Source organism: Sphingomonas sp. GW821-FHT10F11 (assembly GCF_058809095.1).
On the sequence record NZ_JBXASH010000003.1, the window covers coordinates 172,104 to 229,418 of the forward strand.

Here is a 57,315-nt window from a genome sequence, read left to right on the forward strand (position 1 = left end):
AGCGCCAGCGCCTGATCGACCACGCTGGCCACGCCCGCTGCCTCGAGCGCGATGTCGAAGCCGTCGCCGGCAAGGGCGGACAGTCGGTCGGCGGCGCCGGGCTCGCTCATGTCGAACAGATGTTCGAAGCCCAAGGTACGCAGGGTCATGAAGCGCGCGGCATCCGACAGGCCGACCACCGCCACCTCTGCCGCGCCCATCTCGCGTGCCAGCACCGCGACACCCTGGCCGATCGGGCCGGGGCCATAGACCAGCACGCGCTGGCCGGGCTGGAAACCGGCCACGTCGAGCGCATAGGCGGCGACGCTCAGCGGCTCGACCAGCGCGCCGAGCTCGATCGGGATGTTGACGGGCAGGGGGTAGACGTAGCTTTCCGGCACATTGAGCAATCGGGCGAACCCGCCGTCCATCACCATGCCGACCGGTCGGCGATCGAGGCAGCCGACCGGATCGCCGGCGCGGCAGCGGACGCAGTCCCCGCATGCCACCGCCGGATTGACCACGACGATATCGCCGATGGCGGCCGAGGTGACACCGTCGCCGGTCGCTACGACGTGCCCGACCGTCTCATGTCCCAGCGTGACCGGCAGGGCCTTTGTCATCATCGCCCGGTAGCCGGGGCTCCATTTCTGGATGCCGAGGTCGGTGCCGCAGATACCGGTCGCCGCGACGTGGATTCGCACATCGCCGGGGCCGGGCGGCGGCGGCTCGGGCACGTCGCGCAGTTCGAGACCCTGGTCGTCGCGCGTCTTCTGCAACGCTAGCATTCGTCTCTCCCGGCCCGGCGCCCTTGCCGGAAAATTATCACCGAACGCGGGCGCCCGCGCGGATTTAATCTCATGCGGGCATGACGGCCGCCCCGCACTCGATGAAGTTGCGTACCATCGGCCGCTCGTCGTCGATCCGCCGCGCGGCGCAGATGGTCGAGCGGATCGGCGAGTCGATCCGGCGATAGACGATGCCCGGCGGCTGCAGGCTGTCGACGCTCTCCGGCAGGATGGTGACGCCGAGGCCCGACCCGACCATCGAGATCGCGGTCTGCCAGCCCGGCACTTCCTGCACCGCGCGCGGTGTGAAGCCCGCCTCGACGCAGAGCGCGATCACCGATTCCATGCTGGTCGAGGCCGGATTGCGCGGAAACAGGATGAAGGGATCGTCGGCCAGGCCCGCGAGATCGAACGGCACCGCCGGGTCGGCAAGCGCATGACCGGCAGGCAGCACCGCGACGAACGGCTCGGTGTGCAATGTGATCAGCGCCGCGCCGTCGATCGGATGGGCGTCGCGGAGCAGGGCGACATCGATTTCGCCTCGCCGCAGCCCCTCGAGCAGCGCGTCGGGCATCAGTTCGGACAGCGCGATCTCGACCCGGGCATAGTCGCCGCGAAAGGCATGGACGATCGCTGGCAGGAGCCTGAGCGCAGTGGTCGGGGTGAAGCCGACCGCGAGCCGTCCCGCATCGCCGGTCGCCACCGCGCGCGTACGCTCGATGCCGAGCGAAAGCTGCTGGAGCACCGTGCGCGCCGTCTCGGCAAAGGCTTCGCCCGCCGGCGTGAGCGAGACGTTGCGGGTATCGCGGTCGAAGAGCGGATGGCCGAGCGCCTGTTCGATCCGCCGTATCTGCTGGCTGAGCGGCGGCTGGGCGATACCGAGCCGGATCGCCGCGCGCCCGAAATGCAGCTCCTCCGCCACGACCAGAAAGGCATGGAGGTGCCGAAGCTCGATCAGCGGCGGCGGGCGCAGCGTGGTCATCGTCTTTTCGGGCGAATGGGGCAGGGTCGTTCCTCCGGCGCGGGTGAGCGAGCATATCGGAAGCGCTATCGTACGAGTCATGATTTTTGCTCGGCACCGACGCGCGAGTCATCGCCGCATGAGATAAGCTCGTTTCGCGATTCCCCGGCGTACGGCGATGTCTCGGCGATGGAGAGACCAGAACCGGCCGCGACCGCGGGGCGCCTGCGCTCCTGGTATGTGCTTGCCCTGCTGTTCGGCGTCTATGTGATGAACATGGCTGACCGCCAGATCGTCGGCATCCTGGCCGAGGACATCAAGCGCGACCTTCACCTGACCGACGGGCAGATCGGCATCCTGGCCGGGCCGGCCATTGCCTTTTTCTACGCGATCCTCGGCGTGCCCATGGCCTGGTTCGCCGACCGGACTCACCGCGTGCGTTTCATCGCCGCCTGCATTGCCGTGTGGAGTGTGATGACCGTGCTCGGCGGTCGCGCGGGCAACCTGATCGAGCTGGCCGCGACGCGGGTCGGCGTATCAATCGCGGAGGCGGGCGGATCGCCGTCCTCGGTGTCACTGATCGCGGATCACTTCCCGGCGCGGCGACGCGGCACGGCGATGGCGATCTGGACCTCGGCGACGACCGTCGGACTGTTCGTCGGCTTCGCGATCGGTGGCGTGGTCAACCAGGAGCTTGGCTGGCGGACGACCTTCTTCGCGGCCGGCATCCCGGGGTTGATCCTGGCGCTGTTGCTGGTCTTCACCACGCGCGAGCCGGTGCGCGGCGCGGCAGATACGGCGCCGGCCGTTGCGGCGGGATCGAAGAACCTGTTCGCGACCTTCGCGTTTCTCTGGTGGATCAAGGCGTTCCGCCAGTCGATCTTCGCGGTCGCCTTGTGCAATTTCTGCGTGTTCGCTGTGCTGAGCTGGGCGCCGTCCTTCGCGGTGCGCCGCTTCGCGCTGGGCACGGCAGAGGTCGGCGGGGTGATGGGCACCGGCATCGCGCTGGCCGGGGGCACGATGATGATCCTGGCCGGCATCGCGACCGACTGGCTCGGCCGGCGCGGGCTGTGGCGTCCGCCCGTCGCCGTCGCGACGATGCTGGTGCTGTCTGCGGCGCTGTTCACCGGCGCCTTCCTCGCGACTGACTTCCGTGCCTTCGCCATGCTGTTCGTGCTCGGTTACGCGGCGCTGATGACCAACCCGCCGATCAGCTGGGTGATCCTGCAGACCTATAGCCCGCCCGAGATGCGCGGCATGGCGACGGCGGTGCTGCTGCTGGTCATCGCGCTCTGCGCCAGCGTGCCCGCACCGCTGATCGTGGGCTATGCGAGCCAGGCGCTGGAGCCGGGCGTCGGCTCGGCGAGCCTCGGTTATGCCCTGCTCGCGGCGCCGATCGCAGTGGTCGCGGCGGCGATCCAGTTCCTGCGCGTCGCGCGCACCATACGCAGCGAGGCTGCAGCGACTATGTAATTTCGTCGTCTCAATCTCGCGCGAATCGGTATTTGACGATGAAGGCGCGGAGGAAGATCGTCGGGACAAGAACTGAGGAGAGAGACATGGCAACCGCACACGCCACCCGCCCGATTCCGAAACATGTCGTAACCCCGGCCGAGGCGGCGTCCTTCCGCGACCAGGGTTTCGTCCTGCCAGCACAGGGCCTTGATGCGGAGACCACCGCGGCGATGGTCGGGGCGATGGAGGATGTCTTCGCGGCCAATCCGGATTGGCACAATCTCGTCCGCATGCCGCACATCCCGCTGCGCCCAGGCGTTCTGGAAGGCGTGATCGGCGGCGAGGAGCTGTTCAAGATCGCGATCCACCCGACGATCATCGCCGCGGCGCGCGACCTGATTGGCCCGAACCTGATCCTGTGGGGCGGCGAGATCTTCGCCAAGCCGGCGAGCATCGGAAAGGCGACGCCGTGGCACCAGGATTGCTACAACCCTTCGGTCAAGGCCGGGCCGGGACGCAAGGACCCCAAGAGTGTGATGATCTGGATCGCGGTCGACGATGTGAACGTCGACAATGGCTGCCTGCGGTTCGTGCCGGGATCGGGCAGGAACGGGCGGATCGAACATATCATCGGCACCAACGACAATGCCCTGCTCAATTTCGAGGTCGACAAGACCGTGGTCGACTTCGGCAGCGCGGTGAACGCGGTACGCGCGCCGGGGCAGTTCTCCGGTCATGACGTGTTCGTGGTGCACGGCGCCAACGCCAACACCTCGGGGCGTCGGCGGGCGGGACTGACCTTCCATTATATGGATGCGGCCGACACTTATGACCGCAGCTTCGGCATGGCCAAGGGCACGGGTGCCGCAGGTAAGCCGGCGCCGATCGCGCAGCGCCCGATCTGGCTGGTGCTGGGGGAGAACCATAACCCGCTCAACGATTTCGTGACGGGCCACCAGCATCTCGAGGACCTGGATGCGCTGGCCGAGGAACAGCGGGTTCGGTTGAACGCCGAGTGGGGTGAGTCCCTCTAGGCCGGCGCTACGGTCCGGTCGAGATTGATCACGATCTCGTCGGGCGGGATGTGCGCGAAGGGGGAAGCGAAGCGTGCCGGCTCCAGCGCGATCTCCGCTTCCAACGCGTCGCGAACGCTGCGGGCGACATCTTCGTCACCCGCCGCCGCCAGATCCGAACCGCTGATCGCGATCGACGCCAGTACCTCGCCGTCCGGATTGCGCACCGGCAGCGCAAGGGCCGACTGGTCCTCATCCGCCGAGCGCTGCGCCAGGCCCGCCGCGTGGATGCCGGCCAGCACTGCTTCCCATTTGCCGCGCGTATCGTCCGGATGCCGCTGATCGACAAAGGCGCGGTAGGCCGCGATCTGATCCTCCGGCAGAAAGGCCAGGATGCCGAGCCCCGAGATGTTCCGGTGCAGCGGCGTCACCTCGCCGAGGCGGTCGCGGTGATAGATGTCGTGACTGCCATAGACGCCGGCCAGCCGCAGCCCGTACCAGCCGAGCCGCACCGTCAGCGATGCGGTCTCCCCGGTCCGCTCAGCCAGCGCGCGGAGGTGCGGGCGGCTCGCGGCGTGCAGGCGGAAACGATGGACCAGCGCGCGGTTCAGCAGTTGGGGCATCTGCCCCAGTTCATAGCGCGGCATGTTCTGGTGGCGGACGAGATAGTCCGATTCCTCCAGCGTGATCAGCGCGCGGTAGACGGTCGAGGCGGGCAGGCCGAGGCGCCGGCTGATTTCCGACACGCCGAGCGGCTCCTCGGTGCGCGCGACCAGGCGCAGCACCTCGAACACATGGATCGCGGAGGAGTTGATCGCGGTGCGGGCCATCAGTTGAGTTCCGATCCGGCATCGTCCGCCGGGAACAGGCGCGACCGGCGGTTGAGGTCGGCGACGATCTCGACCAGTTCGGGCATCTGGTCTTCGAGTTGCGCCTCGAAGCGTTCGCGCGGGCCGCCGACCGAGATGCTGCCGTGCAGACGGTTGTCGAGATCCCACACCGGAAAGCCGACCGACACCATCTGCGGCGCATTGGCGCGGACCACGCGGGCCTGACCCTCGCGGCGGATCTTCTCGACCTCGGCGAGCAGCAGCGATGAGTCGACCAGTTCGCCGGTGCGCGGATTCCGCAAGGGTTCGTTGCGCGCGATATAGTCGCGGATCGCCTCGTCATCGTCGAAAGCGAGCAGCACCCGGCCGCTCGCCGGGCCGAACAACGGGAAGAGCGCGCCGACCCGGACTCGCCACACGCCATGCTTGCGGGTCTCCACCCCGTCGATCAGCACGGCATAATCGCCGCCGCGCACCGCGAGGCCCACCGACTCCCCGGTCAGCGCGTTGATGCGCCGGACATAGGGCGCGCACAGGGTGCGGAAGTCGGGCTCGACCGCGAGCGGGTTCTGCAGCTCGAGCACGCGGTAGCCGAGCTGGTAGCGCGACCCGTCCTTCTCGCGGACGAGATAGCCCTGTTCGACCAGCGTGGTCAGGGCGCGATAGGTCATATTCTTGGTCATGCCGAGCAACAGGCTCAGCTCGGTCACGCCATAGCCCGACACGTCCGACGCGAAATTGGAGAGAACCTGGAGCACGCGGACGGTCGCCTTGTTGAGCTCGCGTTCGCCGCCCACGCTATCCGTCTTCGTCGCCACCATAAGGCTTCCCTATGGCATTGACCGGACGCGCGCAATTTGTCCGGCAAGATGTTTTCGCAATGACCTAAGCTGGTCGCGCAATGAGTTTTAATAGCTTCGCCGCTTGCGCCAACGGCGCCAAATACAACGCCCAAGGAGAGCGACGATGAGCGGGACAATGCGCGCCTATCAACTGGTGCGCGCCGGCGAGGCGCAAATGGTCGAGCTGCCGATTCCCGAACCGGGGCCGGGGCAGGTCCGGCTGCGCATGGCGGGTGCTGGCCTGTGCCACAGCGACCTGCTGGTGATCCACGCCGACCCCGCCTTCTTCCCTCTGCCCGCGATCCTTGGCCATGAAACCACCGGTTGGGTCGACAAGCTGGGCCCGGGCGTCGAGGGCGTCGAACCGGGCGTGGCATACGGCATCTATTTTCCCTGGGGGTGCGGCCAGTGCAGCCCATGCCGGCACGGCGCGGAGAATGTCTGCGACAAGGCGCCGATGGTCCCCGGCTTCGGCTGCGGGGTGGACGGGGGGATGGCCGAATACGTCATCGTCGATGATGTCCGACACCTGATCCCGCTCGGCATGCTCGATCCGGTCGCGGCGGCACCGTTGATGTGCGCGGGCATCACCACCTATCACGCCATCCTTCAGGCCGAGCCGCTGCTCGGGCCGGGATCGAGCGCGGTGATCATCGGCGTGGGCGGCCTCGGCCATATCGCGATCCAGATCCTGCGGACCCTGACGCCCGCGCGGATCATCGCGGTCGACCGGCAGCCGGAAAAGCTTGCCCATGCCCGCGCGCTCGGGGCTGACCTGGCGATCGAGGCGGGCGAAGGCGCCGCCACTGCCATTCGCGAGGCGACCGGGGGGCTCGGTGCGGGACTGGTGCTCGATCTGGTGGGCAACGATGCGACGCTCGCCTTTGCGCAGAGCGTGCTGGCGCAGGGCGGACAGTTGCAGATCGTCGGGGTGGGCGGTGGCACCTTGCCTCTGCGTTTCCACGAGATGCCGCGCGATGCGACCGTCGCGGTGCCCTATGCCGGCACCTGTGGCGATCTACGCGCGGTGGTCGGGCTGGCGCAGCAGGGCCATGTCCATGCCGAGATCATCGAGGTGGGCTTCGACGACCTCGCCGAAACCTATCGCAGGATGGAAGCGGGAACCCTGCAAGGCCGCGCCGTCCTCGTGCCGGGGCGCTGAGCATGGTGGCACCTCTCATCCTCGGCATCGGCGGTACCACGCGCGCCGGCTCCTCGTCGGAAACGGTGTTGCGCGCGGCGCTCCGCGAGATCGAGGCGCTGGGTGCCACGACCGAGATCCTCGCCGGGCCCGATCTCGTCATCCCGCTCTACGCGCCGGAGAATCCGGATCGCGACCCCGCCGCCGCGCGGCTGGTCGACCTGTTCCGGCGCTGCGACGGCGTGATCATCGCCTCGCCCGGCTATCACGGTTCGATCTCGGGCATGATCAAGAACGCGCTCGACTATGCCGAGGATACCGCGCGCGACGACCGGCCCTATCTCGACGGCCGCGCGGTCGGGTGCATTGCCTGCGCCTATGGCTGGCAGGCGACCGGATCGACGCTGATTGCGCTGCGCACCATCGTCCATGCGTTGCGCGGCTGGCCGACCCCGTTGGGGGTTGCCGCCAACACCACCATGACGCTGTTCGACGAGGAGGGTGGGTGCATCGATCCGGGCCTCAAATCCAACCTCTCCATCATGGCCGGCCAGATGATGCATTTTGTTCGCTGAAGGAAAACCGATGACCGTCCTGCGCCATTACAGGATGACCGCCGCCGAGGATCGCACGGCCGATCTCCGCGTCGCGCTGGTCGATCTCGCCGCGAAGGTCCTGCCGCTTCCCGGCTGCGAGAAGGTCGAGCTGTTCGCCGATCCGAAGGACGGCGCGACCTTCGTCTTCATCGAGCATTGGCGCACGGTCGGGGACCACAAGGCCGCCGGCGCGGCACTCGGCAAGCATGCCTTCGCGCCGGTCGCCGCCACGCTCTCCGCGCCGCCGGAGGGCCGCTATCTGGAGCCGATCCCGCTCGGGTGATCGCCCGCGCCGTTTCCGGTGCTATGACCGGCGAAACGGAGAGACGGATGCTGTTCGAACAGGGCGCACGGGATACACAGGAACAGGGCGAGATTCGCCGCGCGGTGCGCAAGCTCTGCGCCGACTTCCCGGGCGACTATTGGCGCGCGAAGGATCGCGACCGGGCCTATCCCACCGAGTTCGTCGCCGCGCTGACCCAGGCCGGCTTCCTCGCCGCGTTGATCCCCGAAGATTATGGCGGCTCGGGTCTGACGCTCGGCGATGCGGCGGTGATCCTTGAGGAGATCCAGGCATCGGGCTGCAACGGCTCGGCCTGCCACGCGCAGATGTATGTGATGAACACGATCCTGCGCCATGGCAGCGCGGGCCAGAAGGCGGCGTATCTCCCCAGGATCGCAACCGGCGACTTGCGCCTGCAGGCATTCGGCGTGACCGAGCCGGGATCGGGCACCGACACGCTGGCGCTGCGCACCGCGGCGGTGCGCGACGGAGACCGCTATATCGTCGACGGGCAGAAGATCTGGACCTCCCGCGCCGAGCATTCGGACCTGATGCTGCTGCTCGCGCGCACCACGCCGCGTGATCAGGTTGCGAAGAAGACGGAAGGCCTGTCGGTCTTCCTGGTCGACATGCGCGAGGCCTTGGGCAACGGCATGACGATCCGCCCGATCCGGACGATGATGAACCACGGCACGACCGAAATCTTCTTCGATCGGCTGGCCATTCCCGCCTCGAGCCTGGTCGGCGAGGAAGGGCAGGGCTTCCGCTACGTCCTGTCCGGCATGAACGCGGAGCGAATCCTGATCGGCGCTGAGTGCGTGGGCGATGCGAAATGGTTCATCGCAAAGGCCGCTGCCTATGCCGGCGAGCGCGAAGTGTTCGGCCGGCCGATCGGGCAGAACCAGGGCGTCCAGTTCCCGATCGCGCGTGCCTATGCCCAGATGCGCGCCGCGGAGCTGATGGTGCATGAGGCGGCCGCGCTCTACCAGTCGGGCGCCAATGCCGGAGCCGAGGCGAACATGGCCAAGCTGCTCGCGGCGGAGGCTAGCTGGGCGGCGGCCGAAGCGTGCGTGCAGACCTTTGGCGGCTTCGCCTTTGCCGAGGAGTATGACGTGGAACGCAAGTTCCGCGAAACCCGGCTGTACCAGGTCGCGCCGGTCTCGACGAACCTGATCCTGTCCTATCTCGCCGAACATGTGCTCGGGATGCCGCGCTCCTATTGAGCGGCGGCTGGGATCGCCGGCGCCCGAGGAGATCGAATTTCCCTGTTATCCAGGAACGGGAATTTACCGGGGCGTAACAGGGAAATCTTGCCCCGGAACAAGGAAATCCAATCAGCCGTGAGAAAGAGCGAGGCGGCGCCAGATGGCATCACCCGACGCCACAATGGGGCAGGCCTGTTCCGATTTGAATCAAGCGCTGTGGCGGGGCGATTCACGCGAAGGCACGAAGAAGGCTTGCGATCCATCGATGGGATGACTCGACAAAGCCACTCTTCTTTGCGCCTTTGCGTGAACAAGCGTCACCGGCCATCCCGGCAAACCCGCCGGGTGGAGGCTGGTCAGCGCGCGGCGCCCACGCGCAGGACGAACCGCTCGGCGACCGACATGCGGATCGGCTTGCCGTCGCGCATCTTGACCCAGGTGTTCACGCTGATGCCGAAGGTCTCCATCACGCAATCCGCGGTCTGGGCGCGCAGCCGGTCCCGGGCGTTCCGGACCAGGTCGGGATGGACGTAGCAGAGCCGCGCCCGGCCTGAGCGGCCGGCGGGGATCATACCTTCCCTGAGCGAGGATTGGGTGTCGGACCGGCGGTCCATTGCTGACATGCTCACAACATATGCTCCATGGGGCTAGAAGATCTTCCCGCGCGCCTCTTCGATGATCCGTTTGGCGCGTACGGGGTTGAAGATGCCGCACGAACAGAAGCGGCTCAGCGATGCCGTCGCCTTGTCGGGCGAAAGGCGGTTCTCCTTGACCATGTCGATCATCTTCTTGGCGAGCGACTGGCTGATCATGCCGTGGCCGCACATGGTGGAGAGCGACAGGACGTGGCGGTTGGGCGCATTGTCCTGGATCCCCTCGAAGCCGAGCGAATAGCCGACGCTGTGGCGTGTGATGCCCGCCGCCTTGCAACAGTTCATCGCGTTGGCGATCGAGGAGGAGATGTTGATGCTGAGGCCCAGATCCTCCGCGACGATGCGCGTCACGAACGCTTCGGCATCCTCGCGCGTGGCGAACACGGCGGAGAAAGTCGTCGGCTCGCCGGCGCCGTCGATCACCTGCTGGAAATCGGGCTTGATCGGGCGCCTGGCGAAATGCTCGAGAGCGTGGGTGTGCTCGGTCGGGCGGGTCGCACCGCCATGCATCGCATCACCGATGTTCACCGGGTTGTATTCGAGCGCGATCTCCAGGAAGCGTTTGAGCGCCGGTTTCGGATCGCCCTGTTGCGCGCCGCCCTTGGCCGGCAGCGCGAAGATCACATAATCGTCCTTGAAGCTTTCGGCGGTACCGTAACGGTGCAGGGTGTTGGTCATGCCGCCTCAACCTCCTTTGCGGGTTTCGCCGATACAGGGGTCTCGCGCTCGATCTCCTTGATCTGCAGCTTGCCCAGGCCGAGATTGGTCTTGGCGCGCTTCAGCGTGTAGCCGAGCCGCTCGAGGATCGGGGCGACGACGCGCTCCTCGCCATCCTCGTCGCAGCGCGTGCCGACGCCGAGCACGACGATCGTGTCGATCTTCTTCTCGACCGCCCAGACGGTGCGGATGATCTCCTCGGTCCGCTCCACCGGCACGGTGATCTCGAGGATCGCCGACAGCACTTTCTCGTTCAATATGTCGTCGCGGATCTTGCCGGTCTCGACATCGCTCATCATCGCGGTGACCGGGTTCTTGGGCTGGATCTTCACCCCCAGCGCGGCGAGCGCCATGCTCATTTCCTGGATCTGGTGGAACCGTACGCCGACGCCCGGACGGCCGAATTCGATGGTGAAACCGACCATGCCGACCGCAATCCGGTTGGAAATCTCGTTGGTCTTCACTTCCTCGGTGCCGCGGCCGGTGACGCCGGTCGATTCGTGCGGCACGCGCGGATCGGAGAAGGCGCGGCGCACGACGCGCGGCCAGCTCAGCTCATCGGGCATGAGCGCGTCGGTCGGGCAGATATCGGGATCGGGCTCGAACCGCAGCCACAGCTTGGACATCATGCGCCGGGTGAAGCGCACCGTCCTGGGCGGCAGATGCTCCTTGCTCAGCCCGTTATAGCAGGCATAGCATTCGACGCATTCGTCGCTGTTGACCGTCGCCTTGCGCGTCGTGGGATCGATATAGATCGCGCCCATCGTGCAGGCATAGGTGCAATTGCCGCAGCCAACGCATTTCGCCTCACTGATCTTCATTCCTGCCTGACCTCCCCAGACACCCGGGTGAAATCGCTTTCCCCCGGGGTTTCGCCCACCGCTCCCGCCGCGGTCCGAACATGTTGCATACTAAAATACTCGTTTGTATGCATCAAGCCATTGGCCGAAACTGTCAATGGTCTTGATGTCCGATTCCGAGCAAACCTCTCAAATTGGGCGATGAAAACCTGTCGTCATGCGGGCACGGGCTCGCCCCGGTAGAGGGGCCTGGACGCATCGATGCGCAGGAACAGCAGGGCGGCGGCGAAACACAGTATCGCGAGCACGAAAAAGGCGGGGTTCCAGCCCGCATAGGTGACGATATAGCCCGTCGCGAAGGACGCGATCGCGCCGCCGATATTGCCGCAGCTGTTCATCACCGCGGAAACCGACCCGGCATAATTGCCGCCGATATCGAGCGTCACCGCCCAGGATACGCCGACCGTCAGCTCGAGCCCGAACACCGCGAGGCAGAACCAGGCGACGCTGGTCATCGGATCGGGCGACAGCACCGCCATCGGGATGGTCGCCGCGGCGATCAGGAAGCCGGTCATCGCGACGAGCCGCCGCGACATGGTGAGGTTGCCCGAGCGATGCGCCATCCGGTCCGAGATCCAGCCGCCCGCGATGTCGCCCGCGACGCCCGCCATCAGCGGCAGGCTGGCGTAAAGGCCCATCTTGGTCAGGTTGAATTCGTGCGCTTCCTTCAGATAGGTCGGGAACCAGGTGAGGAAGATGCCGATGCTGTAAGCGTAGCAGAAATACATCGCCGACAGAGTCCAGATCTGGCTGTTGCCGAGCAGCTTCGACCACGGCACCTTGACCGCGCGGCTCGGCTTGGGTGCCGATCCCAGCGCGTCGGTGATCAGCGCGAGCTCGGCGGCGTTCACGTTTTTGTGCTCGCTCGGCAGGTCGCGGTAGAAGAAGAACCAGAACCCCGCCCAGACCAGGCCGACCACCGCGAACACGAAGAAGGGCGCGCGCCAGCCGAAATCGGCGATCAGCAGCACGACGAATACCGGGGTGATCGCCCCGCCGAGCCGCGCACCGGCATGGGTGATGCCCTGGGCGAAGCCGCGTTCCTGCGGGAGCATCCAGCGCGAGAGGGAGCGCGTCGCGATCGGGAAGGCGCCCGCCTCGCCCGCGCCGAAAAGCGCGCGGCAGACCAGCATCGATCCCGCCGACCAGGTCATCGCGGTCAGCGCGGTGAAGCTCGACCACCACACCACGATCCAAGTGAGCGCGCGGCGCGGGCCGAACCGGTCGCCCAGCCAGCCGCCCGGGATCTGAAACAGCGCATAGGTGATCTGGAAGGTGCTGAAGATCCAGCCCATGGTGATCGCGGAGAAGCCGAACTCCTGCTGGATCGACGGCGCCGCGGTCGAGATCACCACCCGGTCCATATAGGTGATCATATAGGCGAGGACCGTCAGCCACAGCACGGCATGGCGGATACGGGTCGGCCGACGCGCCGGCGTGTTGTCATTGGCTTCCATGGTCATTGCGCGACCGAGGGCACCTTGCGGCCCGCGATATAGACCGAGTTGATCTTGCGGGTGTTCTTGATGTCCTTGAGCGGATCGGCGTCGAGGACGACGAAGTCGGCCCATTTGGCGCGCTCCAGCGTGCCCAGGTCCTTCGCGCCCAGGATCTCGGCGCCATAGTCGGTCGCCGCCTGGATCGCCTGGCCGGGGGTGAAGCCGTCCTTGACCATCAGCTCCATCTCCCAATGGCCCGAATAGCCGGCGACGCGCCCCGGAGGGCCGGAATCGGTGCCTAGGCCGTAATGCACTCCAGCCGCCGATTCGCGCTTGAGATTGCCCATTGCCGTTTCGAAGAAGCTCGGCAGCTGGGGATAGGCCGGCGATGAGGCGACGGTCTTCTGCCGCTCCGGGCTGGCCAGCAGGCGCAGCGCCTCGGGCGACAGCGATTGCTGGAAAAAGGGGTCGTTCAGCTGCGGCGCCGGCTTGGCATAGGCGAACATCGCTGCCTCACGGCTCAAGGTCGCAGCGACCTGGACGATATGCTTCTCCTTCATGGCATCGGTCAGTTCCTTGTCGATCGGCTGGTCGCGCACGCTGTGCACGAAGCCGTCGATCCCCTGAGCGGCGAGCCGCTTGGCGTCCTCTAGGTAGAAGATATGGGCGAAGGCCTTCAGCCCGTTGCGATGCGCCGCGTCGATCACCGCCTGGCTGATCTCGGGCGGCATCTTGGGCATGGTGCCCAGTTCGTCGTCGAGCCAGAATTTGATGTAGTCGGCGCCCTTGGCCGCTTGAGCATCGACCTCGATCGCCGCTTCCTTCGCATTGGTGACGGGCCGGTTGATGCCGGGCACGCCGCCATAGCCGCCGCGGAACACGATGCCCTGGCCGGCGGTGAACAGCCGGGTCATGGTCGGGCGTCCGGCCCGCTCGGCATTGCGCACGGCGAAGACCGAATCCTTGTCGGTGCCCATCACCGCGACGGTGGTGAAGCCGTAGGACGCGTAGGTCTTCAGGTCGGCCTCGACATTCTCGGTCGTGTAGAAGCGCTCGTCCTGGGTCAGGTCATGGACGTTGCCCATATGGATATGGGTGTCGATCAGGCCGGGTATGACATATTTGCCGCTCAGGTCGACCGCGTCGGCGGCGGCCGGCGCCCGGGCCGACGGGCCGACCCAGACGATGCGGCCGTCCTCGACCACCATCGCCGAATTGGGCGCGGCCGGTCCGCCGCGGCCGTCGATCAGGGTGAAGTTCTTCACCACCAGCGTTTCCGCCAGCGCGGGCAGGGCGGCGAACAAGCCGATCGCTCCTGCGGTCGCGGCCAGCAGGCGCCCGGTCAGCCGCGCCTTGCGTCCGCGCCGTGCGGCGGTGTCGTTCTCCGGCATGATGGCGTTCCCCATAGTCACTCTCCAGTTGGACCGTCCCGTCTTGGCGGGCGCGTCTTCGATCGATTACGCCTGGACGGCACCCCGCCGGGCAAGGTCGCGCATCAGCGACGAAATGCCATAGGTCCAGGGCGGCGCGTCCTCGCAGTGGCAGACCTTGTTGGTCAGCGTGCCGAGCTTCGGCGTCGACACCTTCACGGTATCGCCGATCTTGTGCGTGAAGCCCCGGCCCGGCTCGCCGCGATCGTCGCCCGGCGCGAACATCGTGCCGAGGAACAGCGCGAAGCCGTCGGGATATTGGTGGCTCTTGCCGATCGTCTGGCCGACCAGGTCGAGCGGGTCGCGGCTGATCAGCCGCATGTTGGAACGACCCTCGAGCCGGTACTTGTCCTCGCCCTCGATCAGCAGCGAGACGTCCGCATCGCGGATATCGTCCATGGTGAAGCGGTCGTCGAACAGGCGGATGAACGGCCCGAGCGCGCAGGACGCGTTATTGTCCTTGGCCTTGCCCAGCAGCAGTGCGCTGCGCCCCTCGATGTCGCGTAAATTTACGTCGTTGCCCAGCGTGGCGCCGCGCGCATTGCCGGCGGAATCGGCGATGATCACCACCTCGGGTTCCGGGTTGTTCCAGTGCGAGTCGCTGCGAATGCCGACCCAGGCGCCCGATCCGACCGCGGAGAGCACCGGCGCCTTGGTGAAGATCTCCGCGTCCGGCCCGATCGCGACTTCGAGATATTGCGACCAGGCGCCGCTCGCGATCAGCATTTCCTTGAGGTTCATCGCTTCGGGCGATCCCGGGCGGACCGACTGGATGTCGCCGCCGATCTTCGCCTGGATCTCGGCGCGGAACTGCGCCGCGCCGGCCGAGTCGCCGCGAGCGCGCTCCTCGATCACCCGTTCAAGCGCCGAAACCGCGAAGGTGACGCCCGATGCCTTGACGCAGTGCAGGTCGATCGGCGCGAGCAGCCTTCCGGGCCCGCCCTCGTCCCATGCCGGCCTCAGGTCGAGCGCCTCGACCGGGCCCATATCGCGGCCCGCAGGCAGCGTGCCGCCCGGCGGAATCGCCTCGAGCAGGCCGGATATCGTTGCCGCTTCTCCGGAAAGATCGAAGACATGGCCATGGATGATCGAGACGGGAATCGGCCCCTGGTCCGTCGCCAGCCGGCCAACCAGAGTCGCGTCCAGGCTGTCTGTCGGAAGCAGGTCGCGCACTCGTCATTCTCCCCGACTCCGGGTCGCGTGACTGCGCCCGATTTCCTGTATGCATATCAACCGTCTTGCATACAGACAACCGGGTATCGTCGGATTTTATGCCCATGCCGGGGTTCGTGGCGCCACATGGGCGTTGCGCAGGCCCTCAAGCCGTGAGCGGGAGAAGCCTAGCTGGTGACGCCCGCATAGATCTCGGCGCGGCGGTTGGCGCGCTCGCGGGCTTCGTTCTTCTTCATGCTCTCGACGCCCTTGGCGAAATGGCTTTCGAGCAATTGCTTGAGCAGTTTCTCGTCGCGCGCCTGGATCGCGGCGTTGATCTCGCAATGTTCGGCGAACGCCTCGGCCCAGCGGTCATGGTCGAGCGTGGTGACGTGGCGCGCGCGCTCGGCGCGTGGCAGCAGCAGCCGCCAGGCGAGCATCAGCGACGGGCTCTCCGCCGCCTGCACGATATGCTCGTGGATCAGGCGATTCGCCTCAAGATAGCTCAGCCGGTCCGACTTCTCGAAATAGGCGGCAAGGTCGGCCTGCAACTCGTCGAGAATCTCGATCTGTTCGGGCGTCATGCGGCGGCAGGCGAGCTGTCCGGCCAGGCCTTCAAGCACGCCGAGCACGGTGAAGACATCGGCCGCTTCCGACTTGTCGGGCACACTGACCACGACGCTGCGATTCGGCAGCAGGTCGATCAGCCCTTCGGCAGCGAGTGTACGAAAGGCCTCGCGGATCGGGGTGCGCGACATGCCGAGTGCCTCGCTCAAGGCGACTTCGCGCAGGCGCTCGCCCGGCGGCAACTCACCCAGCAGGATCATCTTCCGAATTGTCTTCACCGCATCAAGACGAAGCCTGCCTTTGCGCGGTGCAGCACTGGCGCCGTTCTTTGCCGGAGCCTTGGCTCGGACGGCTTTGGTCTTGGTGCCAGTTTTTACAGTTCGGCTCATCATCTCAGCGCCTAATGGTGATTTTTTTGGGAGGTTACGTCGTGAGACAGCGTTTACCTAAAGGCCGGAACGGGACTTATCAAGCCGACGTCCCTTGCCATGGACCCGGTTTCCCGATCGGATTGTGTGGACGATCCCGTCACCCTTCCCCCTCATTATGTTCTGGTTCCTTGAATAATCTAGCCTGCTCAGCGGCCTAACGCAACTTGCATGCAAGTTGTATGGACTATTATAATTTACATGCAATATGGGCGAAAAAAGACAAGCCAGAAGCTGGCGCAACCGGTCGAAACGAGTCGTGCATACACGCAAAAAGGGGAGAGGATCGATGGACAAGCGCGAATTCCTGCGGGCGGGCCTTGGTATCGGGTTCGGCCTGGGGCTGGGGCGGATGGCCGTGGCGCAAGACACCGGCCAGGCGAAGCAGGACAGGGACGCGGCCCGGATCGCGCGCGAGACGCGCCCGGCGCCAACGGTGCCGCACCGCAAGGTCCGCACCACCGATCTGTTCCTCAGCCCCGAAGGCTATCCCAACGCGATCGACTCGCAGCCTGAGGGGCTGTGGGTCGCGGAGCAGCTGACGGCGGAGGGCGTCGGCGTGTCGAACGACGCCTATCTGGTCGATTGGAACGGCAAGGTGCTGCGCAAGGTCAGGACCGAATCGAAGAACACCAGCGGCATGGCGTTCGGCGGCGGGCATCTCTGGATGGGCGCCAATGCCGCGCCCAACGGCATCTTCGAAACCGATCTCGACGGGCGCACCGTCAGCCACCGCCAGATTCCGCTGGGTCCCGCCGACAATGGCGGTGGTTGCCACGGCGTCGCTTATGCCGGCGGCAAGCTCTACATCACCGCGCTGCGCCTGCGCGGCATCCTGAAGGTCGATCCGACAAGCTGGGTGTCCGAGCTGTTCATTCCCTGCCAGGCGCCGCGCCTGCACGGCCTCGCGGTGAACGGCGACGCGATCTGGATCGTCACCGGCGATTCGAACACCGATCCCAACTTCAAGCCGGGCCTCGCCCGATACGATCTCGCGACCGGCCGGCTGCTCGAGACCGCCGAATTCGTCCCCGGCAGCGCCGACCCGCACGGCCTGACCTTCCGGGACGGGGTGATGTATGGCTGCGACGCCGGCGTGCATCCCGGCTGGCCGGACCGGGCGAGCAAATCGAGCGGGAAGATCTTCCGGGTGGACTTCGTCTGACGAAAAAAGGGGCGACCGCGAGGCCGCCCCTTCTCCTTTCCCGCGAGCGTCCCTCGCTATTCGCGCGCCTTCATCATCTCGGCGAGTTCGGCCTTGCTCATCTTCATCTGGTCGGGATGCTCGTCGACCCATTTGAGGAAGGCGGCGTTCACCTCGGGCGTCCAGCGGCCGTCGATCTGGCCGGGGGTGAAGCGCTGCTCGCGCAGCATCTGGTGGCCGAAGCCGTCGCGCATCGCGATATATTCGGCACCCTTCACCACCTTCTCGGCCATGATCGCCGGGATGAACACCACGCCTTCGCGCTTGGCGAGGATCAGGTCGCCGGGAAGTACGGTCGCGCGGCCGATGCGGATCGGGCCGTTGATCCGGAACATCTCCATCTCGCGGATCGCCGAGGGGTCATAGCCGCGAGTGAAGGCGTTGAACCCGTCGATCGCGGCCAGGCCGGCCACATCACGCACGCCCGCATCGAACACAACCCCGGTCTTCGACTTGGCGTAGATCGAGTTGCCCAGATTGTCGCCGATCAGCGTGCCATCGACGATCTTGCCGTAGCCGTCGCCGACATAGACGTCGCCGACCTGGAGCATGTCGATCGGCCAGCTGTTATGCCCGCCGATCCGGCCCTCCTTCTTGCCGAGCGTGCTGATCGCCTTGTTCATGTCTGGGCGCATGGGGAGGTATTGAACGGTCAGCGCCCGGCCGACGAACGGCCGGTCATCATGGACCATCTGGAATCCGCCCTCGAACTGATTGTTGTAGCCGGCCTGGCGCAGGATGCCCCACGCCTCCTCGGTATTCACGTCGAGCAGGCGTTTGAGGATCGCGTCGGGCACCTTGGGCCGGCCGTCGGGGAAACGCTCCCCGGTCCAGTCGGCGGTGTAGAACAGGATCTCGTCCTTGGTCGCCTGGATCTGCGCCTGGGCCGGTGTCGCCATCGCCAGCGCTGACGCGCCCAGCGCGGCGGCCAATAAAAGCTTTCTCACTGCATCTCTCCCTTGTTCTTGTGATTGTCGCATCCGCCTTGGCCGGAGTCGTGCTCAGCGATCGGCGGGGCACCCATTTTTCCGCTGCTTCGATTTCCCCCTTTTCCTGGGCTCGCAGGGACGGACGAACCAGCCCGGAGCGTTCGTCAAAATTTGCATACAATTATTGTGAGTTCAATACATTTACTAGCCGACGCGTCGGCACCCGCGCTTCGCATGCCAGTGGAACAAACTGCCGAATCCGGTTGTACTTTACTGCGCGCAGGGCGACCCGCCGAATCGGGTATCCGACCCATGCCCGATACGCTCGACGAGCGACGAGAAACGCTCGAAGCGCCGAAGACGGCGCTTAGTAAGTCACACCAGTAAAAGCGAAAATCATCGGGAGCGCTATGTCGGCGCGGCGCCTTTAGCCAGGACCGGCCGCACTCCGGCCGGCAGCGACCACTGCCATCAAATAAATCGTATTTTTCGTATCGCAATGCAGCATGAAATATCATCTTGTATTCAACGATTAGAATTGTATCCAAGTGTACTGCCAACCGGACTCGGGAGGCAGGCGGGCGGCGGGATGACCGGTGCCGGCGACGTCAACGGCAAAAGCCGCGGCGACATGAAAGGGGAGAATGCCTTGATCGGGATTCGCATCGCGACCCGTTGCCCGAGCCTCGTGCCCGCTTGCCGGGAGCCCGAAGGCCGCGACGCTGCACCGTTCAGCCACGACACCCCCCACGCCGCTCTCCATGCCGTGCCGCGCTGCGCCGGAGCCTCCTGATCGCGACCCACAAGAATCAACCGGGGAGAAGAGATAGTGACCAAGCTGTTGCCCACGCTCAAGCTGAGCGGTTCGACGATTGCCCTTGCAGCCATGTTTGCGTTCGCCCCCACGGCCGAAGCGCAGGAGCAGACCCCGGCAGCGGCAGTGGCGCAGAATTCTCTCCAGAACTCTCCGGTACCGCCATCGGCCGGTTCGGGCCAGGAGACGCCTGACGAAGACGCGGCCGATCCCGCCGCGGACATCGTGGTCACCGGTTCGGCGATCCGCGGCGTCGCGCCGGTCGGGTCGAACCTCGTGTCGGTCGGGCAGGAGGCGCTCGCCAAGACGGCCGCGACCTCGACCACCGAACTCGTCAACACGGTCCCCGCGATCACCACCGCCGGGTCGACCCCGCAGGCGCAGAGCTCCTATTCCTATTACGCGCCGCAGATCCACAGCCTCGCGGGCAGCGGCAGCAACACCACGCTCGCGCTGATCGATGGGCTGCGCATGCCCGGCGGCGGCCTGCAATATGCCCAGACCGATCCCAACATCATCCCGACTCCCGCGCTGCAGCGGGTCGAGGTGCTGGCTGACGGCGCCTCCTCGATCTACGGGTCGGACGCGGTCGCCGGCGTGGTCAATTTCATCACCCGCAAGACCTTCGAGGGCCTTCAGGTCAATGGCCGGGTCGGCTTCGCCGACGATTATCGCAGCTACGATCTCAACGGCATCTGGGGCACCAAATGGGATACGGGCGGCGTCTATATCGCCGGCCAGTTCCTGAAGCAGCAGGAGATCACCAACGACAAAAGGACGTTCCTGAGCCGCGGCGACTATCGCGATATCGGGGGCAGCAACACCAACACCTATAACTGCTCACCCGCCACGATCCGCGGCAGTTCATCGGCGACGGTGATCTATCCGAGCGCCGATGCCACCTCGACCCTGCCGAACAACCAGGCGGCCAACGGCATGTGCAACACCTCGATCTACGGCAGCGCCGTGCCGGGCGTTCAGCGTGAGGGCGTGCTCGTGGTGGTCAACCAGGAGCTGGGCGACCGCATCACCTTCACCGGCAAGTTCGTGTTCAACCATCTGCAGCATTTCTCGACCGGCACGCCGGGCACGCTGTCGAACGCGCAGACCTTCGGCGACGGGTCGGGCAAGGGCACGCAGATCAACCCCTTCTTCCGCGCGCCGGCCGGATCGGGCTTCACCCAGGAGCTGGTCAACTGGCTCGCGCTGACGCCCAGCGGCAATTACGGCACCAACAATTATCAGAACACGACCTTCTATACGACCGGCGTGGTCGATTATAAGGTTACCGACAAATGGTCGCTGACCGCCAGCGGCGCCCTTGCCCGGTCCAACAGCTATCAGCGCGGCCGCAACACCTTTTGCAGCACCTGCGCCACCTTGGCGCTCAACGGATCGCCGGCACTGAACGGCACGATATCGAGCGTCCTGCCGCAGCCAGGCCAGACAGGTTCGGTCAGCCAGGCCCTGACCACCGCCAACGCGCTCGACGTCTGGAACGGCCTTGGCAACAACCGCACCTCGGCGGCGGTGTGGCAGTATCTCTATACGAACAACACCAACAACGAACACCAGAACAACATGTACCAGCTCAAGCTGGAGGCGCAGGGCGAGCTGTTCGATCTGCCGGGCGGCGCGCTGCGCATGGCGGCCGGCGGCGAATTCATGCACGTCACCCAGGATGTGTACGGCCTCACCCCGAACAGCACGGGTACCGGCTACACCAACTTCATCATGAACCTCGGTCCGCGCAACGTGAAGTCGGGCTATCTGGAAGTCTATATTCCGGTGGTCGGCGAGGACATGGATGTCCCGCTGGTCAAGAAGTTCGACCTGAGCATTTCCGGCCGCATCGATCATTACAGCGACTTCGGATCGACGACGAACCCCAAGGTCGCGGCGAACTGGCAGATCAACGACTGGATCAAGATCCGCGGCAACTGGGCTGAATCCTTCGTGGCGCCGCCGCTCAACCAGATCGGCGACGCGCGCCAGGGCTATCTGCGCGGCGCGACGGGTACCGGCGCCAGCGCCGTGCTCGACGTGCCGGTCGCCGCTTATCCGGAGGTGAAGCTGCTCCCGGGTTGCGAAACGGCGACGGTCACCTGCCGCGTCGGTGCGAATACCGGGCGTGAGGGACTCGACCGGTCGCTCGGTGCGGGCTTCGCCGGCGTCGTACCGCAGACCGGCAGCAGCTGGTCGGTCGGTATCGACCTGAACCCGGATTTCATCCCCGGCTTCACCATGAACGTCACTTACTGGGCAAACGTGTTCAAGGGCGGCGTGGCATCGCCGGCCCAGCCGCTGATCATCAACTCGGCCGCTTTGCACGACCGGCTGACGATCTGCCCGACCACCTGCACCGCGGACCAGATCCGGACCTTCACCAACGTGGCGAACGGCGCGACCACCGCGGCGACCTTGCCCTCGACGGTGTATTTCCTGATCAACCGAGACGTCGGCAACGTGCTCAACCTCAACGTCCAGGGCATCGATGCCCAGTTCAACTATCGCATGCCGACATCGGGTGCCGGTACCTTCACCATCGGCGGGTCGCTCACTTATTTCACGCGCTTCCTGCAGGATTTCGGCGATACGCCGTTCAGCATCCTCAACACCTCGGGCTACAATTCGCAGTTCCCGTCGATCCAGACCAAGGGACGCGGCCAGCTCGGCTGGGAGATGGGCGGCTTCTCGCTCGATCTGTTCGGCAACTATACCGGTGCCTATCGCAACTGGATCCAGACCTCGGTCCGGCCGGTGACGCTCGGCTCCAACGGCAACCCGACCGGGGGCGGCGACCATGTGAAGCCCGACTTCACGGTCGATCTGCACGCTGCCTATGAGTTCAAGGGCAGCTTCCTCAACGGCAGCCAGATCTATCTCGACGTGAAGAACCTCTTCGACCGGGAACCGCCCTTCTACAACGGCAACACCACCGGCGCCGGCGGCGTCGGCGCCTGGGGCTTCAACGGCTTCACCTCGAACCTGCTCGGCCGCCTCGTCTCGGTCGGTTTCCGGGCAAACTTCTAAGCACAAGTCGACGTCATGAAATGAAAGAAGGGGAGCCAATGAAGTCCGCATCCAGCCTGATCGTCGCCGCGCTGCTGCTGGCGGGCTCCCCTCCACTCCACGCCCAGATCGCCGTCTCGGCCAATGACGGCAAGCAGCTCCGCCCGAACGAAGGCAAGGAGACACGAACACCGGATACGGTGTCGATCATCGACCTGCGCGGGGTCGTGCCCAGGACCCTGGCGACCATCCCCGTCCCGGCGAGCATGATCGGACCGCCGGCGGCGGTGGCGGTCGCGCGCAACGGCCGCTTCGCGCTGGTGACGGCGGCGCAGCGGCTGAACGCGGCCGCCGATCTTGAACTGAACGACCAGGTCTCGGTGATCGATCTCGCCCGGCCAGCATCGCCCCGCGTCGTACAGACCGTCCAGGCCGGGCCGGGCGCGAGCGGCGTGACGATCAACCATGCTGGCACGCTCGCACTCGTCGCAAGCACCGGTGACGATACCATCTCGATCTACTCCATCGCCGGCAACCAGCTGACGCCCGAAGGCAAGCTCCAGCTCGAGGCCAAGACCCGGCCGACCGATGTCGCCTTCGCGCCCGACGGCAAGACCGCGATGGTGGTCGGCCAGCAGGCGAACAAGCTGATCCTGCTCTCGGTCGTCGGGAAGCAGGTGGGGCTTGCCGGCGCAACGATCGACGCTGGGCAGCAACCTTACGGCGTCGTCTACAGCCCCGACGGCCGCTATACATACAACACCAATCTCGGCGGCCGGCCGCTCGCGCCTGGTGCCGCACTGCCCGCACGCGACGGCGCGCCCCGGATCGGCACCGTCGCCGCGGTCGACCTGAAGACCGGCGCGGTCAACAATGTCGATGTCGGCCAGACGCCGGAACATGTCGCCCTGTCGGCGGACGGCAAATATCTCGCGGTGGTCGTCGCCAATGGCTCGGCGGCGCAGGCGACCGCGCCCGGCTATCACCCGTACGGTCTGCTTCAGATCTACAGCGTTCAGGGCACCAACCTGACCAGGGTCGCCGAGGCGCATAGCGGCGCCTGGTGCCAGGGCGCGGTGTTCAGCGCGAACAACCGCAATGTGCTGCTGCAATGCGCGATGACCAGGGCGATCGAGGTCTATCGCTTCGACGGCAAGGCCGGTCTGACTCAGGACACTGCCGCCACCCTCCATTTCGAGGCTCGCCCCGGCGCGATCGCTGTCGCGACCAGCCGCTGATCCGCCTCACCGAGATGCAAGAGGCCACGCTGCTGGACAGCCTCTTCCGATCCACCTCCAGCGACAAAGGGGAAGCTCATGGACATCAACAAGCGCGAACTCCTGATGGCCGGTGCCGCCGTCGGGGTCGGCATCGCCGCCACCCAGGCCGTGGCGCAGAACCGCGCCGCGCGCCCGATCAACACCGGCAAGCAGCCCTCGTCGGTGGACATGAACTACAAGCCGCGCCGGCTGAACAAATGTATCGAGCTGTGGGAGGACGGCCAACCGATCTATTATACCGGCTCAGGCGTCGGCCCGAACGTCGATCCGTACGAACAGGGCAAGAAGATGTGCAAGACCTGGGCAGACGCGATCAGCTACGAGATGGAGCATGGCTGTTTCGACCTGAAGGAGCTGCGCGAATTCATGCGCGGCCTGAAGGACGGCGGCGGCACCAAGTCCGGCCACCGTTTCCCCGCGGTGTTCGTCTCGCCCCCGATCATCGGCCTCGACGAGCCCTATGCCCGCGCCAATACCTGGGTGATCGAGCAACTGCTCTGCACCGGCGTGATGGGCATCCATATCTGCCACGCGCGCGATCCCAAGGCGATCGAGACCTATATGCATATGGGCGCGCGCTATCCTTTCCCCGATTTTCCCAACACGCCGAAGGTCGCGATGCGGGGCCTGCGCGGTAACAGCGCCAGCTATGCCGCGGATATCTGGGGCGTGTCGGGCGGCACCTATCAGCACATCGCCGATCTCTGGCCTCTCAACCCGCGCGGCGAGATCATGTTCGGGGTGAAGATCGAGGACACCTATGCCGACAAGACCGTCGCGCAGACCCTGGCGCTCCCCGGCCTGGCCATGGCCGAATGGGGCCCGGGCGATCATAATCTCTGGCTGAACGGCTATCACGGCGTGGAGGATGGCGGCCTGTCCGGTCACCCCGTGGTGCGCGATGCGGCGGGGAAGGTGGTCGAGGACGTCTCCGCGCTCCCCAATATGGAAGCGGTCCGCGCGAAGGTGCTGGCCGAGTGCAAGAAGAACAAGGTCATGTTCCTCAACGCCGCCGAAACCGAGCCGGGCCACAACAATGTGATCCAGCAGATCAAGGATGGCTGCATGGTCGTGGCGGCGGGCCAGGGCGGCGAGGACGTCGCGATCATGGGTCGCGAATTCACCAAGCGGAAAATGCCTGTCTGAGCGGTCGACCTCGGACTCTCCTCGGGGGTCGTCCGTAATCGGGCGACCCTTTTTTGTGACTATAGCGATTGCAAACGCGGTCGCTGAACGTCCGTCACTTGTCGGAAACGGTCGTTCACGGGCGACATTCTGTGCAGCCGTTACGCGCCCAAATCGACCGTCTAATTTGCCCCACGACATTGCTGTCCCGCAGAGGCTGAGGCGGCACTTGACGGCTTGTGAAGTCAGTCACTCCGCGCAGTCAGTCATAGTAGACACATATTATGTTCTCCGACCTGGAGAACATTGATCTTTACACCTATAATCAAATTGACTTCATGAGCTTTGTCGGTCTCAGGGGTTAAAAGCCTATCCGTATCGATGCTCAGGCGTGTTATGGGAGTATCGCTTTGCATTAGGCAAAACAAACCCGGCTCCTCTGGCGGATCGCGGTCATGCTCGTCTTGTTCAGGCATGCGAAGCGCATCAAGAAGGACTTTAATCCTGTTATCTATATCGCCGCCCTGCGAAACGAGTGCTCCTGGATCCTGCTGACGAAGAAACAGAATATCCAATTCGCAGGCGAGGTTAAGCGACTGGCGAACCAGGGGCATGTACCATTTGCCGCCCATATGGATCGGTAAGCAACAATCTTCAAAGTGACTGGATGATCCCTCGCCATTTCACGAGCAGAAACGGTCGGGCCCGCAATCCCGAACGCGGTTCCAGAAATTTTCTTGGCGCCAGTTTTGAGAAGCGTTTTCAACGAATTGTGCGTCTTCCACAGATAGTCAATCTGCGGAGGTAACTCTCGTCGGATAGCCACGACAGACCCCGGCTTCTTGGAACTGTTTCCTGATGAAGGCAGGGGACCCCTATAGACGAGATGAAAGCGCATAGCCTCTCCGGCCGTTGAAGGGGTCTCTCGCGCAGAATCGTGCGGCCATCCATTCAAAGGACCATTCATCTAGCACTCCCCTGTGTTTGGGGAGTATGACACCGCCCTTTTTGACCCGGTTTCCGGGTGGCGCGACCAGCCTCGCTCCGATGGTGAGAGCCGCAGCTTTCCCGCCCCGGAACGGGCTCAGGAATCTATTGACAGCACCAGTGAATGGGAAGATGCATGCACGCAGCACAATGTGTATGCATTCTTGCGATGCTGCCGATGGGGGTCGGCAGAACCCACCCATACGTGCCTCTAGAGCACGGATAACACGGCGAATTTATCACCGAATCCGAGGCTAAAAATGGCCCGGAAAAATCCAAAGGGGAGACTGAAAATGGCGAAATCCTGTAGCGGCCTGTTGTCTGGCGCGTCCGGACTCATCCTTCTGACGGCGACGTCCTGGTCCGCCACGGCCTGGGCGCAGGTGACGCCGGGGGCCACGCCGGAAACCATCCAGGCTGAACAGGCGGCGGATTCGCCCGCGTCCGATGCGAACCCGGAAGACATCATCGTCACCGGCACCAGCATCCGCGGCGCGCCCCCGGTCGGTGGCAATCTCGTGTCGGTCGGTCGCGAGGCGATCGAGGAAACCGGCGCGATCAACGTCCAGCAGATCCTCAAGACCGTGCCCGCGATCACCGGCATCGGCAGCGGCGGCGTCGGCCAGAATGCCGGCAACGCTTATTATGCGCCGACCATTCACAGCCTCGGCTCATCCGCCTCCAACTCCACCCTGGTGCTGATCGACGGCCACCGCATTCCGCTCGGTCACACCTCGCTGGCTTTGCCCGACCCGTCGATCGTCCCGCCGATCATGCTCGAACGCGTCGAGGTCCTCGCCGAGGGTTCGTCTGCGACCTATGGCTCGGACGCGGTCGCCGGCGTGGTCAACTTCATCACCCGCAAGCGCTATGACGGCGTGATGGGCACGGCCCAGGCGGGGTTCGGCGCCAGCTACCGCACCTTCGCGGCGGGCCTGCTCGGCGGCAAGAGCTGGGACAGCGGCTATGTGACGCTCGGCCTCGGCTTCTCGCGATCGAGCGCGGTGCCGTACGATTACAACAACCGCCCCTATCTTCAGCCCAATCACATCGATGAGGGCGGCACCAACTTCCAGAGCTTCAACTGCTCGCCCGCCACGATCCAGTTGAACGGCGCCGGCAATATCTATCTTTCCCCTACCTCAGCCGAAAACAAGGCCAACATTCCCGCCAACGCGCCTTGCGACAACCAGCCTTTCGGCGATCGTATCGGCCGCGAACGGCGCTACAACGCGATGGTCAAGCTGTCGCAGGACATCACCGACACGCTGACCCTGTCGGCCGATTTCGTCTATTCGGATCGCGACACCTTCACCCGCAATGCGCGTGGCGGCATCCAGGCCACCGTGTTCCGCGATACCGCGCAAGCCAATCCCTTCTATGTGAATCCGCCCGGCGTTTCGGACACCCTTGCCGACGGCGTCACGCGCAATCCGGGTGCCTTCAAGCAGACCATCCGCTGGAATGCGGACCAGCTGCTCGGTCCTGGCGCCTTCACCGACAACAGCGCGAAGACCTATATCGCGACCGCCAATGCCGAATGGCATTTCACGGAGAATTTCCGCTTCACCGCCATGGCCCTGTACGGTGAGGATCGCACCGCGCAGGTATCCGAAGGCAGCCTCTGCACCAGCTGCGCGACGCTTGCCCTGAATGGCACGGTGCAGACCAATGGCAGCATGACGACACCGGTCGCCGGCACCAATCTGATCCCGCTCAACCTGCCGCTGACCGTCAACAACGCGCTCGATGTGTGGAACCCGGCGGCGACCAACCGCACCTCGGCGGCGGTGCGCGCGATGCTAACCGACAGCCGCAGTTCGACCAGCCATATCAGCTCGATCCGACAATTCCGCGCTGGCATCGACGGGTCGCTGTTCGACCTGCCCGGCGGCGCCGTGAAAATAGCGTTCGGCGGCGAGCTGCAGAAATGGGTGCTGGATACGACGGTCGTCCGCCCGCTCAATTCCGGTCCGGCGAGTCAGGGCTCGACCCAGCGCTTCTTCCCGCTCGATCGCAATGTGGAATCGGCTTATGGCGAGATACTGATCCCGGTGATCTCGCCGGAGATGGACAGCTTCCTGTACCGCGTCGATCTCAGCGCGTCGGGCCGGTATGATCATTACAGTGATTTCGGCGGCACCTTCAATCCGAAGTTCGCGGCCAATATCGAGGTCGTCCAGGGCATCAAGCTGCGCGGCAACTGGGCCCGGTCGTTCGTGGCGCCATCGATGCGATCGGTCGGCGATCCGCTCTACGGCACCTATAGCAACTCGACAGCGCAGCTCATCAACACCCAGGCCCAGGTCTCGGTCGCCCGGTTTCCGCAGATCGCCAATATCCCGGGCATCGTCTGTTCAGGCGGGTTCTGCACGATCGGCGGCAATATCCAGGGCGTGGTGGTCGATACCGGCAACCCCAATGTCGGCCCGCAAAAGGGCACGACCTGGTCGGTCGGCCTGGATCTCGCGCCGACCTTCCTGCCCGGCTTCCGCGGATCGGTCACGCTGTTCAACAACAAGCTTCGCGGCGGCATCACCTCGCCCTGCGCCCCGGGTTGCATCCTGAACAACGGCGCGCTCAACTATCTGCTGACAATCTATCCGAACGGCGCCACGCCGGCGCAGCTCGCTGCCCAGATCAACGACGTGCCGATCACCACCGCCCTGCCGCCGACAACCTATTATGTGTTCCGTCGCCCGCAGTCGAACGCGCTCGATCTCGATCTGACCGGCCTCGACATCGCGCTCAGCTATGAATTCACCACCGACATCGGCAAGTTCGACATCGGTGGTTCGGCCACCGAATTCCTGAAGTTCCAGCAGGGTTTTGTCGGCAGCCCGAAGTTCGACGTGCTGAACACGGTGGGTATCAACTCGACCTTCCCGTCGATCAAGCGCCAGGCCCGTTTCAATGCCGGATGGAGCCATGACGGCGCATCGTTCGAGGTCTTCATGAATCATGTCGGCGCGTACAAGAACTGGGGCAGCGGTACGGTCAATCCGTTGATCCTCGACGCCAACGGCAATGTGTCCGGCGGCGGCGACAAGGTGGGGGCGTGGACGACCTTCGATCTCCATGCCGGCTATAAATTCTCGAAGGGCGGCGCTCTCGGCGAGAGCGAAATCTATGTCGATGCGAACAACATCTTCGACAAGGCGCCGCCCTTCTTCAACGCGACCAATGGCTATGATCCGTTCGGGTCCAACCCGCTCGGCCGGGTCATCAGCATTGGCCTGCGCATGAAATATTGAGCCCCCCTTGCGGCGCCCTCCCCCGTTCGCGGGAGGGCGCCGGTTTTTTCGAAACTCGGGAGCTAGTCATGAAGAAGATCTGGGTTCCATTGTTGCTGTTGTGCGCGACGCCCGCCGTTTCGCAGACCGACCCCCATCGCACCGTCGATCCGACCTTCCTCCACCGCTTCGTGCCGGACGTGAAACCGGTGACGGTGCCGATCAGCAGCCCGACCGCGCATTACAAGGCGCTGTTCGGGGAGGGCGATGCGAACGCCAGATTGCTGCGCGCGATGAGCCGCTTCGGCGAGCTCACCGTCGATCCGAACGGCAGGAGCAGCCTGGTCAGCTATCCGCGCGAGGAGCATATGTTCGTGATCCTCGATGGCGACGGCACCGTCTCGTACGGGGGCAAGAGCTTCCCGGTGAAGAAGGAGGATTTCCTCTATCTGCCGCCGACCGTCGCGTTCGGGCTGAACGGCGGGCCGAAGGGCGTGAAGGCCGCCCTCATGGGCTTCAGAATCCCCGAGGCCATGCCGCTGACCATCCCCGACACGTTGAAGATCGCCAATATCGCCGATGTGCCTTTGGTCAATGTCGGCGGCCACCCGCTCGACACGCTCTACCGGCTGATGATGGGCGACACCAAGAGCACGCGCGACAAGCTCTCGACCGGGCACGTGATGATCAGCCTGTTCGTCATGGAGTTCGCGCCCGGCGCCACCAACTTCCCGCACCATCACGAGACTCAGGAAGAGATCTACCTCATGCTCGACGGTACGGGGCAGATGGTCGCGGGCGGCGGGATGGACGGGGTCGAGGCCAAATTCCCGGCCAGACCCGGCGACGCCTATTATTACCGGGCGAACACCACGGTCGGTTTCTACAACGACAAGGCGCCCAGCTCGAAGCCCGCGCGCATCCTCGCCGTGCGCTCCAACATGCCCCCGCCGAAATGACGGAGCCGAAGTGATGAACCGATCCTCGATCGCAATGACTCTGGCCGGGTTCGCGCTCGGTCTGGCCGCGAGCGGCGCGAGCGCGCAGCTCGCGCTTTCCGCGAATGACGGCAAGCAGCCGCGCCTCGGCCAGAAGCCGGGCGACGTGAAGCCAGACAATGTCGCCGTCATCGACCTCGACCATTATCCGCCCAGGGTGATCGGCAAGGTCGAGCTGCCGGTGAGCATGATCGGCCCGCCGACCATTGTCGCCGTCGCCCGCGACACGAGCTTCGCGATCGTCACCAACGGCCAGAAGTTTGATCCGGCTGACAGCAGCAAGTTCATCCTCGACGACACCGTCTCGGTCATCGACCTGAAGGACCCGACCAACCCGAAGGTCATCCAGACGATCAAGGCCGGCGACGGCGCCTCGGGCGTCGCGATCAACCGCGCGGGCACGCTCGCCCTGGTCGCGGCGACGGGCGAGGGGACGATCTCGGTCTATTCGATCGCGAACAAGACGCTGACGCTCGCCAACAAGCTGCAGCTCGATGCCAGGGCAGGTCCGGTCGACGTCGCCATCTCGCCCGACGGCAGGACCGCGCTGGTCACCCAGCGGCGGGGCAACGGCATCTGGCGCCTCGCGATCGACGGCACGAAAGTCACTGATACCCGCACTATGTATCCGACTGGCGGCAACCCGTACGGCTCGGTGTTCAGCCGCGACGGGCGCTATGCCTATAACACCAACCTGCTCGGCACCCTGCTGCCAGAGGGTACCACGGCACCGCGGGGCCCGCGCATCGGCACCGTCAGCGTGATCGACCTCAAGACCGACAAGGTCGTCAACCGCGTCGAGGTCGGCCCGACGCCCGAGCATGTCGCGATCTCGCCCGATGGCCGTTATCTCGAGGTGACGGTGGTCAACGGCTCCTCGGCCAACCCGAGTTCGGCGCAATTCAGCCCGTTCGGTCTGTTGCAGGTCTATCGCCTCAACGGCCCCGCGCTGACGCTCGTTGCCCAGGCGCAGACCGGTCAATGGGGGCAGGGCGCCACCTGGAGCAAGGACGGCCGAACAATCCTATTGCAGGGCGCGGTCGCGCGGGAGATCGAGGTCTATCGCTTCGACGGCACGTCGCTGAGGCGGGATATGCAAGCCACCCTGAAGTTCGACACCCGCCCCGGCGCGATCAGCACCGCCCAGAGCCGCTAGCCCCTTCGTCCAACACCGTATTTACCCCCAGGAGACTGACATGATCCGACCTGTACTACCCGTGATCGCCGGCGCGACGCTCGGCGCCATCCTGCTCGTCACGGGTGCGTTTGCGCAGACCGTACCGCCGACCAGGGGGCCTGCCGTGGATGGCTCGCCCGCCTGGTTCCTGCAGGGTAGCTTTCCCGATCCGGGTGGCCGCACCTCGGTCGACGCCAATGGCGTGGTGACGGTGCTTCCGCGGCCGGAAGGCGCCCCCTTCGCAGCGGGCGCGCGTCCCGCCTCGGTCCAGGGCTGCCGCCATTCGACCGCCTGCCAGAACCGCAACGGCCCGCAGCGCGGCCAGCTCCAGCGCGTCCAGTGGGAACAGAAGCTCGGCTATGGTTTCTCCTACCCGATCCAGCTTCCCCCCGGCATCGGCGGTGTGCCTGCGGTCGCGCTCGATTCGAAGAACAATCTGTGGGTGTTCCAGCGCAAGCCCGCCGGCAGCCCGCAACTGCTGCGCTATTCGCCCGCCGGCAAGCTGACCCTGTCGGTCGGCGACGACGTGATCGGCCATGCCGACAAGGCGCACGGCATGGCGGTGGATGCCGAGGACAATGTCTGGATCATCGACACCGCCAACGCGACGGTGAAGAAGGTCAGCCCGGACGGCAAGCTGTTGCAGACGATAGGGACCTCGGGCCATCCTGGCGACTGGGACGAGGGCAAGGGCCAGCGCCTGCTGTGGGAGCCGGTGATGATCGCCTTCGGCCCGAACGGCGACATGTACATCGCGCAAGGGCATGGCAATGAAAGCCCGAACGTGGTGGATTCGGACGATCCCACCAACAATATCGGTGCCGCCCGCGTCCTGCACCTCGACAAGGCCGGCAATTATATCGGCCAGTGGTTTGGCCACAATACCGGCCGGGGCAAGTTCCAGAACGCGCACGGCCTGGGCGTCGATCCGAAGACGGGTGATGTCTGGGTGGGCGACCGCGAGGATTACCGCATCATCATCTTCAACGGCAAAGGCGAGTATCTCCGCCAGATCGCAACCGAGAATCTGGTCTGCGCGATCCAGTTCGACCATGATGGCGAACCCTGGATGGCGAGCGGCCAGGACGGCCAGTTCCTGAAGCTCGATCGTAAGACCGGCAAGGTCGTCGGCGCCACCGGCAACGGCATGGGCATCGGCAAGGGCCAGTTCATCGAGGCGAGCTATTGGGTGTTCGACAAGCAGAACAACATGTGGGCGGGCGACACAAGCGTCGGCCGCGTGACCCGCATCGCGAAATAGACGCCTGGACCGGCCCTTCCGCGTCAAGGCACGGGCGGGCCGGCACGGCCGACCGGTCGATGTGGAACACCGCGCCGAAAGGTGTTCCAAACACCCTCCGGAGGTGTTCCACGTCGCTCGGAAGGTGTTCCACCGGGGGTGTTCCATCCACCCCGATCAAGAGGTGTCGTGTGCCGCCATATCGGCATCTGGTACGCCAATATCGAATAAATGGCGGAATTCCGCCGATTATTACCCCCGATTTTCGTTATTTTCGTATTCCGCCCCTTGCCGCGGCGCCCCGCGCCGGGCAAATGCCGTTGAGGTCACCGTGGAACACGGTGTTCCGACTTTGGCATAACGTGGATTCCCGCATTGTTCCTTATAGTTGCTGGGTCGCCGGGGAGCGGGGGAAACCAATATGCTGATCCAGGAATTGCCGGTCGCTCATATGCGGGTCGGCCTGCGCACCGAATTCGGGCTGATCGAAAAGGCGCGTCACATCCACAACCAGCGCCGTCTGCGTGACGAAGTGCTGGGCAACGAGCTGTTCGGCGATCCCGGCTGGGACCTGATGCTCGATCTCTACATCGCCCAGGCCAGCGGCAAGCGCGTCTCGGTGACGAGCGCGGCGATCGGCTCGGGCAAGCCGATGTCGACCGGGCTGCGCTGGGTCAAGCTGCTGATCGAGCGCTCGCTCGTGGTGCGCGAGGCCGATCCTTATGACGGCCGCCGCTCCTATCTCCGCCTGACATCCACCGCCTATGACGCGATGGAGGATTTCCTCGCCCGCTGCTGAGCGCGAGACTCACATAGCCGGGTCGCACCGAAGGGCCTGCATCCGACCTCCTCATGTTGCGGAGGCTGGATGCAGGCCCTAACGCGTTCGCGGACTTACGGGAGATCATGATGCTTGACGGTGCGGTGCTGGTTACGGGCGGTGCGGGTTATATCGGGAGCCACGCCGTGCTCGCGCTGCTCGATGCCGGACACCGCGTGGTGGTCGTTGACAATCTCGTCACCGGTTTCGACTGGGCGGTCGATCCGCGCGCGACCCTGGTCCAGGCCAATATCGAGGACGACGGTCCGGTCCGCGCCGCGATGCGCGACCATGGCGTGCGCGCGGTCATGCATTTCGCCGGCTCGGTCGTGGTGCCTGAATCGGTCAGCGACCCGCTCAAATATTACCGCAACAACACCGCCGCCAGCCGCGCGCTGATCGAAAGCGCGGTGGTGTGCGGCGTGCGCCACTTCATTTTTTCCTCGACCGCGGCGACCTATGGCACACCGCAGAAGGTGCCGGTGGCGGAGGGCGATCCGCAATCGCCGATCAACCCCTATGGCATGTCGAAGCTGATGACCGAGGCGATGTTGCGCGACGTCGCCGCCGCCCATCCGATCAACTTCGCCGCGCTGCGCTATTTCAACGTCGCCGGTGCCGATCCCGGAGGCCGCAGCGGCCAGTCGACCGCGGGGGCGACCCATCTCATCAAGGTCGCGGTCGAGGCGGCGACCGGCAAGCGTGACGGCGTGTCGGTCTATGGCACCGATTTCGCCACGCCCGACGGCACCGGCGTGCGCGACTATATCCATGTCAGCGATCTCGCGGCGGCGCATGTCGCGGCGCTCGACCTGCTGGTCGCCGAGCCGGCGCGCAACCATTTCCTCAACGCGGGCTATGGCCGCGGCTTCTCGGTGCAGCAGGTGCTCGACGCGGTCGACCGGGTCACCAACATGAAGATCGAGCGCCGCCTCGAAGGCCGCCGCCCCGGCGACCCGGCCGAGCTGATCGCCGACAACCGCGCCATTCTCGCTACGCTCGACTGGAAGCCGGCGCTCGACGATCTCGACACGATCGTGAAGGACGCGCTGGCCTGGGAGCGGGTGCTGGAGCAGCGCGGCCACCAGTAAGGGCTCGGCGCCGCTTCCTCGATGGGGTCGGGGCCGCTAGGCTCGCCGTCCATATCGAGGAATCAGCTTCATGGAATCCGGGGCCCCGGCGGTACAGGCCGGCAGGAGTGAATGGCGCAAGGGCTGGCCGCTGGTCGCCGCCGGCATGATCGGTATCGGCACCGGTCCCGGCCTCTTCCAGAACGTCTCCAGCCTGTTCACCGCCGGTATGACGGCGGATTTCGGCTGGACCCGCGGCGAGATCGCCACCGCCGCCGGGCTCGGCCTGGCCGGCGCGCTCGCGGCGCCGTTCATCGGGCGGCTGGCCGATCGCATCGGCGTCCGCGCGGTGATCGTCGCGGCGATGCTGCTGCTTGGCCTGGCCTATTGCGGCATGTCGATCCTGACGGGCCTGCTCTGGCACTATCAATTGCTGGTCGTCTGCCTCGCGCTCGCCGTCCCGGGCACCAGCGCCCTGGTCCATGGCAAATTGATCTCGTCCGTCTTCGTCCTCCACCGCGGGTTGGCGCTCGGCATCGCGACCTCGGGCCTGTCGGTGACGACGATCCTCGTGCCGCCGATCCTCGCCCTGGTGATCGCCGCGTCCGGCTGGCGTGGCGGCTTCCTCGCGCTCGCGGGCCTCACCGTGCTGCTGGCGCTGCCGGCGGTGCTGCTGCTCATCCGCGGCGCCTCCTCCAGTCCGGCAGGCCTCGCGGTCGACGCGTCGGGCGCCGGCCTGTTGCCGGGCGCGACCGGTGCGCAGGCCAGGCGCAGCCGCTCCTTCTGGCTGCTCGCCAGCAGCGTCATGCTGATCAACATGGCGACCATCGGCCTGGTCACGCAGCTCGTGCCGTTCGGCCTGGATCGCGGGCTGAACGCCGGGCAGGCGGCGCTGCTGCTCGCCAGCTACGGCGCGTCGCAGGTCGTCGGCCGCCTCGCCATGGGCGCGCTGGTCGATCGCTTCCGCCCGGCCAGCATGGCCGCCTGCGCCGCGATCCTCTCCGCGATCGGCTTCGGCCTGCTCCAGCTACCTATGCCGGGCTTCGCGCTGCTGATGCTGGCCGTGTTCGTCGCCGGGCTTATGAACGGCGCCGAGCATGATCTGCTGCCCTTCTTCGCGGCGCGCCTGTTCGGCCTGCGCGCATATGGCGAGATCTATGGCACCTTGCTCATGCTGGCGCTGGCCGGCACCGCGACCGGCATCATCGCCTTCGGACGCCTCCACGATGCGACCGGCGGTTATGGGGTTGCGCTCGCCCTCGGGTTAGGGGCGATGCTGCTGGCCACGCTCGCCTTCCTTGGGCTGGGCAATGCCCGCTCGTACGCAAGTCGTGAGTCGGCCCCGGCCACACCCCCAGCATAATCCGACCCTTCGTTTCCAAGGAACGCTGAGCAGGCTCAGGGCACGCCCGACAAAGATACTAAAGTTTGTACTTGACTATCCGAGCGACTCTCGTGATACTCAAGTCTGTGCTTAACAATTATCCCATCGATCTCCTGCTGGCTGCCCTGGCCGAGCCGACTCGCCGCGCGATCGTCGAGCATCTCGGTCGCGCGCCCGCGAGCACGAGCAGCCTGGCCGAACCGTTCGACATGTCGCTCGCGGCCGTGGTGCAGCATCTCCAGGTCCTGGAAGCTGCCGGCATCGTCGCCAGCGAAAAGATCGGCCGGGTGCGCACCTATCGGCTGGTGCCCGGCGGGATGGACGGCATCGCCGGCTGGATCGCCGACCGGCGCAGCCCGGCCGAACGGCGCCTCGACCGGCTGGAGGAATTTCTCGGCGACCCTGATCCTACCCCAATCAAGACGAAAGGAAGCAAGAATGACCATTGAAGCAAGGCCCGCGGTGCACAGCACGTTCCGCCTCGAACGCCAGTATGACGCATCCCCGTCGCGCGTGTTTTCCGCCTTTTCGGACACCGCGGCGAAACGGCGCTGGCTGGTCGAAGGCGAGGGGTTCGAAGTGTTCGAACACACCGCCGATTTCAGCGTGAACGGACGCGAGGTATCGCGCTTCCGCTATGGTGACGGCCCGGAGATCCTGAACGAGGCGGTCTATCAGGATATCGTGCCCGACCAGCGCATCGTCTTCTGCTATCGTATGGCGATCGGCGCCGCGCCGATGTCGGCCTCGCTCACCACGATCGAACTCACCCCGTCGAACGGCGGCACGCTGCTGACTCACACCGAACAGGGCACCTATCTCGACGGATCGGACGATGGCACCGGACGGAAGGAAGGCACGCTCGGGTTGCTCGAAATCCTGGCGAAGGAAGTCGAGGGCTGAGGCCGCTGATCAACGACATGGCCGGGCATCCTGGGCAAGAGCCTCAGGGTACCCGGCTTGATTCCTGCGCGGCTCCCGACAAGGCGATCCGCCGCGCGATGCCGATCGCCTCCAGGAACGCCGTGTCATGGCTGACCACCAGCAGCGCGCCATCATAGGCGCGTAACCCCGCTTCCACCGCCTCGATCGAGTCCAGGTCGAGATGGTCGGTCGGCTCGTCCAGGATCAGCAGGGAAGGGGGTTTCGTGCCGCCCAGCACACAGGCAAGCCCCGCACGGAGCATCTGCCCGCCGCTGAGCGTCGAGACGATCTGCAACGCGGCATCGGCGCGGAACATGAAACGGGCGAGTGCCGCGCGACAGGCATTCTCGTCGGTCGTTCGGTTGATCCGCGCATAATTGTCGCGGATCGAGCTGTCCGGATCGAGCAGGCTGACCCGCTGGTCGAGCATCGCCAGATCGACCGGAACCCGCACCGTCCCGCTCCAGGGCCGCAGCGCGCCGGTGATCAGCCCCAGCAAACTCGTCTTGCCCGACCCGTTCGGCCCCGTCACCGCGACGCGTTCCGGCCCGCTGATCGTCAGCGACAGATCGTGCAGCACCGGTTTGCCCGGCTCATATCCCGCCGTCACGCCCTCGATCTCCAATACGGTCCGGTTGGCCGGCAGCCCGGTCGGCGCGAGCGTCACCGCAAAGGGCTGCAGCACCTCCACCCGCTCGCGCGCCGCCGTCGCGGCCTCGGCCGCCCGTGCCCGCTGCCGCTCCGCCAGCCGCCGGTTCTCGCCGCCGCTGTCCTCGGCCCGGTCCTTGCGCGCGCCGATCAGGATGCGCGGCATGTCGCCCCTGGCGCCCTTGCGCTTGCCGGCGCCGTCCCTGCGCGCCTTGCGCTCGGCCACCTCCTGCGCGCCCCGCGCGACCTCGGCCACCTGCCGCTCGGCCTCGGCCAGGTCGCGCTCCGCGGCTGCCAGTTCGATCGCCTTGCGCTCGCGGTAGCGGCTCCAGTTGCCGCCATAGCGCGTCGCGCCCAGGCTGGTCATCTCGACGATCGCGTCCATCGTCTCGAGCAGTTCGCGGTCATGGCTGACGACGATCGCGCCCGCCCGCCAGCCGGCGAGCAACGCGATCACCGCATCGCGCCCCTCCCGGTCGAGATTGTTGGTCGGCTCGTCCAGCAGCAGGAAATCGGGTTCCGAAAAGATCGCGCCCGCCATGCTCGCCCGCGTGCGCTGCCCGCCGGAAAGCGCGGTCAGCGGCGTCTCCGGCCCGACCTCGAGCCCAACCCGGCCTAGCGCCGACGCGATGCGATCCTCCAGCGTCCAGTCGGCTTCGCCCAGCTCCTCGATGCTGGCGACGCCCTGTTCCGCACGCCGCAGCAGCGCGAGCGCCTCGGTCGCGCCGAACAGGTCGGCGACCGTCTCGTCGGGGCGCACCTGCACGGTCCGGCGCAGCACCCCGATCGTGCCGCTCACGGAGATCCGGCCGGACTGGACCGGCAATTGCCCGGCGATCAGCCTGAGCAGCGTTGACTTGCCCACGCCGTTGCGCCCGACCAATCCGGCGCGCTCGGTGGTGAAGCTCAGGTCGAGATCGGCGAAAACCGGGCGGTTGTCAGGCGTCGACCAGGAGAGATGGGAAACGGCAATGGCAGGCATGATGGATATCCCCGAAGGCAAGGCGAACTGGCGTTGCGGTCAGGGAGAAGGTCATGCTGCACATCCGGTCGGAGGGCCGGTGTCAGCGGCCTGATGCGACGGTTCTAGATCATGATGCGTGAAATCGGAACCACCCTTTCCGTTCGTGCCGAGTAGAGATCGAGTAGCCGAAGGCGTATCGAGAGTTCGTATCGAGGTACAGGTGGAACTCGTGACGCTTGTCCCTCGATACGAGTTCTCGACAAGATCGATGGCACTCGGGACGAACGGGGTGCTGGATTGCCCAACGTACGTTCTACTCGCCACTCGCCCCCGTGGGGTTCGCCACACCCTCAGCATAGGTGCCGTGCCCCTCGATCACCAACGCACCCGCGAATTTCAGCACCTCGCACACCCGGGCCTGTTTCTGGTTCTCATAGGCGATGACGAGACAATCGATCCCGACGAACACGGCATCGATGGAGAAGTGCAGGTCCGGGATGCGCGCAATGCCGATGGACCAATAATCCCTGATCGCCGCCTTCCCGATCAGCCGCCCACCACTCTCGGGCACAACGAGCGCGGCAAAGGGCGAGGAGAAGCTGGCCTCGTCATGAAAATGGCGGAGCACTGCCTCGATGTCATGCGCGTTCCAGGCCGCGGCCCATTCGGCGGCGAAGCGCTGCGGGTCGATCTCCATCTGTCCCCTCCATGGGTGGCGCGCTCACTCCTGCGCCAGCGGTCCCGCCATTTGGATGACGCACCAGTCCGGCCGCCGGTTCTCGAAGACCTCGACGAACGGCGCGGGGAAATCCCTGTCGGCAAAGCCGCCCGCCGGCACCGAGATCATGCCCGGCCGCATCTCGATCTCGTAGAACACCCCGCTGCCGCATTGGGGGCAGAAATGGAAATCCGCCCAGCGGCCCTCGTCGCCGATCCGGCGATAGGTGGCATGCTCGCCATTCGTCGACACCTGGGCGGTGTCGTAGCTCGCGGTATACGCAAAGGCGCTGCCGCTCCGGCGCTTGCAGTTCAGGCAATGGCAGACGGAAACGCGCACCGGCTCCCCGCGACAGGTCGCGCTCAGGGCGCCGCACAGGCATTCGGAAATCCGCTCTTCGGTCATGCTCCGCTCCGCACGCTCAGTCGGCAGGGCCGACGATCACCTTGCCGCGCAGATCGGGCGCGGCGAAATTCGTCTCGCCGTCGCCACCGTAAATGCTCCCGATCAGTGCGAACAGCTCCATATAGGTCTCGATCGCCAGCAGGGAGCCGTCGCAGAACAGCCAGCCCGGCGGCGCGTCATTGCCGGCATAGGCGATAATCTGGCCGATAAAGCCCTGCTGCACGGGCACCGAGGCGGACGGGGAGTCATTGGGCCAGAGGCCGTTGAAGCAGATGAGATAGTTGAGGCACACGCCCTGGAGCGGCCCTCCGCCGATCATCGTTCCGACCGTCGTGGCCGGCCATCCCGGCGCGTACGGCGCGCCGGTGCCGATGACGACATTGTCGGTCAGGCGCGGCAAGGCGACTTCCGTCGTCGTCAGCCAGCCGAATGCGTTGCCGAACAGCGTGAAGAGTTCGGGATATTGCGCCTGGGTGAAGATCGATCCGTCGCACGCCACCCAGCCGGAGGGCGCGAAACTGCCCGCGAACGGCACGACCATCCCGGCCGCGACCCCCGCAACCTGGTCGAACTGCGACACGCTCTGCGTCGCCATGATCCACTGCATCGGCACCGTGTTCGGCGGCGGCGCCACGCCGGGATTGCTCCCGACCACCGACCGCCCACGCAGATCGGGCAGGGCGAAGCTCGGGGGCTCGCCGCCGAACTGGTTCATGATCACGGAATACAGCGGCGCGTCGGCCATGTGGGCCTGATCGACGGTGAGCAGGCGGCCATCGGGGGGCAGCGCATTGAACGGGGCCTGTCCGGCCTGGCCGATCGCGGTATGGATCATCGCCAGCAGGAACATCGGCGTGCCAGGGCCATCCGCCGACGGATATTCGCCGGTCGGCGCGATATAGGAAGGAAGGGCGATAGGGATCGGCTGGCTCCCCACCGGCCGCGGATCGCCCGACGCGCTCAACGATTCCAGCATAACCTACCCCCTGTGGCGGACCGCCTTCCGTCCGAGGCTACACGTCTGGCTAGGATGCGCAATCGAGGTCACGAAACCACATTTTTCCTCTCCAGTCGGAGTTGGCGAGGGGCTCCGGGAGCTCTCGATAACTCCCGGAGCCCCTCACCAAGTTTCGCTAGGCAGCAAGCTGCCAAGCTTCACTATCAGTTTTGCCGGGCGACAGGTCGAAATGCCCCCCGGGCATTTCTCAATCATGCCGGGGGCATGATTGACCTGACTCCCGGCAAAACTCCCACTGGAGAGGAAGTTCAGTTCTCGTGAATGTCGATCCGCCTGGATTTAACCAGTCGCCTCGGCACGTACCCTTGCCTGCGCCGCGAACCACGGCGCGATCCGCCGCAGTGCTTCCTCCACCCGGTCGGTCGACACCGCGAAGCTGAACCGCATGAACCGCCGTCCCTCCACCGGATCGAAATCGATCCCAGGTGCCGTCGCGACGCCCGTGTCGGCCAGCAGCTTAATGCAGAAATCCATACTATCGTCGGTCAGATGCCCGATATCCGCCCAGATATAAAAGGCCCCATCGGGCGGCGCGATCCGCTTCAGCCCGAGCGCGGGGAGCGCGGCGAGCAGCAGGTCGCGGTTGCGCGCATAGGCCGCGACATGCCCCTCCAGCTCGTCCCGGCAATCGAACGCGACCAGCCCCGCATGCTGCGCCAGCGACGGCGGCGTCAGGAACAGATTGCCCATCCGCGCCCGCGCCGCGTCGATCAGCCTGGGCGGCACCACCAGCCAGCCGAGCCGCCACGCCGCCATGCTGAAATATTTGGAGAAGCTGTTGATGATCAGCGCGTCGGAATCCTCCTGCAGCACCGATCGCGCCGGACCGACATAGCTCAATCCGTGATAGATCTCGTCCGAGACGATGCGGATGCTCCGCCTGCGGCATACCGCGACGATCGCCGCCAGTTCGTCGGCGGCGATGATCGTGCCGGTCGGGTTGGCCGGGCTCGCCAGGATCAGCCCCTGCGGCGCCGGGTCGAGCCGCTCGATCGCGGCCGCCGTGATCTGGAACCGCTCCGCCTCGCCGCAGCCGATCTCGACCGGCTCGAGATGAAGCGCCTTCACCGTGTTGCGATAGGCGACATAACCCGGCCGCGCGAATGCCACCCGGTCGCCCGGCGCGAACAGGCAGGACAAAGCGAGCACGAAGGCGGGCGAGGCGCCGCAGGTCAGCACCACCTGTTCGGGGTCGATCGCGACGCCGTACGTCTCGTCATAATGCCGCGCGATCCGCGCCTTGAGCGGCATGCTTTCCCAATAGCCCATGCCGTCGGTTGCCAGCACATGCTGCGCGGTCGCGATCGCCGCTGCCGGCGCGCCGGTGGAGGGCTGGCCGAACTCCATATGGATCACCGATCGTCCCTCGGCTGACATCCTGTGCGCCAAACGGCTGACGGCGATGGCGTGGAAGGGATCGATCTCGGCTGACATACTGCCCGCTTACAGGCTCGGGCGGCGGGCACAATCGGCTTGTCGCCGATGATGTGCCCGATCGGATTGGCGGCGCCAGCGCGAACCGGTAAGCCGGGCCATGGCGATCTTCGAAGTCGAGCTTGATATCGGCGCCGCGGGCACGCCCCTCCGGGCGCAGCGCTTTCATCGGCAGCTCAGGGAGGCGATCCTGGGCGGGCAACTCAAGCCGGGCGCGCGGGTGCCGGCAAGTCGCGCCGCGGCGGCGCTGTACGGTCTGGCGCGCACCACGGTGGTGGGGGTCTATAACCAGCTGCTCGACGAGGGGCTGCTCGCCTCACGGCACGGATCGGGCACCTATGTCGCCGAACGGCCCGCGCCCCTCACGGATATCGCGGCGCCCGGCGCGGCGCCCGAGGATCGGCTCAATCCCTTCTGGCTCCGCCCCGACGTGGCGTCGGCGTTCGGCTTCTTCAGCGACGCCACCGCCGCCGTGCCCGACACGATGGCCTATCCGGCGGTCTTCGATTTCCGCCCCGGCCTGGTCGATCTGAAGCATTTCCCGTTCGACATATTGCGCCGCGTATCGGCGCAGAAGCTGCGCGCGTTCGAGCAGGCGCCGTTCAACTATGGCCACCCGCAGGGCAATCCCGATCTGCGCGCGGCGATCTCGATGCATTTGTCGGTAATGCGGGCCATCGCCTGCCAGCCCGATGACCTGGTCGTTACCAGCGGTGCGCAACAGGCGTTCGATCTGCTCGCCAGGCTGTTGGTGAAACCGGGGCGGTCGGTGGTGGCGGTCGAGAATCCGGGCTATGCGCCCACCCGCATCCCCTTCGCCGCGGCTGGCGCCCGCCTGCATCCCGTCGAGGTCGATGCCGACGGGATGATCATCGACCGATTGCCCCGCGATGCCGCCATCATCTGCGTCAGTCCGTCGCACCAGTTTCCGCTCGGATCGACTCTCTCGAAGGAGCGGCGCGCGGCGCTGATCCGCTTCGCGCGGGACAATGGCGCCCTCATCGTCGAGGACGATTATGACGGCGAGTTCCGCGCCGCGCGCGGGCCGGTCAGGGCGCTGAAGACGGTCGATGAGGATGATGTCGTCTTCTATGTCGGGACCTTCTCCAAATCGACCCTGCCCAATATCCGCCTCGGTTTCGCCCTGCCGCCGCGCTGGGCGGTGCGGGCGCTGGCAACCGCCAAGATCTGCGCCGACGGGCCCTGTTCGATGCCGACCCAGGCGGTGGTGACCGGCTTCATCGGGGGCGGCCATCTGACCCGGCACATCGGCAGGATGCGGCGGCTGTACGGAGAGCGGCGCACCCTGTTGCTCGATCTGCTGCGCCGCGATTTCGGCGCCTGGCTCGATCCGGTCGAATCCGCTTACGGCATGCATGTCACGGCGATCTCGAAGGGCACCGTCGATGTCGACGCCCTGTCCCGCACGCTGGCGAGCCGCAACATCCATATCCGCAGCCTCAGCCGGTATTATCACGGGCCGGCGACTCAGGCGGGGCTCGTCTTCGGCTTCGGCATGATGGACCCGCCCGCGATCCGCACGGCGATGGCGATGGTCCGCGAGGCGATGGAGGAATTCTGAGGGCTGAAGCCGCCTTCGGTCCATCCTAAATCAGCCCCTCCCCTGAAGGAGAGGGGCTAGATCGCCTCCGCACTCAAACGACCCTAAAGCACATAGTTGATCGCCACCGCAGGGGTGATCGACGGCACCGTGTTGTGGGAACGCGGAACGATCCGCGCGGCGATCAGCACCCCGAGGTTCGGCCTCCAGCTATATTCGATCCCCGGCGCGATCGCGAAACTGTCGCTCGCCCCGGATCGGCGGACAACCGGGGCATTCCCGAGATCGACGCCGGCCACGCGGGTCGGCGCTGTGTGATCATAGGTGAGGTCGAGCGCCAGCACCCAGCGTCGCGTCACGCTATATTCGACCGAACCGCCCACATCGAAGGACGCGCCGGGCCGCGCCACGCCGCGAAAGCCATGCCTGGTGCCATAGACGCTGACGCCCTCCACGCGCGCCTTGCCCGGCAGCGATGTCGACAGGTTCAGCCGGGTCCGCAACAGGCGCCCATTGCCGAGCCAGCTGTAATTCTGCGCATAGAGCGAAAGGGTCGTGGCATGTGCCCCGCTGCCCAGCCCGTCGCCGGGCCGCGTGCCGAGCCGGTCATATTTCCCGGTCGGCAGGCTGTGCTGCAGCGACACCGCGATCGCCGGCTTCCAGGGATCGGCCCGGAACGACGACAGCCGATATTGAGCCTGCAGGGTGAGATCGCCCATGCCCATGGTCGAGGCGCCGCCGGCGGGATTGAACCCGAACATCGGCCGCGCGCCCAGGGTCAGCGTGTCGGTCACGCCGTAGAGCAGGTAGGTCAGCGATCCGTAGGAACTGACGCCGCCCGAAATCTGGTCGAAGACATAGGTCTCGATCAGGGCGTGGCCGCGCGGCAGGGTCGCGGCAGAATTCGCCAGCATCGGCCCGGTCCACCAGGCATCGTCGAGCGATTGCCGGGCAGGCGGAGGGGCGACGGTCGCTACGGGCGGCGGCTCCTCGGCCAGTGCCGGCGCAGCGGGAAAGGCGAGCGCCAGGCAGCTCAGATGGCGGGCCATGTTCACGATCGGGGTTTTCTGAACCTGAACAGGAACTGGTCGGTATGACCCTGGATCGACGGGTCGAACGGACCGGCGGTGTGCGGGTCGAGCGGGTTGGCGAGGATCGCGCTTTCGGATTCGAACACGAAGCCCGCCGCCTCGATCTCGCGCCGCACTATCGACGGTTCGATCCGGTGCAGCGTGTCGGTGACATTGGCGGGTGACCCCTTCGCTGCGACATGGTCGAGCACGACATAGACGCCCCCCGGCTTCAGTGCTGCGAACACCGCCCGGTTGAACGCGCTGATGTCGACCGGCCCCATGAAGGGGTCCTTTAGGTCGTGATAATTCTGCCCGATCCAGAAGATATCGAGCGGCTCGGGATAGCGCGCGGCGGGCAGCGCGGCCGCAAGGGTGACCGTGACATTGGGGTGAGAGGCTGCCCAGATCTGCGTATCGGCGATCCCCTTGACAATGTTCGGGAAGGTGAACAGCTCGGCCGGCACCGAGGCATAGACATGGCCCTTCGGCCCGACCGCCGACGCGAACAGGCGCGTGAAATATCCCGCGCCCGATGCATAATCGGCGATCCTGTCGCCCGCCTTCACGCCGATGAACGCCAGGGTCGCCGCCGGCTTGCGATTGGCATCGCGCGCTGTGTCGGTTGCGGGCCGCGACGAGTCCGCGACGGCAGCGGCGATGGCCGGCGGAACGGCAGTGGTCTGGGCATGCGCCGTGATCGGAAGGAGCGCCGGAACCAGCAGCATGGCCATGGCGGTGAGAAGCGGATGGCGCATATCGCCTGTCCTCGATGGTTGGCGGAAGCCACGGATTTCCGCCACGCGCGCGGTTGCGACAAGCTCCACATCCCGCAAAATCGAGTGGTCCACTTTGCGCCGGACGCCCGGCCACGCCGTCGGATTCACCTGGTTGCCTGGCGAAGTGGTCCAGTGGGAAGCTCGAAACTCGGGGCATATCGGTCGCGACGATATTTGCGCCGGCAGTGAGTGCAACGACCCGTCCGGTCAGCAATCATTCACCCGAAAAGGCGCATGGGCGTTGGCGCTGCGGTAAAAGGATGTGGTTGATGTCCCAGTCAATTCGGCGAACTGCCTGTGCCCTGGTCGCTCTGGTTACGGCGATCTCCCCGATCTCGGCCTCGATGGCCTCAGCCCAGGATTATCCGCCCCCGCAGCCTCAGACGGGCTATCGCGAGCCGGACCCGCAGCAGGGCTATCAAGATCCGCCACCGCCGCCCGAGCAAGGCTATGATGAGCAGGATGACGCGCCCCCGCCCGGCTATGACGGGTCGGAACCACCCCCGCCGCCGCCGGGCTATGTGGCGGACCAGGCCGACACGGTACAAGGCGACCAGGATCGCCGCTACGAGGCCTATGCCGAGGACTGGTCGGCGCGGAACTGCGTCAAGGCGCGGAGCAACGCCACTGCCGGCGCGGTGATCGGCGGCGTATTCGGCGCCCTGCTCGGCTCGAGCATCGCCGGCCGGCACGATCGCGGCGCGGGCGCCTTTGTCGGCGGTGTCGCCGGTGCCGCGGGCGGTGCCGCGCTCGGCGACCAGAGCCGTTACGACACCAGCCCCGGCTGCCCGCCCGGCTTCGTCGTGCGCAGCGACGCGCCCGCCTTTTATTATGGCGGCTATGACGGGCCCTATTATTACGCCGCGCCGGGCTGGTATCGGCCCTGGGTCTATTATGAGGGCCGCTGGAACTACCGGCCCTATCCCTATCACGCCTGGTATTACCGCCATCGCGGCTATGCGCGGCCCTATCATTATCGCGGCTATCGCGGCGGTTATCGCCACCGCCGCTGGTGACGGCGCGGACGTTCGGGCATCTCGCCCTCGCCCTGATGCCGGCCCTGCTCCTCGCCGCCCCGGCGACGGCGCAGGTCCATGGCCGCATCTATCCCGCGCCGAAAGCGCCGGTGAGTCTGGCGGGCCTGCCCGGCGGCGCCACGATCGCGACCGTGCAGACCGCCGACGGCCTGACGCTCAAGGGCATCGAGATCGCCCCGCGTGACGGCAAGCCGACCCTGCTCGCTTTTCACGGCAACGGGTCGAGCGCGATGCGATCGGTGGAGTGGTTCGCCCCGCTGATCGCCGAGGGTTATGGCATCGTCGCCGCGGAGTACCGCGAATATAGCGGCAATCCGGGCAAGGCGAGCGAAGCCGGCCTCGCCGCCGATGCCGACGCCTTCTACGCCCGCGCTCGCAGCCTGGCGGGCAGTGGCAAGCTGATCGTGGTCGGCCACAGCCTGGGCGGTGGCGTCGCCTTCGGGCTCGCCACGCGCCAGCATGCCGACGCGCTCGTCACCATCGGTGCCTTCACCCGATTGCGCGACATGGTGTCGAAGCTTCTCCGCGCCGCCGTGCCCAACGAGTATGACAATGTGGCGGCGATCCCGAAGCTCGACGAGCCGCTCTACCTGATCCAGGGCACCGCTGACGACACCGTGCCATGGCAGATGGGCGAGCAACTCGCCAAGGCGGCCGGCACGGCGCACAGGCCCGGCGCTGCCTTCGTCATCAAGGATGCGGGGCATGCGCCCGATGGCGCCGTGGTGGCGATGATCCTTCGCGCGATCGTGGCGAAGCTCGATGGGGATGGCGCGACGGTGAAGGTCACGCTTCCAGAGACCGTGCATCTGTTTCCGTTCAGTCAGTAGAACGAACGCCGCCTCCCTTCATTCCTTCCCCGGCGAAGGCCGGGGCCCAGTCGGGAGACATGAATTGGCGGACGCTGCGCGCGTCACAGGAGCCTTTCCAACTGGGCCCCGGCCTTCGCCGGGGAAGCACGAAGGGCAGGCGACCTGAGCGCCCCGATTCAACCTCTCGCACCGCCCGCTATCGTCTCTCGCCCGGCGCTCCACGCCGGAGTTCGGAGCGAGGCAACCCGTGCCAGTAGAGATTCCAGCCTTCAACTATCCGCAAGAAAAGCGCGAACAACTCCTGATACCCCCTGCGAAATTCGGCAGCTATTCGTCAAATGCGACCAACGCCGTATTTCGCGGAGCATTACTTGTGCTTCCAACACCGTTTCAGGTTCCCCAACTAAACACGCTGCAGGCGCACAATAGTACCGCGATTCGCTCTCCTCGCAGGTGGGTCGCAAAATTCGACGAATACTGGTCAGTGTCGATCCGACTCCAACACCAATACTTGAACCCGCCACGCCGCGCGTCAGGGCCCCTTCACCACCAAACCGCCCTTGATCACCAACCGCACGTCGCGCACCGCCGCAAGGTCCCGGGTCGGGTCGCCGCTCACCGCGATCAGATCGGCGAGCAGTCCGGCCTTCACCGCGCCAATCTTGCCATCGAGGTGAAACGCCCGCGCATTGCCCGAAGTCGCCGCGATCATCACCTGAGCGGCCGGCATGCCGCCTGCGGCCATCAGCTCCATCTCGCGCGCATTCTCGCCATGCGCGAACACGCCGACATCGCCGCCCATGCAGATCGGCACGCCGGCTGCGCGGGCAAGCGCGAAGGACTTCCGGCTGTCGGCGACGCTCGCCGGCGCGGGATCGGCGCCGTTCCATCCGCGATAGCGCGCCACGGCATCCGACGCGGCGAGCGTCGGGCACAATGCAATCCCCTTCGCCGCCATCGCCTTGAAGATCTCCGGTGTCCCGCCATAGCCATGCTCGATCGTATCGACCCCGGCCGCGATCGCCCGGCGCATGCCTTCGGCGGTGGAGGCATGGACCGCGACGGAGCGGCCAGCGTCATGCGCCGCCTCGGTCGCGGCGGTGATCTCGGCCAGCGACAGGGTCGCCCGGCTCGGCTCGCCCGGCCCCCAGCGGTAATCGGCATAGAGCTTCACCACATCGGCGCCTGCCGCGATCTGTCCGCGCACGGCGCGGACCATGTCGTCGACGCCGCTCACTTCCTCGGCTCCCTGTGGCACGGCGACGCCAGGCTCGAACCCCTTGGGACCATAAGCCCCGAGCGCGACGATCGCCCGCGTCGCGACGGTCAGACGCGGCCCGGGCACGATCCCCTGGTCGATCGCCTGGCGCAACCCGACATCGGCATAACCGGCTCCCTCGGTGCCGAGGTCGCGTTCGCTGGTGAAGCCCGCCATCAGGGTCGCGCGCGCCTGTGCCACCGCCCGCGCGGTGCGCAGCGCCAGCGGCTCGTGCAGCACCTGATCGTCCCAGCTCGTTTCGTTATAGGGATGCAGGAACAGATGGCCGTGCCCCTCGATCATGCCGGGCATCAAGGTCTGACCGAGCAGATCGATCGTGCGCGCGCCCGCGGGGGCAGTCAGGTTCGGCCCGACCGAGACGATCTTGCCGCCTTCGATCAGCACTTCCCAGCCGGCATGCGGCTTCGGGTCGACGCCGTCGAACACCTGTGCCGGGCGCAGCAGGATGGGCGGCTCGGCCGCCGCCACGGGCCCGGCGATCGACAAGGTCAGCGCCAGCAGCCACTTCATCGCCCGTTCTCCTTGCCGCGCCACGATGCGCCGGATAGCCCTTGTTGCATGGATAGACTCAGCCGCCGCCTTCGCAACCCGCTCCTCGCGCTTGCGCTCCTGACTCCCGGCATCGCCCATGCGGCGTCGGACGAGAAGGCCGGCTGGAAGGCCCAGGCCGCCCGCGTGACCATCACGCGCGACGATTGGGGCATCGCCCATGTCGTCGGCAAGAGCGACGCGGACACCGTGTTCGGCGCGATCTACGCCCAGGCCGAGGATGATTTCAGCCGGATCGAAGCCAATTATCTCACCGCGCTCGGCCGCACCGCCGAGGCGCAGGGCGGGGCCGACGGTGGCAGGGCAATCTGGGCCGATCTGCGCCAGCGCCTCTATGTCGATCCCGCCGTCCTGCAGAAACAATATCGCGAGAGCCCGGCCTGGCTGCGCAAGCTGATGGACGCGTGGGCGGCGGGGCTAAACTATTATCTCGCCACCCATCCCGACACCCACCCCAAGGTGTTGAATCGTTTCGAACCCTGGATGGCCCTGTCCTTCACGGAAGGCAGCATCGGCGGCGATATCGAACGCATCTCGCTGTCGGAGCTGGAGAGCCTCTACGGCACCCGCCAGGTCGCGCTGACCGACGAGGAGCTAGGCCGCGTGCCCCGCGAGCCGCGCGGCTCCAACGGCATCGCCATCGCGCCGAAAAACACTGCCGACGGCCATGCCCTGCTGCTGATCAACCCGCACACCAGCTTCTATTTCCGCTCCGAGCTGCAGATGACCAGCGGGGAGGGGCTCAACGCCTATGGCGCCTCCACCTGGGGGCAGTTCTTCATCTATCAGGGCTTCAACGCGAACGCCGGCTGGATGCACACCTCCTCGGGCGTCGACAATGTCGACGAGTTCGCCGAGACCTTCGTGTTCAACTCGGGCAAGCTATCCTACCGTTACGGCGACAAGCTGCGCCCGGTCGATCGCAGCCGCATCTCGATTTCCTTCCGCAAGCCCGACGGCACGATGGGCACCCGCGCCTTCACCGTGCAGCGGACGCATCATGGCCCGATCGTAGCGAAGCGCGACGGCAAATGGATCGCCATCTCGCTGATGTGGAAACCGATTCCCGCGCTCGAACAAAGCTGGCTGCGCACGAAGACGACCGATCTCGCTTCCTATATGGCCGTGGCGGAGCGCCAGGCGAACAGCTCGAACGATACGCTGTTCGCCGACAGCAAGGGCGAGATCGCCTATCTCCACCCGCAATTCGTGCCGATCCGCAACGACAGCTTCGATTACACGCGCGCGGTCGACGGCTCGGATCCCGCGACGGACTGGAAGGGGCTGCATGCGATTGCGACCTTACCCAATGCGATCAACCCGCCGGTCGGCTGGGCGAAGAACTCGAACGACTGGCCCTGGCAGTCGGCCGGCCCCGACAGTCCGAAGGCGGCCGACTATCCCAAATATATGGATCAGGCCGGGGCGAATGCGCGCGGCACGCATTCCGATCTGCTGTTGACGGGCAAGACCAGCTTCACGCCAGAGGGCCTGCGCGCCGCGGCCTATGACAGCTATCTTCCCGCCTTCGCCAGGCTGATCCCGCAACTCGTGTCCGCCTGGCAGGCACTTCCCGCAAGCGACGCCCGCCGCGCCAGGCTCGCCGCGCCGATCGCCGCGCTCAAGGGCTGGGACTATCGCTGGAGCGCTGCGTCCGAACCGACCTCGCTTGCGATCTTCTGGGGCGATACCTTGTGGAAGGACGTCGGCGGCTTCGCCCGTGCCGAGCGCATGAACGTGCCCGACTATATCGGTGCGAAGGTGACGCCCGAAGCGAAACTCGATGCGCTCGTCCAGGCGGTCGACCGCCTCACCCGCGACTTCGGCGACTGGCGCGTGGCCTGGGGCCGGATCAACCGCTTCCAGCGCCTCGACGATTCGATCGACGCCCGGTTCGACGATTCAAAACCCAGCATCGCCGTGCCATTCGTCTCCGGCCAATGGGGGTCGCTGGCGAGCTATGGGGCGAAACCCTATCCGAACACGAAGAACTATTACGGCACCAGCGGCAACAGCTTCGTCGCGGTGGTGGAGTTCGGCCCGCGCCTCAAGGCCTGGGCAGTCACCGCGGGCGGCGAAAGCGGCAACCCCGCCTCACCCCATTTCAACGATCAGGCCCAGCGCTACGCCGACGGCAATCTCCGCCCGGTCTATTTCTACCCGCAGGACCTCACCGGCCATGTGGAGCGGAAATACCAGCCGGGCCAATGAATCTCCCCTCCCTGCAAGGGAGGGGCAGGGGGTGGGTCACGAGCGAAGGGGCTCGATGCCCCTGAGAGAGTTCTGCGAGGACCGTACTTTTCTTTTGGGCGCGCAGACGCGCGCACCCACCCCCTTACCCCTCCCTTGCAGGGAGGGGAGCTTTCCTCACCCGCTGCCACGCATCGATCACTGCATCCACCGTCACGCCCGCCTCTGCCATCGTCGTCGCCACCGAGGAGACCGAAACCCGCATCACCCAGTGCCCGCGCCACAGCGCCGATCCGATGAACGCCACCGCATCCTCCTGCACCTGCCGGACGGTCGCGAGCGTCAGCGCATCATCGTCCCCGAACCGCACCATGAATTGGTTGAGCTCGACCGGGCAGACCAGCTCGACCCCCGGCACCGCCGCAAGCCGCTCGGCCATGTGCTTGGCGATGGCGCAATGCGCCGCGACCATCGCCGCGATCCCCTCGCGCCCGAACTGCCGGATCATCGCCCAGGCCGCAAAGCCCCGCGCGCGCCGCGACAGCTCGGGCACATAGGCGGATGGGTCGCGCTCGGCGCCTTCGGCCGGCGGCAGATAGCTCGCGGTGATCGCCATCGCCCGCCGATGCGCCTCTGCATCGCGCACGATCGCAAAGCCGCTGTCATAGGGCGTCTGCAGCCATTTATGCCCGTCGGTCGCCCAGCTGTCGGCCAGCTCGACACCCGCAGTCAGATGCGCCTGGTCCGGACTCGCCTGCGCCCACAGCCCGAACGCGCCGTCGACATGCAGCCAGGCGCCCGCCGCCCGCGCCATCGGCGCGATCTCGGCGAACGGGTCGCACGCGCCGGTGTTGATCTGCCCCGCCTGCGCGATCGCGATCACTGGCCCGGTGGTCTCGCCCAACGCCCGCGCGAACTCGTCGGCCAGCATCCGCCCGCGCGCATCGCAGGCGATCCGCCGCACCCGCTGCGCGCCGAGCCCGAGATACTTGATCCCCGAATAGACCGTGGCATGTGCATCGTCGCCGATCAGCACGGTGATCGGCGGTGCACCGAACAGCCCGTCCGCCTCGACATCCCAGCCGGCGCTTCGCAGCACTTCGCTTCTTGCAGCGGCAAGGCAGACGAAATTGGCGACCGTCGCGCCGGTGACGAAACCCACCGAGGCGCTCGCCGGCAGCCCGAGCAGGTCGAGCAGCCACCCTGCCGCAACCGCCTCGATCGCCGACGCGGCAGGCGCCGCCTGGAGGTTCGCGGCGTTCTGCCCCCAGGCAGCGGCCAGCCAGTCCGCCGCGACGCCGGTCGGATGCGAATGGCCGATCACCCAGCCGAAGAAGCGCGGACCCGTCGAGGCTCGGATGCCGGGCGTGGCGAGCGTCGCCAGCTCCTCGATGATCGCGGCGGGGTCGCCGCCCCGCTCCGGCGTCGGCCCGGCGAAGGCGACGAGCATCTCGCCATAGCTCGCGACGGGCGTATGCTCCGCCGTCGCAATGTTGCGGCGATAGGCAATGGCGCGCCGCGCGGCTTCGGCCATGGCAGTGTAGCCACTATCGATATCGTCTGGTTCCATCGCCTACCCATGTCACACCGGGCAGGTCAGGCGCCATCCGCTTCTGGCCTTCAAACCGCCATCTCAGTGGAACGCCGGCGCCGCCTCCACCGCGTCCTCGCCGGAGAGACGCGACTTGGGGCCGAGCGCCGCGAACAGGGCGATCCCGACATAGGCGATGGCGGGCAGCACGAAGGTCATGCCGATGCTCGTCCGGTCGGCGATCTGCCCCGACCACAAGGGCAGCAACGCCCCGCCGACGATCGCCATGCACAACAGACCGGACACCGATGCGCTCGACGTCTTCGATCGCTCCATGGTGATGCTGAAGATCGTCGGGAACATGATCGAATTGAAGAAGCCGACACCCAACGCGGCATAGGCCGCCGCCGGTCCGTGCAGCAGGAACGCCGCCGCGGTCAGGCAGGCCGCCACGGCCGCCGCTCCGGTCAGCAGCCAGCTCGCCCGCACCCGGGTCAGCAGCACGCTGCCGACGAACCGCCCGGCCAATGCGCCGCCCCAATAATAGAAGGCCAGCACGCCGCCCGCTGCCTCGAGCGTCAGGCCAAGCACGTCGGTGCGGTTGAGGAAGTTGATCATCACGCTCGCGATCGTCACCTCGGCGCCGACATAGAGGAAGATCGCGACCGCGCCGAACACCGCCCAGCCGGAGCGCAGCGCCTTGAGCGGCGACGCCCCCTGGATGGTGATGTCCGCGGCCGACGCATTGATGCGCTTACGAAAGGCGAAGATCAGCAGCGCAAGCGCCGCAACCGCGATGGCGATCAGCACGAACGCATGGTCGATCGCGCCCAACGCCGTGCTGCGCGGGACATGCGGCAGGATATGCCCGCCCTGGCCGAACACATCGGGCCGCAGCATCAGCTTCGATCCGATGCTGACGCCCAGCACCACGCCGAGCGAGTTGAACGCCTGGGCGAAGGTCAGGCGGAAATGGCTCCGCTCGGGCGTGCCGAGCGATGCCGCCAGCGGGTTCGCCGCGACCTGCAGCACGGTGATGCCGCCCGCCATCACGAACAAAGCGACCAGCACCATGGTGTACGCCTCCATGTGGGAGGCGATCAGCATCAGCCCGCACGCGCCGATCATCACCACCAGCGCGGTGATGATCGTCCGGCTATGCCCCAGCCGCGCGAGCAATGCTGCGGCGGGCAGCGACACCACGAAATAGGCGAGGAAAAAGGCGAACTGGGTCAGCATGCCTTCCGCCACATTGAGCGTGTAGATGCCGCGCATCGCCGCGATCAGCGGGTCGGTGTTGGAGGTGATGAAACCCCAGGCGAAGAAGAGGCAGGTCACCACCGCGAAGGCGGCACCCGCACCGGCCGCGGTCTTGCCGCCCTCCGCCCCGGTCATTGCGGGCACCCCGCGACGCCATTGGCGCTGACGAAGCGGATGTCGGAGATCGACAGACTCACCGCCCCGTCGCTCGCCAGGGTGAACGGGGCACTGACCCGTCGCGGGTCGAGCCCGGCGGCGGCGAAGCAGTTGAGCGGCAGAGTGAGGGTTGCCCATTGCCCGACCGGCGCCGTGCGCAGCACCCCGGTGACCGGCACATTGCCGGCGCAATTGCTGCCGCACTGCATGCCAAGCCTGACGGTGCCGGTGGGCGCCGCATCCACGCGATATTCGATGACCATATTATATTGTGCATTGGATTCACGGCCGATGTCGACCGGCTTGTCGGCGGCGATCCGCACCGTGCCCCCCGCGGCATTCCACACTATCCTGCGCGCATCCTCCTGCGCGCGCCGGTCGACGCTCGACAGGCGGACGCCGCCGCCCCCGGTCGTGCCGGCATTGCCGGTCACCGGCTCGGCGACCCCGCCCGGCTCGGCAAGGTCGAAGCGCCAGCCCGGCGGCAAGGTGCCGCGCGCGAACACATTGCCGTCGGGCCGCGTGGTGGCGGCCGGCCGGTCCTCGGATAGGGCCGGGAGGTCGCCCTGGTCGGCATAGGTCAGCCCATATCCGAACGCGAACAGCGGGTCGTAGACGGCGTCGCCCCGGTTGAGCGGCGTCTGGTCGATCCGCTTCGGCCAGGAATAGGAAAGCTTGCCGCGGAAATCGTGGCGCGGCTTGCCGTCGGCGCCGGCCAGCAGCACATCGGCCACGCCGCCGCCTTCGCCGCCGGGCAGGAAGGCAGCGACGAACGCGTCGGCCACGTTGATCTCCGGGTTCACCCACAATGGCCGGCCCGACAGGAACACGGCGACGACCGGAATACCCTCAGCCTTCAGCTTCTTCAGCAGGTCCAGGTCACGGCTCTCGCCCGGACGATATTCGATGGTCGGCCGGTCGCCCGCGAACTCGGCATAGGGATCCTCGCCGAACACGACGATCGCCGCGCCCGGCTTCTTGGTGAAGCTGCCGTCGACGCTCAGTGTGGCGCTGCCGCCCGCTGCCTTGGCCGCTTCGGCGATGCCGGCATAGATCGACTGGGCATGCGGGAAATCGGCATTGGTCATGCCGGTGCCCTGCCAGCTGATCGTCCAGCCGCCGCTCTGTTTGGGGATATTGTCGGCGCCGTCACCCGCCACCAGCAGGTCGAGCTTGGGCGACAGAGGCAGCACATGGCCCTGGTTCTTGAGCAGCACCAGCGATTCCCGCACTGCCTGCCGTGCCACAGCGCGGTGTTCGGGCGATCCGAGCAGCTCGAACTTGCCGGCAAAGGGGCGGGAGGAAGGCTTGCCCTTCTCGAACATGCCCGCGCGGATCTTCACCCGCAGGATGCGCCGCACCGCCTCGTCGAGCCGCGCTTTCGAAATCTCGCCCGATTTCACCTGGGCGAGCGTGCTGGCATAGAAGCCCCTCCAGCTGTCCGGCGCCATCACCATGTCCATGCCGGCATTGATCGCGGCGGCGCAGGAGGTGTTGGAACAGCCCGGCACCTGGCCATGCGCGTTCCAGTCGCCGACGGTCAGCCCGTCGAATCCCATCTGGTCGCGCAGCGCGCCGGTCAGCAATTCCTTGTCGGCGCTCAGCTTGGTGCCGCGCACGCTGGAGAAGCTCGCCATCACCGCTTGCACGCCCGCCGCGATTGCCGGGGGGTAACCCGCGCCATGGATGTCGCGGATCTGCTCGGGCGTTCCGGGATTGTCGCCCTGGTCGATGCCGTTGGCGGTGCCGCCGTCGCCGACGAAATGCTTGGCGGTGGCGATCACCTTGCCGTCGCGCAGGAATTCCTTGGTGCCCGCCTTGCCCTGAAGCCCCTCGATCATCGCGCCGGCATAGTCGCGCACCACCGACGGATCCTCGGAAAAGCCCTCGTAACTGCGGCCCCAGCGATCGTCGCGCACCACCGCGAGGGTGGGCGAGAAATCCCAGTCGATCCCGGTGACCGCCATCTCCTTCGCGGTCACTTCGCCGATCTTCCGGATCAGGTCGCGGTCGCGCATCGCGCCCAGGCCGATATTCTGCGGGAAGATCGTCGCGCCGATGATGTTGGCATGGCCGTGCACCGCATCGATGCCCCAGATCGGCGGGATCACCGGGCGGCCGTCGTCGCGTTTCGTTACGGCATCCCAGGCCGCATCGGCATAGGCCAGCCAGGCGGGGGCGGGGGCCTTGTCGTTGCGGTTGGGGCCGGAGCTGCCGCCGGCCAGGATCGATCCGAACTTGTACCGGCGGATATCGTCCATCGTCAGGCTGCCGATATCGGGCTGGACGACCTGTGCCACCTTGTCCTCATCGGACATTTGGGCGAGCAGCGAATCGATCCTTTTTTCCATCGCCGGATCGGCCGGCAGGGGCGATCCGACATGCGGCCAGGCGGCACCCGGCGTCTGCGCCGCGCCGATTCCCGTCGCTGTCGCGATGGTCGCGAGGCTTGCTACCCCGATCGCCACCCTCAGCCTGCGCCTGCCGAATATCACATCACTCTCCCTATCGATCGGTTCGTACGCCGCCCGATCAATCGGGTCACGACAGCCCTTACATCATCTGGTGACCTACGTTGTCAATTCCAATCACGCGTCCCGGAGGCAGGATTGTCGTGTCTAACGCAGATCAACTCAAACTGTAGGCGCGGGCCCGGTTGACTGGCGATGAACAAGAGCCACCGGATGCTCGATCAGGTCCTCGTGCGGCTTCTTCTCGAGCATCGCGACGAGCATGGCGGTCGCGTCACGCGCCATGTCGAACACCGGCTGATGGATGGTGGTCAGGCGCGGCCAGACGATCTGCGCGATGGCGCTGTCGTCGAACCCGGCAACCGACAGGTCGCGCGGCACGTCGATGCCAAGATCATGCGCCGCCATGATCGCGCCGGCGGCCATGTCGTCATTCTGCGCGAAGATCGCGGTCGGCCGGTCGAGCCGGCCGAGCAGGCGGGCGCCGGCCTGAAGCCCGGATTCGAAGTTGAACATGCCCTGTTCGATATCGTCGAGCCGCATCTTCAGGCCGGCTGCCGACAGCGCATTGGAATAACCGAGCAGACGCGCCTCGCTCGCCGGATGGCTCGGATCGCCCTTGATCATGCCGATCCGCTTGTGGCCGAGCGAGATGAGATATTCGGTCATCATCCGCGCCGCGCCGACATCGTCGGTCAGGGTGCGCGGGCCAAGCTCGGGCGAGCGGGTCGGCGCAATGCGCACGAACGGGAAATGCGCTGCCTTCAACTGCTCCAGCACCACCGGATGGTCGGAGGCCGGGGGCGTCAGCACCACGCCGTCCAGCGCGGCCGAGCGCACCAGCGACACGATCTTGTCGGCGATCGCCGAAACCTGGCCGACCGGCAGCACCACCAG

General features: G+C 66.1%; 49 protein-coding genes (2 of these 49 running past the window's edge). 24 read left to right on the top strand and 25 right to left on the bottom strand.

What is annotated here, in order from left to right; translation table 11 throughout:
* Both AC1RT8_RS11280 and AC1RT8_RS11285 read right to left on the bottom strand, forming a co-directional pair.
* Positions 1-767 carry the 5' portion of a zinc-dependent alcohol dehydrogenase gene (locus AC1RT8_RS11280; RefSeq protein ID WP_493075737.1) on the bottom strand. It extends 274 nt beyond the left edge of the window, so only the first 767 of its 1,041 coding nucleotides appear in the window; it begins with the start codon at positions 765-767; the stop codon falls past the left edge of the window.
* A 70-nt stretch (positions 768-837) separates the two neighbouring features.
* Positions 838-1,830, bottom strand: a complete 993-nt coding sequence (locus AC1RT8_RS11285) for a LysR substrate-binding domain-containing protein (RefSeq protein ID WP_493075738.1) — start codon at positions 1,828-1,830, stop codon at positions 838-840.
* An 87-nt stretch (positions 1,831-1,917) separates the two neighbouring features.
* Here AC1RT8_RS11285 and AC1RT8_RS11290 point away from each other — a divergent pair, with 87 nt between their 5' ends.
* Positions 1,918-3,201, top strand: coding sequence for a spinster family MFS transporter (locus AC1RT8_RS11290; protein ID WP_493075739.1), 1,284 nt, complete (start codon positions 1,918-1,920; stop codon positions 3,199-3,201).
* Between the two features lie 86 nt (positions 3,202-3,287).
* A complete protein-coding gene (locus AC1RT8_RS11295) occupies positions 3,288-4,217 on the top strand; it encodes a phytanoyl-CoA dioxygenase family protein (protein WP_493075740.1) in 930 nt (309 codons plus the stop codon).
* Here AC1RT8_RS11295 and AC1RT8_RS11300 read toward each other — a convergent pair.
* Positions 4,214-5,026: an IclR family transcriptional regulator gene (locus tag AC1RT8_RS11300; protein WP_493075741.1), complete on the bottom strand. Its 813-nt coding sequence runs from the start codon at positions 5,024-5,026 to the stop codon at positions 4,214-4,216. The genes AC1RT8_RS11295 and AC1RT8_RS11300 overlap by 4 nt on opposite strands.
* Positions 5,026-5,844, bottom strand: coding sequence for an IclR family transcriptional regulator (locus AC1RT8_RS11305; protein ID WP_493075742.1), 819 nt, complete (start codon positions 5,842-5,844; stop codon positions 5,026-5,028). Before AC1RT8_RS11305 ends, AC1RT8_RS11300 begins: the two co-directional genes overlap by 1 nt.
* A 148-nt stretch (positions 5,845-5,992) precedes the next feature.
* Between AC1RT8_RS11305 and AC1RT8_RS11310 the strand changes: the two genes are divergently transcribed.
* From AC1RT8_RS11310 to AC1RT8_RS11325, 4 genes are read left to right on the top strand one after another with little or no spacing between them, the layout of a single operon-like run.
* A complete protein-coding gene (locus AC1RT8_RS11310) occupies positions 5,993-7,030 on the top strand; it encodes an NAD(P)-dependent alcohol dehydrogenase (RefSeq protein WP_493075743.1) in 1,038 nt (345 codons plus the stop codon).
* 2 nt (positions 7,031-7,032) lie between these two features.
* Positions 7,033-7,584 carry an NADPH-dependent FMN reductase gene (locus AC1RT8_RS11315; RefSeq protein WP_493075744.1) on the top strand — a complete coding sequence of 184 codons (552 nt, stop codon included), beginning with the start codon at positions 7,033-7,035 and terminating at the stop codon, positions 7,582-7,584.
* 10 nt (positions 7,585-7,594) lie between these two features.
* Positions 7,595-7,888 (top strand): putative quinol monooxygenase, encoded by a 294-nt coding sequence (locus tag AC1RT8_RS11320; RefSeq protein WP_493075745.1) that lies wholly within the window; start codon positions 7,595-7,597, stop codon positions 7,886-7,888.
* 47 nt (positions 7,889-7,935) lie between these two features.
* Positions 7,936-9,111, top strand: coding sequence for an acyl-CoA dehydrogenase family protein (locus AC1RT8_RS11325; protein ID WP_493076126.1), 1,176 nt, complete (start codon positions 7,936-7,938; stop codon positions 9,109-9,111).
* Between the two features lie 338 nt (positions 9,112-9,449).
* Here the strand turns inward: AC1RT8_RS11325 and AC1RT8_RS11330 are convergent, their stop codons facing one another.
* The 7 genes from AC1RT8_RS11330 to AC1RT8_RS11360 form a co-directional block, all read right to left on the bottom strand.
* Positions 9,450-9,716 carry a hypothetical protein gene (locus AC1RT8_RS11330; protein ID WP_493076127.1) on the bottom strand — a complete coding sequence of 89 codons (267 nt, stop codon included), beginning with the start codon at positions 9,714-9,716 and terminating at the stop codon, positions 9,450-9,452.
* Between the two features lie 24 nt (positions 9,717-9,740).
* Positions 9,741-10,424 (bottom strand): hypothetical protein, encoded by a 684-nt coding sequence (locus AC1RT8_RS11335; protein WP_493075746.1) that lies wholly within the window; start codon positions 10,422-10,424, stop codon positions 9,741-9,743.
* Complete coding sequence (locus AC1RT8_RS11340; RefSeq protein ID WP_493075747.1) at positions 10,421-11,284, bottom strand: 4Fe-4S dicluster domain-containing protein; 864 nt, start codon at positions 11,282-11,284, stop codon at positions 10,421-10,423. Before AC1RT8_RS11340 ends, AC1RT8_RS11335 begins: the two co-directional genes overlap by 4 nt.
* Positions 11,285-11,478: 194 nt before the next feature.
* Positions 11,479-12,786: an MFS transporter gene (locus AC1RT8_RS11345; protein WP_493075748.1), complete on the bottom strand. Its 1,308-nt coding sequence runs from the start codon at positions 12,784-12,786 to the stop codon at positions 11,479-11,481.
* Positions 12,783-14,168, bottom strand: coding sequence for an amidohydrolase family protein (locus tag AC1RT8_RS11350; RefSeq protein ID WP_493075749.1), 1,386 nt, complete (start codon positions 14,166-14,168; stop codon positions 12,783-12,785). Before AC1RT8_RS11350 ends, AC1RT8_RS11345 begins: the two co-directional genes overlap by 4 nt.
* 51 nt (positions 14,169-14,219) lie before the next feature.
* Entirely contained in the window at positions 14,220-15,365 is a 1,146-nt protein-coding gene (locus AC1RT8_RS11355) for a fumarylacetoacetate hydrolase family protein (protein WP_493075750.1), read from the bottom strand.
* Between the two features lie 167 nt (positions 15,366-15,532).
* Positions 15,533-16,303: a GntR family transcriptional regulator gene (locus tag AC1RT8_RS11360; RefSeq protein ID WP_493075752.1), complete on the bottom strand. Its 771-nt coding sequence runs from the start codon at positions 16,301-16,303 to the stop codon at positions 15,533-15,535.
* Positions 16,304-16,628: 325 nt separating this feature from the next.
* On the opposite strand from AC1RT8_RS11360, the gene AC1RT8_RS11365 reads away from it, so the two are divergent.
* Positions 16,629-17,504 carry an NHL repeat-containing protein gene (locus AC1RT8_RS11365; protein WP_493075753.1) on the top strand — a complete coding sequence of 292 codons (876 nt, stop codon included), beginning with the start codon at positions 16,629-16,631 and terminating at the stop codon, positions 17,502-17,504.
* A 56-nt stretch (positions 17,505-17,560) separates the two neighbouring features.
* Here the strand turns inward: AC1RT8_RS11365 and AC1RT8_RS11370 are convergent, their stop codons facing one another.
* The gene (locus tag AC1RT8_RS11370; protein ID WP_493075754.1) at positions 17,561-18,490 is read right to left on the bottom strand and encodes an RraA family protein; all 930 of its coding nucleotides are present in this window, start codon (positions 18,488-18,490) and stop codon (positions 17,561-17,563) included.
* Between the two features lie 571 nt (positions 18,491-19,061).
* On the opposite strand from AC1RT8_RS11370, the gene AC1RT8_RS11375 reads away from it, so the two are divergent.
* The 4 genes from AC1RT8_RS11375 (at position 19,062) to AC1RT8_RS11390 (ending at position 24,724) form a co-directional block, all read left to right on the top strand.
* Positions 19,062-19,265, top strand: coding sequence for a hypothetical protein (locus AC1RT8_RS11375; protein WP_493075755.1), 204 nt, complete (start codon positions 19,062-19,064; stop codon positions 19,263-19,265).
* A gap of 36 nt (positions 19,266-19,301) precedes the next feature.
* The gene (locus AC1RT8_RS11380) at positions 19,302-22,319 is read left to right on the top strand and encodes a TonB-dependent receptor domain-containing protein (RefSeq protein ID WP_493075756.1); all 3,018 of its coding nucleotides are present in this window, start codon (positions 19,302-19,304) and stop codon (positions 22,317-22,319) included.
* A 38-nt stretch (positions 22,320-22,357) separates the two neighbouring features.
* Positions 22,358-23,536, top strand: coding sequence for a YncE family protein (locus AC1RT8_RS11385; protein WP_493075757.1), 1,179 nt, complete (start codon positions 22,358-22,360; stop codon positions 23,534-23,536).
* A gap of 78 nt (positions 23,537-23,614) precedes the next feature.
* Positions 23,615-24,724 (top strand): hypothetical protein, encoded by a 1,110-nt coding sequence (locus tag AC1RT8_RS11390; RefSeq protein ID WP_493075758.1) that lies wholly within the window; start codon positions 23,615-23,617, stop codon positions 24,722-24,724.
* 245 nt (positions 24,725-24,969) lie between these two features.
* Here AC1RT8_RS11390 and AC1RT8_RS11395 read toward each other — a convergent pair whose 3' ends face one another.
* Positions 24,970-25,335 (bottom strand): hypothetical protein, encoded by a 366-nt coding sequence (locus AC1RT8_RS11395; protein ID WP_493075759.1) that lies wholly within the window; start codon positions 25,333-25,335, stop codon positions 24,970-24,972.
* A 648-nt stretch (positions 25,336-25,983) separates the two neighbouring features.
* Here AC1RT8_RS11395 and AC1RT8_RS11400 point away from each other — a divergent pair.
* The 9 genes from AC1RT8_RS11400 to AC1RT8_RS11440 all read left to right on the top strand — a co-directional run bounded on the left by AC1RT8_RS11400 (position 25,984) and on the right by AC1RT8_RS11440 (position 36,515).
* Positions 25,984-28,944 carry a TonB-dependent receptor domain-containing protein gene (locus AC1RT8_RS11400; protein WP_493075760.1) on the top strand — a complete coding sequence of 987 codons (2,961 nt, stop codon included), beginning with the start codon at positions 25,984-25,986 and terminating at the stop codon, positions 28,942-28,944.
* A 68-nt stretch (positions 28,945-29,012) separates the two neighbouring features.
* The gene (locus AC1RT8_RS11405) at positions 29,013-29,882 is read left to right on the top strand and encodes a cupin domain-containing protein (RefSeq protein ID WP_493075761.1); all 870 of its coding nucleotides are present in this window, start codon (positions 29,013-29,015) and stop codon (positions 29,880-29,882) included.
* Positions 29,883-29,895: 13 nt separating this feature from the next.
* Complete coding sequence (locus tag AC1RT8_RS11410; RefSeq protein ID WP_493075762.1) at positions 29,896-31,077, top strand: YncE family protein; 1,182 nt, start codon at positions 29,896-29,898, stop codon at positions 31,075-31,077.
* A gap of 40 nt (positions 31,078-31,117) precedes the next feature.
* Positions 31,118-32,359, top strand: a complete 1,242-nt coding sequence (locus tag AC1RT8_RS11415) for an NHL repeat-containing protein (protein ID WP_493075763.1) — start codon at positions 31,118-31,120, stop codon at positions 32,357-32,359.
* Between the two features lie 400 nt (positions 32,360-32,759).
* Positions 32,760-33,137 (top strand): hypothetical protein, encoded by a 378-nt coding sequence (locus AC1RT8_RS11420; RefSeq protein ID WP_493075764.1) that lies wholly within the window; start codon positions 32,760-32,762, stop codon positions 33,135-33,137.
* A 110-nt stretch (positions 33,138-33,247) separates the two neighbouring features.
* Entirely contained in the window at positions 33,248-34,249 is a 1,002-nt protein-coding gene (galE, locus tag AC1RT8_RS11425) for a UDP-glucose 4-epimerase GalE (RefSeq protein WP_493075765.1), read from the top strand.
* 70 nt (positions 34,250-34,319) lie between these two features.
* The gene (locus tag AC1RT8_RS11430; RefSeq protein WP_493075766.1) at positions 34,320-35,591 is read left to right on the top strand and encodes an MFS transporter; all 1,272 of its coding nucleotides are present in this window, start codon (positions 34,320-34,322) and stop codon (positions 35,589-35,591) included.
* Positions 35,592-35,698: 107 nt separating this feature from the next.
* A complete protein-coding gene (locus AC1RT8_RS11435) occupies positions 35,699-36,061 on the top strand; it encodes an ArsR/SmtB family transcription factor (RefSeq protein ID WP_493075767.1) in 363 nt (120 codons plus the stop codon).
* Entirely contained in the window at positions 36,051-36,515 is a 465-nt protein-coding gene (locus AC1RT8_RS11440) for an SRPBCC family protein (RefSeq protein WP_493075768.1), read from the top strand. The genes AC1RT8_RS11435 and AC1RT8_RS11440 overlap by 11 nt, the downstream gene beginning before the upstream one ends.
* A gap of 43 nt (positions 36,516-36,558) precedes the next feature.
* Here AC1RT8_RS11440 and AC1RT8_RS11445 read toward each other — a convergent pair whose 3' ends face one another.
* From AC1RT8_RS11445 to AC1RT8_RS11465, 5 genes are all read right to left on the bottom strand, one after another.
* On the bottom strand, positions 36,559-38,166 hold the full coding sequence (locus AC1RT8_RS11445; protein ID WP_493075769.1) for an ABC-F family ATP-binding cassette domain-containing protein: 1,608 nt from the start codon (positions 38,164-38,166) through the stop codon (positions 36,559-36,561).
* Between the two features lie 295 nt (positions 38,167-38,461).
* Positions 38,462-38,845, bottom strand: a complete 384-nt coding sequence (locus AC1RT8_RS11450) for a nuclear transport factor 2 family protein (protein WP_493075770.1) — start codon at positions 38,843-38,845, stop codon at positions 38,462-38,464.
* Positions 38,846-38,869: 24 nt separating this feature from the next.
* Positions 38,870-39,271, bottom strand: coding sequence for a GFA family protein (locus tag AC1RT8_RS11455; RefSeq protein WP_493075771.1), 402 nt, complete (start codon positions 39,269-39,271; stop codon positions 38,870-38,872).
* 16 nt (positions 39,272-39,287) lie between these two features.
* On the bottom strand, positions 39,288-40,247 hold the full coding sequence (locus tag AC1RT8_RS11460; RefSeq protein WP_493075772.1) for a tail fiber protein: 960 nt from the start codon (positions 40,245-40,247) through the stop codon (positions 39,288-39,290).
* Between the two features lie 321 nt (positions 40,248-40,568).
* Positions 40,569-41,723: an aminotransferase class I/II-fold pyridoxal phosphate-dependent enzyme gene (locus AC1RT8_RS11465; protein WP_493075773.1), complete on the bottom strand. Its 1,155-nt coding sequence runs from the start codon at positions 41,721-41,723 to the stop codon at positions 40,569-40,571.
* A 100-nt stretch (positions 41,724-41,823) separates the two neighbouring features.
* On the opposite strand from AC1RT8_RS11465, the gene pdxR reads away from it, so the two are divergent.
* Positions 41,824-43,305, top strand: a complete 1,482-nt coding sequence (pdxR, locus tag AC1RT8_RS11470; protein ID WP_493075774.1) for a MocR-like pyridoxine biosynthesis transcription factor PdxR — start codon at positions 41,824-41,826, stop codon at positions 43,303-43,305.
* An 83-nt stretch (positions 43,306-43,388) separates the two neighbouring features.
* Here the strand turns inward: pdxR and AC1RT8_RS11475 are convergent, their stop codons facing one another.
* Both AC1RT8_RS11475 and AC1RT8_RS11480 read right to left on the bottom strand, forming a co-directional pair.
* On the bottom strand, positions 43,389-44,333 hold the full coding sequence (locus AC1RT8_RS11475) for a transporter (protein ID WP_493075775.1): 945 nt from the start codon (positions 44,331-44,333) through the stop codon (positions 43,389-43,391).
* Between the two features lie 2 nt (positions 44,334-44,335).
* On the bottom strand, positions 44,336-45,112 hold the full coding sequence (locus tag AC1RT8_RS11480; protein ID WP_493075776.1) for a class I SAM-dependent methyltransferase: 777 nt from the start codon (positions 45,110-45,112) through the stop codon (positions 44,336-44,338).
* Between the two features lie 290 nt (positions 45,113-45,402).
* Between AC1RT8_RS11480 and AC1RT8_RS11485 the strand changes: the two genes are divergently transcribed.
* Together AC1RT8_RS11485 and AC1RT8_RS11490 are read left to right on the top strand one after the other, a co-directional pair.
* Positions 45,403-46,149, top strand: a complete 747-nt coding sequence (locus AC1RT8_RS11485) for a YMGG-like glycine zipper-containing protein (RefSeq protein ID WP_493075777.1) — start codon at positions 45,403-45,405, stop codon at positions 46,147-46,149.
* Positions 46,146-47,000 carry an alpha/beta hydrolase family protein gene (locus tag AC1RT8_RS11490; RefSeq protein ID WP_493075778.1) on the top strand — a complete coding sequence of 285 codons (855 nt, stop codon included), beginning with the start codon at positions 46,146-46,148 and terminating at the stop codon, positions 46,998-47,000. The genes AC1RT8_RS11485 and AC1RT8_RS11490 overlap by 4 nt, the downstream gene beginning before the upstream one ends.
* 514 nt (positions 47,001-47,514) lie before the next feature.
* On the opposite strand, the gene AC1RT8_RS11495 is transcribed toward AC1RT8_RS11490, so the two are convergent.
* Positions 47,515-48,771 (bottom strand): metal-dependent hydrolase family protein, encoded by a 1,257-nt coding sequence (locus AC1RT8_RS11495; RefSeq protein WP_493075779.1) that lies wholly within the window; start codon positions 48,769-48,771, stop codon positions 47,515-47,517.
* A gap of 48 nt (positions 48,772-48,819) precedes the next feature.
* On the opposite strand from AC1RT8_RS11495, the gene AC1RT8_RS11500 reads away from it, so the two are divergent.
* The gene (locus AC1RT8_RS11500) at positions 48,820-51,021 is read left to right on the top strand and encodes a penicillin acylase family protein (RefSeq protein ID WP_493075780.1); all 2,202 of its coding nucleotides are present in this window, start codon (positions 48,820-48,822) and stop codon (positions 51,019-51,021) included.
* Positions 51,022-51,145: 124 nt separating this feature from the next.
* Here the strand turns inward: AC1RT8_RS11500 and AC1RT8_RS11505 are convergent, their stop codons facing one another.
* The 4 genes from AC1RT8_RS11505 to AC1RT8_RS11520 form a co-directional block, all read right to left on the bottom strand.
* Entirely contained in the window at positions 51,146-52,570 is a 1,425-nt protein-coding gene (locus AC1RT8_RS11505; protein WP_493075781.1) for a pyridoxal phosphate-dependent decarboxylase family protein, read from the bottom strand.
* A gap of 63 nt (positions 52,571-52,633) precedes the next feature.
* Positions 52,634-53,926, bottom strand: coding sequence for an MFS transporter (locus tag AC1RT8_RS11510; RefSeq protein WP_493075782.1), 1,293 nt, complete (start codon positions 53,924-53,926; stop codon positions 52,634-52,636).
* Positions 53,923-56,415, bottom strand: a complete 2,493-nt coding sequence (locus AC1RT8_RS11515; protein WP_493075783.1) for a glycoside hydrolase family 3 protein — start codon at positions 56,413-56,415, stop codon at positions 53,923-53,925. Before AC1RT8_RS11515 ends, AC1RT8_RS11510 begins: the two co-directional genes overlap by 4 nt.
* Positions 56,416-56,580: 165 nt before the next feature.
* Positions 56,581-57,315, bottom strand: the 3' portion of a protein-coding gene (locus AC1RT8_RS11520) for a LacI family DNA-binding transcriptional regulator (RefSeq protein WP_493075784.1). 288 nt of this gene lie beyond the right edge of the window; only the last 735 of its 1,023 coding nucleotides appear in the window; its start codon lies beyond the right edge, outside the window; its stop codon occupies positions 56,581-56,583.

What these genes read in the sequence shown, in the direction of transcription:
- AC1RT8_RS11285 (WP_493075738.1), bottom strand. Translation starts at nt 1,830, where the DNA reads ATGACTCGTACGATAGCGCTTCCGATATGCTCGCTCACCCGCGCCGGA.
- AC1RT8_RS11290 (WP_493075739.1), top strand. Translation starts at nt 1,918, where the DNA reads ATGGAGAGACCAGAACCGGCCGCGACCGCGGGGCGCCTGCGCTCCTGG.
- AC1RT8_RS11295 (WP_493075740.1), top strand. Translation starts at nt 3,288, where the DNA reads ATGGCAACCGCACACGCCACCCGCCCGATTCCGAAACATGTCGTAACC.
- AC1RT8_RS11300 (WP_493075741.1), bottom strand. Translation starts at nt 5,026, where the DNA reads ATGGCCCGCACCGCGATCAACTCCTCCGCGATCCATGTGTTCGAGGTG.
- AC1RT8_RS11310 (WP_493075743.1), top strand. Translation starts at nt 5,993, where the DNA reads ATGAGCGGGACAATGCGCGCCTATCAACTGGTGCGCGCCGGCGAGGCG.
- AC1RT8_RS11315 (WP_493075744.1), top strand. Translation starts at nt 7,033, where the DNA reads ATGGTGGCACCTCTCATCCTCGGCATCGGCGGTACCACGCGCGCCGGC.
- AC1RT8_RS11320 (WP_493075745.1), top strand. Translation starts at nt 7,595, where the DNA reads ATGACCGTCCTGCGCCATTACAGGATGACCGCCGCCGAGGATCGCACG.
- AC1RT8_RS11325 (WP_493076126.1), top strand. Translation starts at nt 7,936, where the DNA reads ATGCTGTTCGAACAGGGCGCACGGGATACACAGGAACAGGGCGAGATT.
- AC1RT8_RS11330 (WP_493076127.1), bottom strand. Translation starts at nt 9,716, where the DNA reads ATGTCAGCAATGGACCGCCGGTCCGACACCCAATCCTCGCTCAGGGAA.
- AC1RT8_RS11335 (WP_493075746.1), bottom strand. Translation starts at nt 10,424, where the DNA reads ATGACCAACACCCTGCACCGTTACGGTACCGCCGAAAGCTTCAAGGAC.
- AC1RT8_RS11340 (WP_493075747.1), bottom strand. Translation starts at nt 11,284, where the DNA reads ATGAAGATCAGTGAGGCGAAATGCGTTGGCTGCGGCAATTGCACCTAT.
- AC1RT8_RS11345 (WP_493075748.1), bottom strand. Translation starts at nt 12,786, where the DNA reads ATGACCATGGAAGCCAATGACAACACGCCGGCGCGTCGGCCGACCCGT.
- AC1RT8_RS11350 (WP_493075749.1), bottom strand. Translation starts at nt 14,168, where the DNA reads ATGGGGAACGCCATCATGCCGGAGAACGACACCGCCGCACGGCGCGGA.
- AC1RT8_RS11360 (WP_493075752.1), bottom strand. Translation starts at nt 16,303, where the DNA reads ATGATGAGCCGAACTGTAAAAACTGGCACCAAGACCAAAGCCGTCCGA.
- AC1RT8_RS11365 (WP_493075753.1), top strand. Translation starts at nt 16,629, where the DNA reads ATGGACAAGCGCGAATTCCTGCGGGCGGGCCTTGGTATCGGGTTCGGC.
- AC1RT8_RS11375 (WP_493075755.1), top strand. Translation starts at nt 19,062, where the DNA reads ATGACCGGTGCCGGCGACGTCAACGGCAAAAGCCGCGGCGACATGAAA.
- AC1RT8_RS11385 (WP_493075757.1), top strand. Translation starts at nt 22,358, where the DNA reads ATGAAGTCCGCATCCAGCCTGATCGTCGCCGCGCTGCTGCTGGCGGGC.
- AC1RT8_RS11390 (WP_493075758.1), top strand. Translation starts at nt 23,615, where the DNA reads ATGGACATCAACAAGCGCGAACTCCTGATGGCCGGTGCCGCCGTCGGG.
- AC1RT8_RS11395 (WP_493075759.1), bottom strand. Translation starts at nt 25,335, where the DNA reads ATGGGCGGCAAATGGTACATGCCCCTGGTTCGCCAGTCGCTTAACCTC.
- AC1RT8_RS11400 (WP_493075760.1), top strand. Translation starts at nt 25,984, where the DNA reads ATGGCGAAATCCTGTAGCGGCCTGTTGTCTGGCGCGTCCGGACTCATC.
- AC1RT8_RS11405 (WP_493075761.1), top strand. Translation starts at nt 29,013, where the DNA reads ATGAAGAAGATCTGGGTTCCATTGTTGCTGTTGTGCGCGACGCCCGCC.
- AC1RT8_RS11410 (WP_493075762.1), top strand. Translation starts at nt 29,896, where the DNA reads ATGAACCGATCCTCGATCGCAATGACTCTGGCCGGGTTCGCGCTCGGT.
- AC1RT8_RS11415 (WP_493075763.1), top strand. Translation starts at nt 31,118, where the DNA reads ATGATCCGACCTGTACTACCCGTGATCGCCGGCGCGACGCTCGGCGCC.
- AC1RT8_RS11420 (WP_493075764.1), top strand. Translation starts at nt 32,760, where the DNA reads ATGCTGATCCAGGAATTGCCGGTCGCTCATATGCGGGTCGGCCTGCGC.
- galE (WP_493075765.1), top strand. Translation starts at nt 33,248, where the DNA reads ATGCTTGACGGTGCGGTGCTGGTTACGGGCGGTGCGGGTTATATCGGG.
- AC1RT8_RS11430 (WP_493075766.1), top strand. Translation starts at nt 34,320, where the DNA reads ATGGAATCCGGGGCCCCGGCGGTACAGGCCGGCAGGAGTGAATGGCGC.
- AC1RT8_RS11440 (WP_493075768.1), top strand. Translation starts at nt 36,051, where the DNA reads ATGACCATTGAAGCAAGGCCCGCGGTGCACAGCACGTTCCGCCTCGAA.
- AC1RT8_RS11445 (WP_493075769.1), bottom strand. Translation starts at nt 38,166, where the DNA reads ATGCCTGCCATTGCCGTTTCCCATCTCTCCTGGTCGACGCCTGACAAC.
- AC1RT8_RS11450 (WP_493075770.1), bottom strand. Translation starts at nt 38,845, where the DNA reads ATGGAGATCGACCCGCAGCGCTTCGCCGCCGAATGGGCCGCGGCCTGG.
- AC1RT8_RS11455 (WP_493075771.1), bottom strand. Translation starts at nt 39,271, where the DNA reads ATGACCGAAGAGCGGATTTCCGAATGCCTGTGCGGCGCCCTGAGCGCG.
- AC1RT8_RS11460 (WP_493075772.1), bottom strand. Translation starts at nt 40,247, where the DNA reads ATGCTGGAATCGTTGAGCGCGTCGGGCGATCCGCGGCCGGTGGGGAGC.
- AC1RT8_RS11465 (WP_493075773.1), bottom strand. Translation starts at nt 41,723, where the DNA reads ATGTCAGCCGAGATCGATCCCTTCCACGCCATCGCCGTCAGCCGTTTG.
- pdxR (WP_493075774.1), top strand. Translation starts at nt 41,824, where the DNA reads ATGGCGATCTTCGAAGTCGAGCTTGATATCGGCGCCGCGGGCACGCCC.
- AC1RT8_RS11475 (WP_493075775.1), bottom strand. Translation starts at nt 44,333, where the DNA reads ATGGCCCGCCATCTGAGCTGCCTGGCGCTCGCCTTTCCCGCTGCGCCG.
- AC1RT8_RS11480 (WP_493075776.1), bottom strand. Translation starts at nt 45,112, where the DNA reads ATGCGCCATCCGCTTCTCACCGCCATGGCCATGCTGCTGGTTCCGGCG.
- AC1RT8_RS11485 (WP_493075777.1), top strand. Translation starts at nt 45,403, where the DNA reads ATGTCCCAGTCAATTCGGCGAACTGCCTGTGCCCTGGTCGCTCTGGTT.
- AC1RT8_RS11495 (WP_493075779.1), bottom strand. Translation starts at nt 48,771, where the DNA reads ATGAAGTGGCTGCTGGCGCTGACCTTGTCGATCGCCGGGCCCGTGGCG.
- AC1RT8_RS11500 (WP_493075780.1), top strand. Translation starts at nt 48,820, where the DNA reads ATGGATAGACTCAGCCGCCGCCTTCGCAACCCGCTCCTCGCGCTTGCG.
- AC1RT8_RS11505 (WP_493075781.1), bottom strand. Translation starts at nt 52,570, where the DNA reads ATGGAACCAGACGATATCGATAGTGGCTACACTGCCATGGCCGAAGCC.
- AC1RT8_RS11510 (WP_493075782.1), bottom strand. Translation starts at nt 53,926, where the DNA reads ATGACCGGGGCGGAGGGCGGCAAGACCGCGGCCGGTGCGGGTGCCGCC.